The sequence below is a fragment of the Streptomyces sp. NPDC005775 genome, assembly GCF_042871565.1.
GTDB lineage: Bacteria > Actinomycetota > Actinomycetes > Streptomycetales > Streptomycetaceae > Streptomyces.
This window is the reverse complement of sequence record NZ_JBIAIU010000015.1, coordinates 1-57,671: the sequence shown is the minus strand read 5'-3', so window position 1 is coordinate 57,671 and position 57,671 is coordinate 1. Positions and strand designations below refer to the sequence as shown.

Below are 57,671 nucleotides of genomic sequence, written 5' to 3'. Positions count from 1 at the left end.
TTGTGGGACGTGGGCGCGCGGCGGACCGCGGGCGCGGTGCAGCCCTACAAAGCGGTGCTGAAGCGGGACCTGCTTCCGGCGTTCGTCTCCACGGTTCCGGTCGCGGTCATCACGTACCTCGCCTCGTGGACCGGCTGGATCATCCACGACGACCCCGACCGGCACGGCTACTACCGGGACTGGGCGACGACCGACGGCAGGGGCGGCAGCTGGACCTGGCTGCCGGACTGGCTGCGCAGCCTGTGGCACTACGAGAACCAGGTCTACGACTTCCATGTGAACCTGACGTCCGGTCACACCTACCAGTCCAATCCGTGGAGCTGGATCGTGCTGGGCCGGCCCGTCTCGTACTTCTACGAGGACCAGAACGGCTGCGTCCAGTCGTCGACGGGCAAGTGCGCGCGCGAGGTACTGGCGCTCGGCACACCCCTGCTGTGGTGGGCCGCGTGCTTCGCGCTGCTGTACGTGCTGTGGCGCTGGCTCTTCCGCCGCGACTGGCGGGCGGGCGCGATCGCGTGCGGCGTGGCAGCGGGATGGGTGCCGTGGTTCCTGTACCAGGAACGCACGATTTTCCTTTTCTACGCGGTCGTTTTCGTGCCCTTCCTCTGCCTCGCCGTCGCCATGATGATCGGCGCGATGCTGGGTCCGGCGGCGGGCACCGGGACGAAACACGAACTGGGCCTGGCGAAGGGCGATCCTTCGGGCGAACGACGGCGGACGCTGGGGGCGGTGGCGGCCGGCGTCCTGGTCCTTCTGATCATCTGGAATTTCATCTATTTCTGGCCGCTGTATACGGGGACTCCGATTCCGGAGGATTCGTGGCGAGATCGCATGTGGCTGGATACCTGGATTTGACCGGACTGTTCACCAAACCGTTCACCGGCCGGTTGCCGCCGTACGGGATCGCATTCCGATAACAAGAGGCCCCGCTGTCACGGCAGTCCCGTAAAGTGCCCCGAACAGCCCCCTGAACACGTTCAAGGGGGCCTCCTGGGGAGGGGGACTGCAGGGATGCGCAGTGGAGCGAAGGTAGCCGTCGTCGGCGGGGTGTTCGCGGTCGTGGTCGGCGGGGTGGGGTACGGGGCGTACAACGTCCTGGACGGGCTCGGCGACAGTGGTGTCGGAGGCGGCTCGGACACCACCGCCAGCTCGACCGAGGTGAAGACGGGCCCGGTCACGAAGGACGAGATCGCCGAGACGTCGGAGAAGTTCCTCGCGGCCTGGGCGAAGGGCGACGCGGCCGTCGCGGCCGAACTCACCAACAACAAGGGCGAAGCCGAACCGGCACTGGCCGCCTACAGCGAGTCGGCCCACGTCACGAAGGCCGTGATCACCCCGGGCCCGGCGACCGGCTCGACGGTGCCGTACACGGTCAAGGCGACCGTCTCCTACGAGGGGACGACGAAGCCCTGGTCGTACGCCTCCGAGCTCACCGTCGTACGCGGCCTGACCACGGGCGCCCCCCTCGTCGACTGGCTCCCCTCCGTCATCCACCCGGAGCTGCACAAGGGCGAGTCGCTGGAGACGGGCGAGTCGAAGACCGCGTCGATCGAGGCGGTCGACCGCAAGGGCAACGTGCTCACCAAGGAGAAGTACCCGTCGCTGGGCGGCATCCTGGACGAGCTGCGCAAGAAGTACGGCCAGAAGTCCGGCGGCACCACGGGCATCGAGACGTGGATCAACAGCGCGAACGCCGACGGTGCGGACAAGACGCTGCTGACCCTGGTCCAGGGGAAGCCTGGCCGGTTGCGGACGACGCTGGACGCGGGGATCCAGGCGGCGGCCGAGAGCGCCGTGAAGAAGTACGCCGAATCGTCCGTGGCGGCCGTCGAACCGTCGAGCGGCGCGATCCGCGCCCTTGCCAACAACCGGGCGGACGGTTACGACGCGGCGCGGAAGGCCTCGGTGGCACCCGGCTCGACGATGAAGATCGTGACGGCCGCGATGATCATCCAGAACGGGCTCGGCAGCGCGGAGTCACCGGTCGAGTGCCCGTCCTCCGTGACGTGGATGGGCGTGCCCTTCCACAACCTGAACAACTTCGACATGTCGAACCCCACGTTGAAGAGTGCTTTCGCCCGGTCCTGCAACACCGCGTTCATCAAGCCGATCGGGCCGCTGGACGACAAGGACAAGGCCGACACGGCGCTCGGCGACGAGGCCTCGCGGTACTTCGGGATAGGCCAGGACTGGCAGACGGGCATCGTGACGGTCGACGGCTCGGTGCCGCCCTCCCAGGGCGCGGAGACCGCCGCGTCGTACATCGGCCAGGGCAAGGTCCAGATGAACCCGCTGAACATGGCGTCCATCACCGCCACCGCCGTCAACGGCCAGTTCCTGCAGCCCTACATCGTGCCGAGGGACCTGGACAACCGGAAGTTCGCCACCGCGAGCCGGCTGCCGGGCGGGGTGTCGGCGCAGCTGAAGGCGATGCTGCACTACACGGCGACCTGGAACCAGGGCACGGCGACCGCCGCGATGGCGAGCGTGGGCGAGAACAAGGGCGGCAAGACGGGCTCGGCGGAGATCGACGGCCACGCCACGTCCGACAGCTGGTTCACCGGATTCAGCAACGATCTCGCGGCGGCGGCCCTCGTCCAGTCCGGCGGCCACGGCGGGGACGCGGCGGGCCCGGTCGTCGCGGAGGTCCTGCGGGCAGGGCCGTGAGTCACGCCTCCTTGGAGGTGTGCCCGGTTGTCCCGTACGCCGCGGAACAACTGGGCACAGCACGGGACGACATGTGATTTTCGATCCACTCGGGACATGCGCCGGGACTATGCGTGCGTGAGCGCCTGCCGGAAGCCCGCGTTCACCGCGGTCAGTCCGCCGTCCACGCACAGCGTCGTGCCGGTGACCCACGCCGCGTCGCGCGAGGCGAGGAACGCGACGGCCGCCGCGATGTCCTCCGGTTCGCCGACCCGGCCGAGCGGGTAGAGGCCGCTCACCTTGGCCAGTTCGGCCTCGCGGCCGGCCCAGGCGTCGGTGCGGACCGTGCCGGGCGTGACCAGGTTGACGCGCACCCCGCGCGGTCCGGCGTGGCCGGCGAGGGTGCGGGTGAGGCTCGCCAGGCCCGCCTTGGCCGCGCTGTAGGCGTGGTTGCCGAAGTCCTGCACACCGTTGACCGAGCCGATGTTCACGATCGCGCCCCGGCCGGAGGCGGCGAGATGCGGGAGGGCCGCCCGCGCGCATCGGTAGGCGCCGCTGAGCGTGACGTCCAGGTCGCGCTGCCAGACCTCGTCCGGCTCGTCCTCGAAGAGCGCGGTGTCCGGGGTGCACGCGTAGGCGTTGTTGACCAGCACGTCGAGCCCGCCGAACGTCGAGACGGCGTGGGCCACGGCCGCTTCGACCGCCGCCCGGTCGCTCACGTCGCAGGCCAGAGCCTCGGCCTCGCCGGCGCTCTCCCGGAGCCGGGCCGCCACGTGCTCCGCCCGGTCTCCGTCCAGGTCGGTGACGAGGACCCGGGCCCCCTCGGAGGCCAGCCGGCGGGCGGTGGCGGCGCCGATGCCCTGGCCGGCCCCGGTGAGGAGCACGCTGTATCCGTCGAAGCGCGAAAGCGCGGCAGAAGTCATAGGGCCGACCGTAGTGCGCGCACCAGTGCCTGGGCACGGGGATCGGCGGTGACTCCCTTCTGCAGACCGTTCGTCACATAGCCGAAGGCGATGCCGGATTCGGGGTCGGCGAAGCCCAGCGAGCCACCCCGGCCCGGGTGGCCGAAGGAGCCCGGGGAGAGCAGCGGAGCCGCCGGCCCGTGCAGCATGTAGCCGAGGCCGAAACGGGTGTTGACGACCAGCACCCGGTCGGGGCCCGCCGACTCCTCGGTGCGCGCGAGGGTGAGGGTGGCCGGGGCGAACAGCCGGTGGCCGTCGACCGGGCCGATCATCGCGGCGTAGCAGCGGGCCAGGCCGCGGGCGGTGGCGGTGCCGCTGGACGCGGGGAGCTCGGCGGCCCGGTAGCCGGGGTGGTTCTCGTCGGGGAACGGGTGGATGGCGCCGAACGCCCGGCGGGTCAGCGACTCCGGGTCGCGGTAGGCGTCGACGACCGAGCGCTTGGGGCGCATCCGCAGCGCGCCCGTGCCGTCCCCCGCGGGCGGCTCGACCGGGCCGATCCGGCCCACCCGGTGCGCCTCGTCCGCCGGGATACCGAACCAGAAGTCCAGGCCGAGCGGGCGGGCGATCTCCTCGGCGACCCAGCGGCCGACGGTCCGCCCGGTGACCCGCCGCACCAGCTCGCCGACGAGCCAGCTGTAGGTCTGCGCGTGGTAGCCGTGGTCGGTGCCCGGCTCCCACTCGGGGCGCTGCGCGGCGACCGCGTGCGGGCCGCTCACCCCGTCGGCCGCCTCGTCGGGCGTCAGGGGCCGGTCCAGGGCCGGGATGCCGGCCCGGTGGGCGAGGAGGTGGCGGACGAGGACGCGTTCCTTGCCGTTCGCCTTGAACTCCGGCCAGTACGTGCCGACCGGGGCGTGCAGGTCGATCTGGCCGCGCTGGTGAAGCATCAGCGGGACGGCGGCGGCGATGCCCTTGCCGGCCGAGCGGACGATCTGCACGGTGTCGACGGCCCACGGTTCGGCGCCGTCGACGTCTCTGGTGCCGGCCCACAGGTCGACGACCTTCTGCCCGTGCCGGTAGACGGTGACCGCTGCCCCACGGTCCCCGCGCTGTTCGAAGTTACGGATGAAAGCATCCCGGACCGGTTCGAATCCGGGCGCCGCCGTGCCCCGTACGTCCACGCCTGCTCCTGCGCTCCCGCTCATGTCCCCATGGTGCATTGCGCCGCAGGTCGCGGGTGGGGCGGGTCACCTCATGTTCACCGACACGGAACGCATCACGGAGCGCGAACCGTCACGGAACCCGAACCGTCACGGAACCCGAACCGTCACCGACCTCGGATCGAACCCGAACGGAAGCTCCAGCCGGTGCGCGCGCATGAGTTCCTCGTCGCACAGGAGGTCCTGCGTGCGGTCGTCCGCGGCGATGACTCCGTCGCTGAGGATGACCGCGCGGCCGCAGAGCTCCAGGGCGTACGGCAGGTCGTGCGTCACCATCAGCACGGTGACGTCCAACGAGCGCAGAATGTCGGCGAGTTCGCGGCGGGACGCCGGGTCCAGGTTGGAGGAGGGTTCGTCCAGGACGAGGATCTCCGGTCGCATGGCGAGGACCGTGGCGACGGCGACGCGGCGGCGCTGGCCGAAGGACAGGTGGTGCGGCGGCCGGGCCGCGTACTCCTCCATGCCGACCTGCTTGAGCGCTTCGGTGACGCGCTCCTCCAGCTCGGCCCCGCGCAGCCCGCCGGACGCGGGCCCGAAGGCGACGTCCTCGCGGACGGTGGGCATGAAGAGCTGGTCGTCGGGGTCCTGGAAGACGATGCCGACGCGGCGGCGGATCTCGGCGAGGTTGCGCTTCTCCACCGGGAGTCCGGCGACGCGGACGGTCCCGGCGCCCGCGTCGAGGATGCCGTTGAGGTGGAGGACGAGCGTGGTCTTGCCGGCGCCGTTCGGGCCGAGCAGGGCGACGCGCTCGCCCCGCGCGACGGTCAGGTCGACGCCGAAGAGCGCCTGGTGGCCGTCGGGGTACGCGTAGGCGAGGCCGCTGACCTCCAGGGAGGGCGGTACGGAAGTGTCGGAGGGCTGGCTCATACGGTCCATCCCAGCAGACACACGACGAGGGCGAGCAGGGGGAGTGCCGCGGCGTACGCCCACTGGGTGCGCGAGGCCGTCACCTCGTCGATGACCGGCATCGAGCCGGTGTAGCCGCGGCTGACCATCGCGAGGTGGACGCGTTCGCCGCGTTCGTACGACCGGATGAAGAGGGCGCCCGCCGATTTGCCCAGGACACCCCACTGCCGGATCCCGCGCGCCTCGAATCCGCGCGAGCGTCGGGCGATGGACATCCGGCGCATCTCGTCGGTGATCACATCGCCGTACCGGATCATGAAGGAGGCGATCTGGACGAGCAGCGGGGGCAGCCTCAGGCGCTGGAGGCCGAGCAGCAGGGAGCGCAGTTCGGTGGTGGAGGCGAGGAGCACGGAGGCGGCGACGCCGAGGGTGCCCTTGGCGAGGACGTTCCAGGCGCCCCAGAGCCCGGGGACGCTGACGGAGAGCCCGAGGACGTGCGTCTGCTCGCCGGGAACGACGAACGGCATCAGCAGCGCGAAGGCGACGAACGGCACCTCGATCAGCAGCCGCTTGAGCAGGAAGCCGGCCGGGACGCGCGCCACGGCGGCGGCGCCCGCGATCAGCAGCGCGTACAGCCCGAAGGCCCACACCGCCTCGCGCGGGGTGGTGACGACGACCACGACGAAGCAGAAGACCGCGGCGAGCTTGCAGTGCGGCGGCAGGTCGTGGACCGGCGAGTGCCCGTGCCGGTAGAGCTTGTGGGCGTGCCCCGCGCCCATCAGACCTTCTCGTCGGTACGGGTGGTGGCACCGGGCTCGTCGTTCGTACGACGGCGGCGGCTGACCACGTAGAACGCGCCGCTGCCGACGACGAGGGTGGCGCCGACGCCGATCACTCCGGCCAGTCCGCCGGACATCCGGGCGTTGGAGACGTCCTTGACGCCGTAGTCGGCGAGCGGTGAGTCCTTGGCGGCGTGGTCCTTGGCCTCCTTGTCGATGCCCTGGTCGGTGGCTACCTTCTCCAGGCCGTCCGGGTTCGCGGAGGCGTAGAAGGAGACGAAGCCGGCCAGCACGAGGGCGGTGACCAGGCCGGTGGCCCACAGGCCACGGGTGGAGCGACGGGCGGGGGCGGGCTCCCGGGCAGGGGCGGGCGCGTCGACGAGTTCACCGTCGACGCGGAGCTTGAGCGGGGCGGTCAGGCCGCGGGCGCCGTGGACCAGGTCGGGGCGGACGGCGATGACGGCACCGACGGTCAGCGCCGTGATCGCGGCCTCCCCGAGGCCGATCAGGACGTGGACCCCGACCATCGCGGTGAAGACCTTGCCGATCGGGATGTCGGTGGTGCCGCCGATCCAGTACACCAGCGTGAACGCGGCGGCCGCGGCCGGTACGGAGACCAGCGCGGCGACGAAGGACGCGGCGGTCATGGAGCGGCGGGTGCGCGGCAGCACGCCGACGAGGCCGCGGAAGAGGGCGTACGCGACGACCGTGGTCACGATGCCCATGTCGAGGATGTTGACGCCGAGCGCGGTGAGCCCGCCGTCGGCGAAGAGGATGCCCTGCATCAGCAGGACGACGGATATGCAGAGCACCCCGGTGTACGGCCCGACCAGGATCGCGGCCAGCGCTCCGCCGAGCAGGTGCCCGCTGGTGCCGGCCGCGACGGGGAAGTTCAGCATCTGCACGGCGAAGATGAAGGCGGCGACCAGCCCGGCCAGGGGCGCGGTGCGCTCGTTCAGTTCGCGCCGGGCCCCCTTCAGGCTGACGGCCACCGCACCGGCGGCCACGACTCCGGTGACGGCGGAGACGGGGGCGTTGATGAATCCGTCGGGTACATGCATGGGGGAGGCTCCGCTTCCTGCGTTCCTGCATTGCTGCGCGGGGTCGTGAACCTCTCAATGATAGGCCCTTGTTGCGAACCATTCGCAAGAGCGAGGGTGTCACAACTGCCCAGACGTCTCACAGTGCTCTTTTGCGAAAATATGGGACATTGGATGACGAAGACGCATATACAGGAGGAGCCGGCCCATGTCCCCCGTGATCAAAGAACATGCCCGCGCCCGGCTCGTCACTGACGCCCGCGACCTTCCCGTGGTGCCCGTCGAGTTGCGATACGACCCCACCGATACGTCGGCCACCGTCCAGATCGCCTTCCCCGGCGGTACGACCTGGGCCGCCGCGCGCGATCTGCTGGAGCGCGGACTGCGCGCCCCCGTCACACACGACAGCCTGCGGATCTGGCCGTGCGGCCGGGCCCAGCTGGTCGTCGAACGCCATACGGAGGACGGCGTCGAGGTGGTGCAGTTCGACTGCGCGCCCCTGATCCGCTTCCTGCGGCGCACCCACCGCGAGGTCAGAGCGGAGAGCCGCGAGAGCAAGGCGGAGACCGCACCCGCCTGAGCGGCGACGACATGACGAGAGCCCCCGCGCACCTGGTGCACGGGGGCTCTCGTCGCCCCGGTCCCCCGTCCCCACAGGTAACCGGCGCTTCCGGGACCGCGTTCCGCTCAGACACGGCCCCGGAGGTTCAGCGGCTCACGGCCGGGCTCAGACGCGGCTCAGCTCGCGCTCGCCCCCGGCGTCCGGGCCGGAGTCGGCGGCGGTGCCGGCGAGCTCCTTGCGCAGGCCCTCACCCTCGACGTCGACGTTGGGCAGGACCCTGTCCAGCCAGCGCGGCAGCCACCAGGCCCGCTTCCCGAGCAGCGCGAGGACCGCGGGCACGATGGCCATGCGGACGACGAACGCGTCGAAGAAGACGGCGATGGCGAGCGAGAAGCCGATCATCTTGATCATCGACTCACTGGAGCCGATGAATCCGGAGAAGACCGCGATCATGATCACGGCCGCGGCCGTGACGACCCTGGCCCCGTGCTTGAAGCCGGTGACGACGGCCTGGCCGGGCTTCTCGCCGTGGACGTACGCCTCACGCATCCGGGTGACGAGGAAGACCTCGTAGTCCATCGCGAGACCGAAGACGACACCCACCATGAAGATCGGCATCATCGACATGATCGGACCGGTCTGCTCGACCCCGAAGAGCGAGCCGAGCCAGCCCCACTGGAAGACCGCGACGACCGCGCCCAGGGCGGCGACGACCGAGAGCAGGAAGCCGAGCGCCGCCTTCAGCGGCACCAGGATCGACCGGAAGACCACCATCAGCAGCAGGAAGGCGAGGCCGACGACGAGCGCCAGGTAGGGCAGCAGGGCGTCGTTCATCTTCTGCGAGAAGTCGATGTTCATCGCGGTGGCACCGGTGACCAGCACACTCGCACCGGTGTCGGACTTGATGTCCGCACCCGCGTCGCGGATCGCGTGGACCACGTTCTCCGTCTCCACGGAGCTCGGCCGGTCCTCCGGGACGACGGTGATCATCGCCGCGTCGCCGGCCTTGTTGAAGGTGGCCGGGCTGACTTCGACGACACCCTTCATGCCCGAGATCTCGTCGGTGACCTGCTTGGCGGCGGTCTTGCCGTCGGAGCTGTCCGCCGTGTCGACGACGACGAGCAGCGACCCGTTGAAGCCGGGGCCGAAGCCCTCGGACAGCAGGTCGTAGGCGCGGCGCTGGGTGGTGCTGGTGGGCTGGGAGCCGTCGTCCGGCAGACCCATCTCCAGCGAGGCGGCCGGTACGGCGACGGTGCCCAGACCGATCACGCCGATCAGCAGCACCCACACCGGCTTGCGCAGGACGAACCGCGCCCAGCGGGTGCCCATGTTCGGCTTGGCCTCGGGCTTGTTCTCCGCCTCGGCGGCCTTGCGCGCCTTGCGTCCCATGACCCGCTTGCCCGCGAAGCCCAGCAGGGCCGGGACGAGGGTGAGGGCGATGAGGACGGCGATGGCGACCGTGCCGGCCGCGGCGAAGCCCATCTTCGACAGCATCGGGATGTTGACGACGGCCAGGCCGACCAACGCGATGACGACGGTGAGCCCGGCGAAGACGACCGCGGAACCGGCCGTGCCGACCGCGCGGCCCGCCGCCTCCTCGCGCTCCCGGCCCTCGGCCAGTTCGGCGCGGTAGCGGGAGACGATGAAGAGCGCGTAGTCGATGCCGACCGCGAGGCCGATCATCATCGCCAGGGTGGAGGTGGTCGAGCCCAGGTCCAGCACATTGGCCAGCGCGGTGATGGACGAGACGCCGATCCCGACACCGATCAGGGCGGTGAGCAGAGGCAGCCCCGCCGCGATGAGCGAGCCGAAGGTGATGACCAGCACCACCGCGGACAGTGCGATGCCGATGACCTCGGTGGCGCCCGTCTCCGGCATCACCTGGAGCGCGTCACCGCCGATCTCCACGGTCATCCCGCTCTTCTGCGCGTCCGCGCCCGCGTCCTTCAGGGCGTCCCGGGTCTCGTCGGTCAGCTCCATCGAGGCGACGTCGTACGCCACCGAGATGTACGCGGTGGAGCCGTCCTTGGAGACGGCGTTGCCGGTGTACGGGTCGGCGACCGAGGCGATCTGGTCCGAGCCGGACTTCAGCTCTGCGGTGATCTTGTTGACGTCGGCCTTGTGGGCCGGGTCCGTCATCTTCTCGCCCTCGGGGGCCTTGAAGACGATGCGCGCGGTCGCGCCGTCGGCGCTGGCCGCGGGGAATCGCTGTTCCAGCAGGTCGAAGGCCTTCTGGGCCTCCGTACCCGGGATCGAGAAGGAGCTGGAGGTGGCGGTGGACGCGGTGGCCGCGCCGACTCCGGCGACCGCCAGCAGTGCCACCCAGATCAGGGCGACATAGCGGCGGCGCCGGAAGGCGAGCCGTCCGAGTTTGTAGAGGAATGTGGCCACGGGGGCGTACTCCCGGTCAGGTCGTTGAGTGGAAAAGGGCGTGAGGAACCAGCCCGACGACGAGAGCGGCGTGTCAGGTGGGGCGTTGGCGCTTCGGTGCTTCGGGGAGAGGGCCGTGGGGACGGCTGGTCAGACGCCGAGAGCGGGGAGGATCACGGAGTCGACGTAGTCGAGAAGGAAAGCCTGGTCGACGGCGCGGTCCTCGACCAGTTGGCGCGCGACGAAGGCGCCGATCATCATGTGGGGTACGTACTTCAGCGCCGGGTTGTCCGGACGCAGCTCCCCCCGGTCCACGGCTCGGCGCAGCAGGATGTCGAGACCGGTCATCTCCGGCTCGATCAGCAGTTCACGCAGGGCCTGGTGCAGGTCGGGGTTCTCGTGGACGGCATGGCTCAGGCCCCGCATCAGCGCGGAGTCCTTCTCCATCTGACAGTCGTCACTACGGCTCAGGACGGCGTGGAAGTCACCGCGCAGCGAGCCGGTGTCGACCTCGCCGAGCGACACGGGCTTGTTGTGCCGCATAGCCTTGACGACGAGCTCGGGCTTGCTCCCCCACTGGCGGTAGAGGGTGGCCTTGCTGGAACGGGTGCGAGCGGCGACGGCGTCCATGGTGAGGCCGTCGTAGCCGACCTCGCGGAGCAGGTCGAGCACGGCGGCGTACAGCTCGCTCTCACGCTCGGGCGTGAGCCGTGTGCGTGCCATGGGTCGACCTCCTGTTCCATGAGCTCGTGCGCTTCGTACGTCAGTCAATCGAACGAAACTGTTTCGTACACTTCGACGGTACCCCGGCCGCCCAGCGAAACGAAATCGTTTCGCTTGTGTTCCGCACCACAAGTTGCCGCGCCCCCCTCGCACAGAAAGCATTGGGGGGTGAGTGACGACGTCTCGTATCTCCGGTTCCCGCACCTCCACGAGGATCTGCTCTGCTTCGCGGCGGAGGACGATCTCTGGGTGGCTCCCCTCGTCCCCGAGGGCGAGGTGCCCGGGCGCGCCTGGCGGGTGACCGTCGACCGCACGAGAGTGAGCCATCCGCGCTTCTCGCCCGACGGGACCCGGATCGCCTACACGACGTGGCGCAGCCTCGATCCGGAGATCCATCTGGCGCCGGTCACCGGCGGCCCGTCCCGTCGGCTCACCTACTGGGGATCGACGGACGCCCGGGTCTGCGGCTGGACCCCCGACCCCGGCGACAGCGCACAGATCCTCGCCGTGTCCTCGCACCGGCAGCCGTTCTCGTACTTCTCCTGGGCCTACGGCGTGCCCACGGACGGCAGCCCCGGGGGCAGGCTGCCGTGGGGCCCGGTCTCCGACATCGCGGTCGGCGAGATCGACGGCGAGCGCCGCACCCTGCTGCTCACCGGAAAGCCGCCGCACGAGCCGGCCGCCTGGAAGCGGTACCGGGGCGGCGCGACCGGACGCCTGTGGCTGCACGGCGAGCGGCTGCTCCCGGACATCGGCGGGCACCTCGACTCCCCGATGTTCGTCGCCGGCCGGATCGCGTTCCTCTCCGACCACGAGGGCGTCGGCAACCTCTACTCATGCCGCCCCGACGGCACCGGACTGCGCCGCCACACGGACCACGACGCGTTCTACGCCCGGCACGCCTCCAGTGACGGCCGCCGCGTCGTCTACCAGTGCGCGGGCGAGGTGTGGCTGGTCGACGACCTCGAATCGCCCGATGCCGTCCCCCGGAAGCTGGAGGTCCGGCTCGGCGGGCCGCGCGCCGGCCGACGTACGTACCAGGTACCGGCCGCCAGCAACGTCGACTCGCTCTCCGTGGACGAGACCGGCCGGGCCAGCGCCGTCTCCGTACGCGGCAGCCTGTACTGGCTCACCCACCGCGACGGACCGGCCCGCACCATCACCGACACCCCCGGCGTACGGGTACGGCTGCCGGAGATGCTCGGCAGCGGCGGCCAGGTCGCCTACGTCACCGACGCGGACGGCGAGGACGCGATCGAGATCGCCACCCTGCCGCGCGCCAGCGGCGACCGTGCCCCGCGCCGGCTCGCCTCCGGCCGCGTCGGCCGCGTCCAGGAACTGATCGCCGACCCGGACGGCGAACGGCTCGCCATCGCCTCGCACGACGGCCGGCTGCTCCTCCTGGACACCGACGAGGAGACGTCCACCGGCGAGCCCACCGAACTGATCCGCTCCGTCAACGGCCCGGTCCGCGATCTGGCGTTCTCCCCCGACGGCGCGTGGCTGACCTGGTCGCACCCCGGCATCGGCCGCTCCCTGCGCAAGATCAAGCTCGCCCGCATCCTGGGCCCCGGCGACCCCACCGTCGTCGACGTCACCAACGGCCGCTTCGAGGACGAGAACCCCGTCTTCACGGGGGACGGCCGCTATCTCGCCTTCCTCTCCTGGCGCGGCTTCGACCCCGTCTACGACGTGCACACCGGCGACCTCTCCTTCCCGCTCGGCTGCCGCCCCTACCTCGTCCCCCTGTCCTCGGCGACCCCGTCCCCCTTCGCCCTCTCCCCCGACGGCCGGCCGGCCGCGGGCGGCCTCGACCCGGTGGACACCGCCGAGACCGGTGCGACGGAGGGCTCCACGGTCTCCGTCGAGTTCGAGGGCCTGGAGAGCCGGGTCACGCCGTTCCCGGTGTCCGCCTCCAAGTACTCGGCGCTGTACCCGGTCAGCGGCGGCGGCCTCGTCTGGCTGCGCTGGCCGATCTCCGGCGCGCTCGGCGAGACGTTCGCCAACCCGGCGGACATGTCGGGCCGGCCGACCCTGGAGTACTTCAACATCGCCAAGGCGAAGAAGACCGAACTCGTCGACCACCTCGACTGGTTCGCCGTCAGCGGCGACGCCTCCCGCCTCGTCGTGATGGACGACGGCGAACTGCGCGCCGTCCCCGCGACCGAGCCCGGCGACAACGACTCCACGGTCTACATCGATCTGCGCCGCATCCTGCACGAGGCCGACCCGGCGGCGGAGTGGCGGCAGGCGTACGGCGAGGCGGGCCGCCTCATCCGCTCCTACTTCTGGGAGCCGGACATGTGCGGCATCGACTGGCCGGCCATCCTCGACCAGTACCGCCCCCTGGTCGAACGGGTGGCCACGCCCGACGAGTTCGCCGACCTCCTCCGCGAGGTCCTCGGCGAACTGGGCACCTCGCACGCGTACGTCTCCCCCGCCCGCCGCAACGAGGGCCCCCCGCACTACCAGCGGGCGATCGGCCTGCTCGGCGTGAACTTCGTGTGCCGGGACGGCGACTGGACCATCCAGCGCATCCTGCCCGGCGACTCATCGGACTCCAAGGCCCGTTCACCGCTGGCCGGTACGGGCATCCGCGAGGGCGCGGCCCTCACCCACGTCGACGGCCGCCCGGTCGACCCGGTCACCGGCCCCTACCCCCTGCTCTCCGCGGCGGGCGGCACCACGGTCGAGCTGACCTTCAGGCCCGCCGAGGGCGAGGGCCGCTCCCGCCGCGTCGCGATCGTCCCGCTGGTGGACGAACGCCCGCTGCGCTACCAGGACTGGGTCGCCAAACGCCGCGAGGTCGTACGGGAGTTGAGCGGCGGCCGCTGCGGCTACCTGCACATCCCCGACATGGGCGGCTCGGGCTGGGCCCAGTTCAACCGGGACCTGCGCCTGGAGGTCTCCCGCCCGGCCCTGATCGTGGACGTGCGCGGCAACGCGGGCGGCCACATCAGCGAACTGGTCGTCGAGAAACTCACCCGCACGATCCTCGGCTGGGACCTCACCCGCGACGCCCAGCCCGTCAGTTACGCCTCCAACGCCCCCCGCGGCCCGGTCGTCGCCCTGGCCGACGAGGCGACGTCCTCCGACGGCGACATGATCACCGCCGCGTTCCGCCTGCTCAAGCTCGGCCCCGTCGTCGGCCAGCGCACCTGGGGCGGGGTCGTCGGCATGACCGGCCGCCACCGCCTGGGCGACGGCACGGTGATCACGGTGCCGATGAACGCGGCCTGGTTCGACACGTACGGCTGGTCGGTGGAGAACCACGGCGTGGAACCGGACCTGGAGGCCCTGCGCACCCCCCTCGACTGGGCGGAGGGCCGCCACGCGGTGCTCGACGACGCGGTCCACGTCGCCCTGGACCTCCTGGCCGCGCATCCACCGGCAACGGCTCCGACGTACGACACGGCCCCGAACCGAAGGCGCCCACCGCTGCCGCCCCGGTAGACGATGGCGTCAAGTGCTGCTACTTATGCGTGAGTTGCGGGCACGCCCTACCGTCGCAAGGTGCCCCGGGCGGACGCGTTGACCGCTCCCGGCGCGGTGACCTGCCGCGATGCCCAGTCGCTCCGGCCGTCCGGCAGCCGCTGAGGCGCCCTCGGTCGCGTCCTGGTACGGGAGCGCGCGACCTCATGGGGTCAAAAACGCCTGCCCTCGGCACGGCCTGCGTCACGGCGTGACGATTCCGATCCTCTCCCCACGAAATCGGACCCGGTCGAAGTTCGTACGACATATCGCGAACCGCCTCCGCCAACTCACCGTCTACCAAGCGGCGTGTTCACCTTCCTTCGGCAGGCCGTGCAGCGATTGGATGGGGATTGATCCACGGCTCTCCTCCTCACGCGCCCCGGGGGTTTCCGCCCGCCGGGAAAGCGCTGTCCGAACCGCCTGCCGCGTCAGGGGGAGGCATGCACCGTTGGTCGTCCCTCCGTTCCCGAGCACTCCTCAGAGCTCGACCTCATACACAAGGAGCACAACCGAATGCCAGAGCTGCCGAGGCGCAACGTCAACAGGTCCGGCAGCTCCCGGCCGGCCAAGCCCCCGCAAAGCAACGATGCGTTGAACCTCGACTCCGCCCGCGCCGCACTCGCTCGCGCGATCGCGGCGCAGCGCGCCGAGAGCGCCGGAACCGAGACGGGCGGGAGCGCGCCGGCGCAGGGCCCCGCGGAGCCCGGTCTCCCGCGGTCCTCCGCAGAGTCGGAGTCGACTCATGAGATAGCGCCGACCGCTTCCCCCCGCCGCTGGGCGTTCCTGCGGCGGAGGTGGGTTCTGGCCACGGCCGCCGCCGTGGCCGTCGTCGCTGTCGTCGCGGGGGTGGCCGTCACGGTCGGCGGGGGCTCCGACAGCTCCGGCCGCCGGGCCGATACGTCCGCCGACGAGCTCGTGGAGTCCGACGGCGCGTACGAGGGGGCCGGGGGCCAGTCGCTCCTGCCGGGAGTTCCGACGGCGGAGCAATCAGCATCCCCCTCCGTCACCCGTTCCGCCGACCCCTCGTCTACATCGAGCAGGAGTGCCCAGGCCACGCCCCACCCGGGCAGGAGCACCGCCGCCGCGGGGTCCGACTCGTCGCGGGCGCCGGACGACCCCGGTACGGACACCGCCGCGAAACCGGGCAGCGACCACCCCAGCGGCTCGACCACGGTGACCGGCGTCGCCCTGGCCGTACAGGCCTCGGGCAAGTGTCTGACCGGCGCGGGCTCGGGATCACAGCTCGTGGCTGCCGTCTGCGGGGGTTCGGCCGCCCAGTTGTGGAGCCCCCAGCCCGACGGCAGTCTGCGGCAGGGCGGCCTCTGCGTGACCGTCACCGGAACCGAGGACCGGACCCCGGTCGTCCTGGCCGCCTGCGACCGGTCTTCCGTCCAGCGCGTCAGCCTGTCCGGTACCGCGCTGGTGTCCGCGTCCACCGGAAAATGCCTGGATCTCTTCGGGGGCGCGAGCGGCACCCAGATCGTGCTCTGGGAATGCAACGGCCGTGACAACCAGCACTGGAGTGCCGCCTGACCGCCGTGCGGAGGCAAGCCCGGACGCCCGCGCGCCCCACCATGAGCGTCTCGCCGTGGGTGCCCCGCCGTGAGGCGCCCCGTCCTGGGCGCCCCGCCGTGAGCGCCCGTCCTGGGCGGCGTCCGTCGCCCCGTGTCCCCCGTCCGAGCTACGCGAACCGTCCACTCAGGGGTGATTCGCAGACGTCGCCGCTCTCGTAGCGTTCTTGGCATGCCGCCGGAAGGCACGCGGCCGATGTCATACGGAGATCACCTTGCATACGACTCACATCGCGTCGCCCCCACCCACACACCAGGAGGGTGGCACACACCAAGAACGCGGCCGCTTCTTCCGGTCCCCCCTCGTCTGGATGCTGATCGGCATGGTCGGTGTGGGCCTGGCGTCCAGCCTGGCCTCGGTGGGTGGGGTCGTCGCCGTCGTGGGTGCGGCCGCGGCGGTCGTCATCTACTGGGCGGTCATGCGCTACGTCGCCCGGCGGAGCATGCCGGAGATCGCGAAGTCGGGTGCCGTGACACAGGCGTTGTCCGGTGTCGCGATCGGCTTCGGGTTCATCACCGTGTCGATGCTCATGCTCCTCACCGAGTTCTCGTTCGACGAACGGCCGGGCAACGGCCTGTCGATCGTGGCGAGCATGGCCGCGATGTCGTTCGGTGCCGCCGTGACCGAGGAACTGATCTTCCGTGGTCTCGCCCTCCAGGCACTGGAGAAGCTGTGCGGCAGCTGGGCGGCTCTGACGATCACCGCGGTGCTCTTCGGCGGGCTGCACCTGGCCAACCCGGGTGCCACGCTGTGGAGCTCGCTCGCGATCGCCATCGAGGCCGGCGTCCTCCTCGGTGCCGCGTTCCTGTGGAAGCGCGACATCTGGTTCGCCGTGGGCCTGCACTTCGCCTGGAACACCACCCTGGGCCTGATCGGCATCCCCGTCTCCGGCCACGCCTCCGAGGGCCTGATGACCACCACCCCGGACGGCCCCGACCTGCTGACCGGGGGAGACTTCGGCCTGGAGGCGTCAATCGTGCCCGTCATCGTCAGCCTGCTGATCGCGATCCCCCTGCTCATCGGCGCCCACCGGCGCGGCAACCTGGTGCCCCTGCGCCGCGGGCTCCGCTGAACACCCCTCGCCCGGCGGACACGGGGTCCGGCACGGTCTCCGGCCGCCCCCACCCCGCAGCACGCCGCATCCGCCGCGCGGAAGGGGCGCGCCCCGTAAGAACTGGGCGCGCCCCTCACCATGCGACGCGGAGAACGCGTCAGTCGTGCGTACGTCAGTGGTCGAAGCGCTCACGCATGTCGTCCGACGCACCCTGTGCCCTGTCACGACCCTGCTCGGACGCCTGGCGGGCCCGGTCGGACGCGTCCTGGCGACGGTCCTGACCCTGGCGCTCGCCCTGGCCCTGGCGCTCACCCTGGCCCTGGCCCTGGCGCTGGCTTTCGCCCTTGCCGCCCTTCATCTTCTTCTGACCCTGGTCGGCGAGCTCCTGCGCCTTGTCCTTGAACTGGTCGGCGATGCCCATGCTGTTCACTCCTATGTGGGGTGCGTGGGGGATGGCCCTGTGGGGCCTCGACCAGACTTACACGCGCGGACATTCAACGCATTTCGATCACTTACGCTGCGTGTCCGTCGTCCGGCGCGACGCCCGTTCGTCCTGGTCAGCCGCACCTCCGGCGCCCACGAGACCCCTGCCGACGCCCTCCAGACGGGGGCCGAAACGCTTCATCTCCCGCTGGCCGACCGCGCCGATCAGGCTCGGCAGGTAGCCGCGCACGGACTGCATCCCGCGCAGCCACCACTGGGCGTAGACGTGCGCCGAGCGCCGCTCGATGCCGGCCACGATGCGGTCGACGGCCGGGCCCAGCGGGTACGTGCGGTTGGTCGGCCACGGCAGCCGCCCCCGCAGTTCCCGCATCACGTCGTCCTCGTCCGCGCCCCGCACCATGTCCGTGTCGGTCCAGGAGAGGTAGCCGACGCCGACCTTCACGCCCCGGTAGCCGACCTCCGCCCGCAGGCTGTGCGCGAACGCCTCCACGCCCGACTTGGAGGCGCAGTACGCCGTCATCATGGGCGCCGGGGTGATCGCGGCGAGGGAGGCGATCTGGAGGAAGTAGCCGCGGCTCTCCATCAGGACCGGCAGGAACGCCCGGCCGGTGACCGCGCCGCCGATCAGATTGACCTCGATGACCCGCCGCCAGGCGACGGGGTCGGAGTCGACGAACGGGCCGCCCGTGGCGACGCCCGCGTTGGCGACGACTATGTCGACCTTCCCGAAGCGCTCCTTGACCTCCTGTGCGACCCGCTCCATCGCCTCGTGGTCGGTGACGTCGGCGTGCCAGTGGTCGCTGTCCCCGTGCAGCCGCTCGGAGACCTTCTTCAGCTCGTCCGGCTCCAGGCCGACCAGGGCCAGCTTCGCCCCGCGCGCCGAGAGCTTGCGCGCCAGCAGCTCACCCACGCCGCGCGCCGCGCCCGTGACGACGACGACCTGCCCTTCGAGACTGTTCCTGCCGCTCATACGACCTCCTCCTTGCCCTCGATCTTGTCCTCGGCCGCGGCCGCCCGCCGTACCGGGAGGTACGCGGTCACCAGTTCCCGGATCTTCGCCGTGACGACCTCCGGCGCCTCGACCGGCGTCATGTGGCCCATGCCCGTCAGTTCGGTGAGGCCGAGGCAGTCGGGCAGCGCCGCCGCGATGGCCCGGGCGTGGACGGGCGGCGTCAGCCGGTCCTCCGTCCCCGCGATCACCGCGGTGGGCACCCGCAACTCCCGTACGCCCTCTTCGAGATCGAGGTCAGCGAGCACGTGCCCCCAGGCGACCCGGGCCGCTCGCGGGCAGTCGTGCACGATCCGTGCGCAGGCATCGACCCGCTCCGGGGCCGAACCGGCTCCCATCGTCCCGTACTTGAGAATCCGGCGGGAGACCGGGGTGACCGGCCCGAGCGGCGCACGCGCCCCGAGGATCGCACGCGTCATCCGGGTCCGCACGGCGCCGGGCCGCAACGGCACGACGAGGGACTCCGCGAGCAGCCGGGAGCTGCCCGTGCTGCACAGCAGGGCGGCGGCCGCGTGCTCGCGCAGTCCGGCCCGGCGCGAGGCGGACATGATCGTCATGCCGCCCATGGAGTGCCCGGCCAGTACGGCCTTCTCCCCCGGTGCGAGGGTGGCGGCGAGCACCGCCTCGAGGTCGTCGGCCAGCGCGTCGGTGGTGTAACCGGCGCGCCCCACGGCGGGCGAGGTGCCGTGGCCGCGCTGGTCGTAGGCGATGACGCGGTGGTCCACCGCGAGGTCCCGGATCTGGGCGTCCCAGAAGTGGGTGTTGCAGGTCCAGCCGTGGGCGAGGACCACGGCCGGGGCGCCGTCCTGTCCGTGCACCTCGACGTGGAGGCGGGAGCCGTCGGCGGAGACGGCCATCAGTTCGCGGGCGGGCACCGGCCTGGGGTGTGCGCTGCGCAGCGGCCGGCTCATCCCGCCACCTCCTCGGCGACGGCCTTCTCCGCGTGCCGTTGCGCCGGCACCCGTACGACCTGGTACTCCGTGAGGTCGACGTCCCGCGTCACCTTGCGGAACTCGGCGGTGGTGCCGGGCCAGACCGTGGTGTTGCGGCCGTTGGCGTCCAGGTACCAGCTGTCGCAGCCGCCGGTGTTCCAGACCGTGCGCTTCATGCGCTCCTGGACGCGGCGGTTCCAGGCGCCGACGGACGAGGGGCGCGCGTCGAGTGCGACGCGGCCGCCCAGCACGTCCAACTGCCGCATGTAGTCGGCCATGTAGTTCAACTGGGCCTCGATCATGAGGATCATCGAGGAGTTGCCGAGCCCGGTGTTGGGGCCGATGATCGTCATCCAGTTGGGGAAGCCGGCCGCGCTCGCGCCGCGCAGCGCCTGCATGCCGTCCTTCCAGGACTCGGCGAGCGTGATGCCGTCCGCGCCCACCACCCGTTCGGCGATCGGCATGTCGGTGACGTGGAAGCCGGTGCCGAAGATGATCGCGTCGACCTCGGTCTCCGTACCGTCGGATGCCACGACGGTGGAGCCGCGCACCTCGCTCAGGCCGGAGGCGACCACGTCCACATTCGGTTGGGCGAGGGCCGGGTAGTAGGTGCTGGAGAGCAGGATGCGCTTGCAGCCGATGCGGTACGAGGGGGTCAGCTTGGCCCGGAGCGCCGGGTCCTTGATCGCCCGGGCCATGTTGGACTTGGCTATTCGCTCGACCAGACCCAGTTCGTTCGGGTGCTTGGTGAAGGCGCTGACCTGCAACTCCCTTATGCCCCACAGCAGTCCGCGGCGCGCGGTGCCGGTGAAGGGGAGCGTGCGGTGCAGCCAGCGTTCGGCGCCGCCGATCTTGCGGTCCATCCGGGGCATGACCCAGGGCGGGGTGCGCTGGAAGAGGGTCAGCTTGCCGACCTCCCGCTGGATCGCCGGCACGATCTGGATCGCGGAGGCGCCGGTGCCGATCATCGCGACGCGCTTGCCGGCCAGGTCGGCGTCGTGGTCCCAGCGGGCGGAGTGGAAGACCTTGCCGGGGAAGTCGGCGAGCCCCGGTATGTCGGGCGTCTTCGGGTCGGAGAGCGGGCCGGTCGCGGAGACGACGACGTCGGCGACGATCGTGGCGCCGTTGGCTGTCTCGATGACCCAGTGCAGTTCTTCGTTGTCCCAACGCATCACGCTCACCTCGTGGTTGAACCTGAGGTGCGGGCGCAGCCCGAAGGTGTCCGTGACGTGCTCCAGGTAGGCGCGGATGTGCTCCTGCCCGGAGAAGGTGCGCGGCCACTCGGGGTTGGGCGCGAACGAGAACGAGTAGAGGTGGGACGGTACGTCGCAGGCGCAGCCCGGATAGCTGTTGTCGCGCCAGGTGCCACCGACCGAATCGGCTCGCTCCAGGATCACGAAGTCGGTGATGCCTTCGCGGCGCAGCCGTACGGCGGCCCCAAGACCTCCGAACCCGGATCCGATCACCGCCACTCGTACGTGCTCGTGCTGGGCCATGCTGCCGCCTCCCGCGCTACGTCCCACGACTCTGCCAGCAATCACTGGCATTGTTGGGAGAGTAGAGCAGCTTCGTACCGATGGGTAGGGGTCCGGCGAAGGAAAGTTACCGGCGGTACAACAAGCGGCGCCCGTCACGGGGAGGCCGGTAGGGTGCGGGGGTGGCAGAAGGAAGCGGGCACCGCGAATACCGCATGGAGGAGCTGGCCGAGGCGGCCGGCATCCCCGTGCGGACCCTGCGCTTCTACCGGGAACGCGGCCTGATCTCGCCACCCCGGCGCGAGGGCCGCATCGCCTGGTACGACGACCACCACCTGGCCCGCCTGCGCACCATCGCGGGCCTGCTGGAGCGCGGCCACACCCTCACCGGCATCGCCGACCTGGCCCGCACCTTCGAGAGCGGCCGCGATGTCGCGGAGGTGCTGGGCCTGGGCGAACCGACCGAGGAGACCCCGGTCCGGCTCACACCCGAGCAGCTCGCGGACTACTTCGAGGGCGAGTCCACCCCGGAGAACCTGGCGGCCGCCATGGAGCTGGGCTACCTCGGCACCGACGGCGACGAGATCGTGCACATCAGCCGCCGCCTGCTGGAGGTGTCGGCCGAGCTCGTACGCGAAGGGGTCCCGCTCGCCGAGGTACTCGCCTCCGGCCGCCACGTCCGCGAGCACGCGGACGCCCTGGCCGACCTCTTCGTGACCGCCCTGCGCGCCCACAGCACGGAGCCCGAACCACCCCAACTCCGCCCGCTGGCCCGGGCGGTGGTGGACGCGGAACTCTCCATGGCCCTGGACCGGCGGCTGCGCCGCGACGCGGAGACGCCGCAGCCGCCGGCGTAACCGCGCCTACTGCTCGCGCGTCACCGTCACCGCGCCTGCTGCTCGTACACCACCGTCACCGGCGCGTGGTCGCTCCACCGCTCCCCGTGCGTGGCGGCCCGCTCGACCCACGCCTTCACGGCGCGCGCGGCCAGTCCGGGGGTCGCCACCTGGTAGTCGATGCGCCATCCCGTGTCGTTGGCGAAGGCGCGCCCCCGGTAGGACCACCACGAGTACGGCCCCTCGACGCCCGGGTGCAGGGCGCGCACGACGTCGACGTACGCGGCCTCTTCGAAGACCCGGGTGAGCCACGCCCGCTCCTCCGGGAGGAAGCCGGAGCTCTTGCGGTTGGCCTTCCAGTTCTTGAGGTCGGCCTCCTGGTGGGCGATGTTCCAGTCGCCGCACACGACGACCTCGCGACCCTCGGCGGCGGCCCGCGCCTTCAGGCCGGCGAGGTAGGGCAGGAAGGCCGCCATGAAGCGTTCCTTCTCGTCCTGCTTCTCCGTGCCGACCTCGCCGGAGGGCAGGTAGAGGCTGGCGACCGTGACGCCCGACAAGTCGATCTCGACATACCGGCCGCTCGCGTCGAACTCCTCGCTCCCCGCGTCCCCGAACCCACCGAAGCCTATCTGTACGCGCTCCGGGGCCCGGCGGGAGTAGAGCGAGACCCCGGCCCGGCCCTTCGCGGCGGCCGGCGCGTGGACGGTGTGCCAGCCCTCGGGCTCCCGCACCTCCTCGGGCAGCTGCTGCGCCTCGGCCCGCACTTCCTGGAGGCAGATCACATCGGCGTCGGTCTGCGCCAGCCACTCGACGAAGCCCTTTTTCGCGGCGGCGCGGAGACCGTTTACGTTTACGGAGGTCACGGTGAGCATTCCGGCACGATACCGATCCGACCTACCGCATACATGTACCATCATTCGCATGCTTATCCATCCACGGGCTTACGATCACCCGGACGCCGTGAAACTCAACGATCTCGTGCAGCTCGAGTACGCCGAGCGCTACGGGGACGAGGGCGACATCACACCGCTGGACGCCACGATGTTCGACCCGCCGCACGGTCTGTATCTGCTCGCCTACGATCCGTCGGGCCGCCCCGTCGCCACCGGCGGCTGGCGTTCGCAGGAGCGCAACGCCGAGGGCTACTCGGACGGCGACGCCGAGCTCAAGCGGATGTTCGTGATAGCCGAGGGACGGGGGCAGGGCCTGGCCCGCCGCATCCTGGCCGCCCTGGAGGACGACGCCCGTGCGGCGGGCCGCACCCGCATGGTGCTGGAGACCGGAGATCAGCAGCCCGAGGCCATCGCGCTGTACCTCTCCAGCGGCTACACGCCCTGCGAGAAGTTCGGCCACTACCGGACGTACGACAGCAGCCTCTGCTTCGCGAAGCCGCTCCGGCCCGAAGCCGCTCTAGCCGGCTGACGCCAGGAAGCCCAGCAACGCTTCGTTGAACGCGTCGGGCCGCTCCAGAGACGGCAGGTGCCCGGCCTTCTCGACGACCACCAGCTCCGCCCGCGGGATCAGCCCGTGCAGGGCCCGGGCCTCCGCGACGGGCGTGTAGACGTCGTCCGCGCCGACGGCGACGAGGACCGGCACCCCGGCCCCGGCGAGCGAGTCGCGGTAGTCGGGCCGCTCGGCCCGGCCCCGCAACGCGGCCGCAGCCCCCTCGGGAGCGGTGGTGCGCATCATGCGCAGGACCCGCGCGGCGACGTCCGGCAGCCCGGTGACGTTGTACGGGGCCAGCATCTTGTCGATCACCTCGTCCGCGTACCCGTCCATCCCCTCGGCGAGCAGCCGGTCGGCGAGGCGGTTGCGGAATGCCTTGCCGTCCTCGGTCTCGGCGACCGGCGACGTGTCGGCCAGGACCAGCGCCGCCACCCGCTCCGGGTACACACGGTGGAACTCCATGGTGATCTGCCCGCCCATGGAGACCCCGCCGACCACGGCCCGCGCGATGCCGAGGTGATCCATCAGCCCCGCGAGGTCGTCGGCGAACTCCTCGAACAAGGTGCGCCCCGGGACGACACCGCTGTCGCCGTACCCCCGCAGATCGGGCAGGACCACCCGGTACCCCGCCGCGACGAGCGCGGTGGCCTGTGGCTGCCACATGGTCCGGTTGAACGGATGCCCGTGGACGAGGAGGACGGGCGGCCGGCCGGTGTCCGCCGCTCCCATGTCGTCGTACGCGAGCGCCGTCCCGTCCGCGGCCGTGAACCGGGTGCTCATCGGACCACCCGCCCCACACCCACGTAGAAGCCACTGCGCTCGACGACCGGTGCCGGCCCCTCCCGGTACCACTCGGCCGCCGGGACGAGCCCCGGCTCGACGAGTTCCAGCCCTTCGAAGAACGTCTCCACCTCCGCCCGCGTACGTATCTGCAGCGCGATGGCGCCCTTCTTGTACGCCGACTCCATCTCCTGCCGCAACTCCGGGTGTTGATCGGCGGTGCCGTGCGACAGGGCCAGGTAACTGCCGGCGGGCAGCGCGTCGACCAGGGTGCGGGTGATGCCGTACGGGTCCTGGTCGTCCGGCAGGAAGTGCATCAGCGCGATCAGCGACAGGGCGATGGGACGCTCGAAGTCCAGCAGCCCTTTCGCCTGTTCGAGGATCGCCTCCGGCTCCCGCACATCGGCGTGGAGGTAGTCGGTGGCCCCTTCGGGCGTGCTGACGAGGAGGGCCTCCGCGTGCCGGAGGACGATCGGGTCGTGGTCCGCGTAGACGATCCGGGCCGTCGGCGTGATCGCCTGCACGATCTGGTGGAGGTTGGGCTCCGTGGGGATGCCGGCGCCGATGTCCAGGAACTGGTCGATCCCCTCGCGCGCCAGCCAGGCGGAGGCCCGGTGCATGAACGCCCGGTTCCGCGCGGCGTTGCCGCGCGTCTCCTCGGGCAGCGTCCGCGCGAACTCCTGGTCCGCCGGGTAGTTCTCCTTGCCGCCCAGGAACCAGTCGTAGACGCGGGCGGGGTGAGGCTTGCTGGTGTCGATCCGGGGCTGGGGCTCAGGTATGCCTGCCGTCACAAATCGCTCCTCGGTGGCGAGTGCTTCACATGCGGGTCAACGCTTTCAGCGTAGGCGACGGCGGTCGGCGTCCCGGTGGCCGAAGCCTCGGTTCCTCCTCGGACAATCCGGCTGTCGCCCGGCAGAGCCGCCGGGGCCCGTAGGCCCTCCCCCGGCCTCCGCCTCGGAGCGGGGCCGTCTTCCCGGGCCCCTCTTTATCGGTCACGGTGGCCGCATGTGAGCGCTCGCGAGGAACTGCCTTCAGGTATAGGGAAAGTCAAATTTGGCAGACAATACGGGCGCCAACGGCGCTCTATAACCGATTCAATACCGCACAACCGACTGATTATGTGAAGATGAGGCCGACCGCTACACCGGAAACGTAGCCATACGGGGGCCGTGCTGTGTTCTGTCGCTCCTTCCCTCCACCGCCGAGAACTTCCGCGGAATCCGCGCGTTCCGGGCGTCATTCCTTCCGGCGACGAGTCATCCGCGGCCCCCACGTGCTCAGGAACTGATTGTTCGCACCACCACGACGGCCGGGACGACGGGACCGCTGATCCAACGGCGCCCCGCCCCCGGTGGACGACGCATCGACAGGTACATCCCGCGTCGACCGTACGCGTGCTCATCCTTTGGCCCACGCCTACCGGGATCAGGTGCTGAACAAAAATGGTGCAGCGTGATATCGAAGTGAAGCTTCTCCGCACCCTCGTTGCCATTGTCGACGAGAACGGATTTGCCCGAGCGGCTCAGACCCTGCACGTGACGCAGCCGACCGTGAGTCAGCAAATGCAGCGCCTGGAGTCCGTAATCCAGGCTCCTCTGTTCCAACGCGGTAAACGGCCTGTGCGGCTGACTCCGGTCGGCCGGGAGCTGGTGGCGCACGCCCGCCGCGTCATCCTGCTGAACAGTGAAGTCCTCAGCGAATTGTCAGCCATTCACAGCCATCAGTCGTTCAGCATGGGGTGTTCGGTCCACCTTGCCGACGGGCTGCGCAGCATGATCAGCCAACTGGCTGTGGAGCGACCCCAGTTGCGTGGGGCGATGACGACCGGCCTCAGCTCCGCGCTCGCCGAAAAGCTCGCCCGGGGGGAGTTGGAGGCGGCCCTGCTGCTGGGGACGGAGACGCCCCGCAGCGAGGTGCTGGGGCGGCTGAGTCTGGCCTGGTTCGGCGAGGCCCCCCTCGCCGCCGGGAACAGCTTCCCGATGGCGATCGACAGCGACCGTTCGGCGCTGCGCACCCGGATCATGGACACGCTCGCCGAACGCGAGATCACCTGGCACTCGGTCCCCTGGTGCTCCGACCCGCTGTCGATCCGCGCCTCCGTTCAGGCGGGACTGGCCTACACGGCCCTTCCCGCGAACACCCATCACAACCACCTCTCCCTGCGTCCCACCCCCGCCGGTCTGCTCGGGCCCCCGCCCGAACCCCTCCTCGTACACCTGGCCTTCTCCGCCACGGCCGGCAAACCCGTCCTGGAGGCGGCGCGCGCCGTGGCCCGCGCGACGCTCAGGGGCCTGCCCGTCCTGCCGCTGTGAGGTGAGGGCCGGACGGGCGGCCCGGTGTCCGCGTCCCGCCGGACGCGAGGGTGCACCGGACCGCACCGGCCGGGTCAGTACGAGGTCCGGCCCGCGCCGCGCTGCACCAGCTTGGGGCCGTAGGGCGCGGCGTCCAGCCAGGCCCCCGCCTTCAGCCCGGCCGAGGCCACGGCGGCGGCTGCCCGCCGCCGCAGACGGACCGTCGGGCGCTCCGCCAGCATGTGTTCGAGGGCCGCGCTCGCACAGGCCCGGTTGTACGCGGCGGCTTCCTTGCGCTCGTCGGCGAACCGCCCGATCTCCGCCCGCGCCGCGCCGTCGCTCCCCGCCGACAGGGCCGCTCCCACGGCCTGCACCGCCCGGACCGCGTCGGGGATGCTGGAGTTCATGCCCCGCGCGCCGAAGGGTGCGAACAGGTGCGAGGCCTCCCCCGTCAGCAGCACCCGCCGGTGGTCGTCCGTGAAGGTGGCGGCCACCTGCTGGGCGAAGCGGTAGGTGGACACCCAGCGCACCCGTTCCCCGTACGCCTCGGGCATCACCCGGGGGATCCACCGCCGCAGCCCCTCGGGCGAGACGTACGTCGCCGGGTCGTCGTTCACCAGGAGGTTGAGGTCGACCCGCCAGCCGCCGGCGAACGGGACGATCAGCACGTTGCGGCCGCCGGCTCCCGGGTGGTGGTAGTGGAAGACCCGTTCGATGGGCAGCGGGTGCGCGGGGTCGTCGTCGAGGTCCACCACGACGAAGGTGTTCCGCGAGCGCGGACCCTCCAGCGGACTGCCGATGGTGGACCGCAGCGGCGAGCGCGACCCGTCCGCGGCGATCACGTACTCCGCCTGCCACTCGGTGCCCGCGGAGTCCACCAGCCGTACGCCGTCCGGACCGCTGCGGGCCGACGTGACCTCCACGCCCCAGTGGAACTCCACCCCCTGCTTCTCGCAGGCGGTGGCCATCAGGTCCTCCGTCTGCACCTGCGGCAGGCTGGTGAACGGCGGCAGCCCCTCGCGGTGCAGCGGCGGGTAGGTGTGCGCGTATATCTCCCGCCCGGCCCAGAACGACCGCTTGGTGGACCACATCAGGCCCCGGCCGGCGATCTCCTGGCCGAGCCCCGGGCTGAGCCGCTCCAGCTCGCGCAGCGACGCTCCGTGCAAGTACGCGGCGCGGCTGCCGGGCCGCACCGTGTCCTGGGCACGCTTGTCCAGCACCACCGCGGGCAGGCCGGCGGCGCGCAGCGCCAGCGCGGCGCTGAGCCCGGCCGGGCCGGCGCCGACGACCAGAACGGGATGGCGGGAGGCCGCTCCGGTACCGGTGCTCATGCCTCCTCCCCCGCGGCCAGGTGGACGACGTCCGGCGTGAAGGAGACGATGCGGCCGTCGAGGCCGCCGGTCAGCATGGCGTGCCACAGGGCGGGGCGCATTCCGGTCTCCTCGCGACGCAGGACCACTTCGCGGTCCTCGGTGGTCAACTCCAGGTAATCGCCCACTTGGTGGACGTCCATCCCGGCGGTCCGCGCGGTGTGGACCACGGGTGCGAACTCCGGTACGTCGAGCACGTACACCGACACCGTCATGCGCCCGGCACCTCCGCGTTCTTGCGTATGAGCTCCGCCTTGCGCTGCCACAGCGCCTGTGCCGAGGGCCGGGGGGACTCGCAGACGTCGGCGAGCGCGGCCAGGGTCAGCTCCGCGTCGCGGGAGTCGATCCCGGACATCTCGCGAAGCGGCCGGGTGATCTCCAGCTGGATCCCGTTGGGGTCGTCGAAGTAGATCGATTCGATCAGCTCGTGCCCCATCGGCCGGGTGACCCGGACCCCGTGCGCCTTCAGCCGGTCCCGCCACGCCAGGAGCTCCTCCTCGGTGTCGACGTGGAAGGCGACATGGCGGGAGCGGTGCATGAGGTCGCTCGGCGGCTCCTCGGCCGGCAGGCCGAAGTAGTAGAAGAACGCGATGCGGTTCCCCCGGCCCATGTCGAAGAAGAAGTGCACGAAGTCCGGGTAGTCCTCGGTGACCCAGCCCGTCGCCGTGATGGCGTGGATCAGGGGCATGCCGAGGGCCTGGGTGTAGAACTCCTGGGTGGCGCGCGGGTTCCAGGTGACGAAGGCCAGGTGGTCGACGCCGTCCAGACGCGGGCCCGGCCGGCGGCTCTGCGGGGGCGGTGGTGCGCTCTCCAATGTTCCTCCTCGTTCATGGGGGCGGGCACGGGCGGGATCGCGACAACCGGCGCGCTGCCGGGTGGATGGACGGGTGGACGGGTCAGCGTGCGGGAGAAGGGCTCTTCCCGCGCAGTCCCGTGCCGGTGACGAGGGCGCCGATCAGCAGGGCCGCCCCACCGGCGACCAGGGCCCACCGGGTCCCGTCGGCGTTGGTCGGGGCGAGGTTGAGGATCACGCCGAAGGCGGCGACACCCAGCGAAGCCCCCACCTGACGGGCCGAGTTGAGGGCCCCCGCCCCGATGCCGGCGAGGTCCACCGGGATCGAGCTCGCCATCCCGGCCACCAGGGCGGGCAGGGCGAAGGAGATCCCGAACCCGAAGGCGAGCAGGCCCACCACGGTGACGGCGAGATCGAAGCCGGAGTTGCCCGTGAACGGCGCCTGGAGCAGCGCTCCGGTCCCCATCAGGACGAAGCCGATCGTGGCGGGGCGGCGCGGACCGATGCGGCCGACCAGCCGGCCCGTGTAGATCGGGTTGAACGCGGTCGGCAGCGTCAGCGGGAGGAAGGCGAGGCCGGCGGCGAAGGAGGAGTAGCCCCGGCTGTCCTGGAAGAACAGCGACAGGACGAACAACAGCCCGGAAAGACCGAAGTTGGCCAGCAGACCGGCCGCCAGCGCGGCCGAGAATCCACGGCTGCGGAACATCCGCAGCGGGAGCATCGCCGCGTCACCGGCGCGCGACTCGGCGACGAGGAAGGTCACCACCGCGATCGCCGTCAGTGCGAAGGCGATCAGCACGCCACCGTCCGACCAGCCCTTGGAGGGGCCCTCGATCAGCGCGTACACGAGCGCCGCCAGGGCGGTCACACCGCTGAGCTGTCCGACCAGGTCCAGGCCGCTGCGCTGCTTGCGCGCGGTCTCCGGGGCCATCCGCAGGGTGATGACCAGGCTGATCGCGGCCAGCGGCACGTTGATCAGGAAGATGGCACGCCACCCGACCGTGTCGGTCAGGACACCGCCCACCAGCGGGCCGGCGGCGAGCGCGGCGCCCGTGATCGCGGCCCACGAGCCGACCGCGCGGGCGCGCTCGGCCGCGTCGGTGTACGCGTTGGTGATCACGGCCAGCGACGCCGGGAGCAGCAGCGCTCCCGCCACGCCGAGGGCCAGGCGCAGCACCACGAGCGCGTTGAGCGTCGTCGCCGCGGCCGAGACGCCGGAGAGCACTCCGAACGCCACGAGTCCCCAGAGGAAGATCCGCCGGCCGCCGTACCGGTCCGACAGCCAGCCGGCGGTGAGCAGCAGCGCGGCGAAGGTGATCGTGTAGCCGTTGGTGACCCACTGCAGCCCGCTCAGCCCGATGTGCAGATCGCGGGAGATGGCGGGGAGCGCGACCGAGACGATGGTCATGTCCAGCAGGACCATGAAGTAGCCGAGGGAAAGTCCTACCAGCAGAGTGCGCGATGGCTTACCGGTCGGTTCCTCCCCGGTGACGGAAGCCCGCTGTGGTTCCGCCTGCGTTGCCATGTGTTTCTCCTCGGATTCAGAATCGGTCTTTCCGCGGCCCGAGACGGTTCGTCGGGGGCGGACTCTCCATTCAAGCTGACCCATAAGTGGAATTGACGGTGGTGGAGGAGGGAATAACCTATGGGTGACATCGGTACGGCCGATGGATCAGCAACTGGGGGGTGGAAGCATGGAGTTGCGGCATCTCCGGACGTTCGAGACGGTGGCCCGGACACTCAGCATCACGCAGGCGGCCCGCGATCTGCACTACGCGCAGTCGAGCGTGAGCGATCAAATTCAGGCACTGGAGCGTGAATTGGGTGTCGACCTGCTCGACAGGTCGCAGCGAAAGGTCAGGCTCACTCCGCAGGGTGCGGTGCTGTCGGAGTACACCGACCGAATCCTCAAGCTTCTGGAGGAGACCCGGTGGGCGGTCTCGCGCCCCGGTTCGGAACTGGCCATCGGCACGCTGGAGACCGTGGGGCTGCACCTCCTGCCGACCGTTCTCTCGTCCTACCGCTCGCTCTACCCGGAGGCCCGGGTGCGGGTGGGGCAGGACAGCCGCGGTGAGCTGTACAAGGCGGTGCGCCGGGGGGATCTGGACCTCTGCCTGACCTTCGGCGACCCGCCCCCCGACGCGAGCCTGCGCTTCGAGACCCTGGCCGAACAGCCGCTGGTCGTCATCGTGCCTCCCGGCCACCATCTCGCCGCCCGCGGCCGGGCGGCCGGCCTGCATGAGCTGGCGGCGGAACCCTTCCTCGCCACCGAGCGGGGGTGTGGATTCCGGGAGATGTACGACAACGCCTTCGGGTCCGCGCCGTCGAAGGAACCGATCGCGGAGGTCTCCGGCATCGGCACGCTGGGGGCGTGCGTGGCGGCCGGGATGGGCTGCGCGCTGCTTCCGCTGATCTCGGTGCGCGGGCAGGCCGACCGGGGCGAGGTGGCCGTCGTGGAGGTCGGCGACACCGACCTGCGCACCACGGTGACGATGACGTGGCTGGACCGCAACTCCGCCAATCCCAGCCTGGCGGACTTCCAGGCGGTGCTGCGCAAGCAACTGGGCGGCTGACACCGCCCCGCTCCTGCTCCTGTTCCCGCGCCTGCTCCTGCCCCTGCTCCTGTTCCTGCTCCTTTTCGTGTTCCCGTGCCCGGTCACGGCCGCACGGCCTGCGGTTCGGGGCCGGGCGCCGGTGGCGGGGTGGCGGTCCGCGCCGATGGGGGCTGCGTCGATAGGGGCGGTACGGATGTGGGCCGCGTCGATGGGGGCTTCGCCGATGCGGGCCGCGCCTCCGCGAGCGGCGGCAGGGGGATCGCCCGCAGCCGCGAGCGGGCGATCTTGCCGGTGACCGTGGTGGGCAGCGCGTCGACGATCACCAGCTGCTCGGGCAGCTTGTAGGTGGCCAGCCCCTTGGCCGAGAGATGGGCGGTCACCTCCCCCAGGGTCAGCTCGCCGGCGCCCTCGCGGAGCGCGGCCACCAGACAGGAGCGCTGGCCCAGGCGCGGATCCGGCCGCCCCAGCACCGCGTGCTGCGCCAGTTGCGGAAGATCGTCGAGCAGTTCCTCCACCTCCAGGGCGCTGAACTTCAGCCCGCCCCGGTTGATCAGTTCGTCGGCGCGCCCCCGGTAGCCGACCGAGCCGTCCGGGTGCAATACCGCCAGGTCTCCGGAGCGGAGCCAGCCGTCGTCGGTGAGCGCGGCCCGGGTCAGCTCCGGGGCGCCGTGGTACCCGCGGAACATGTACGGGCTGCGGTACTGCAGCGCGCCCACCCGGTCCGGGGCGACGGGGAAGCCGTCCCGGTCCACCACCCTGACCTCCGCACCGGACACCGGCCGCCCGATGGTGGACGTCGCCTCGGGCGGATCGCCGGGGCGGGTGCAGGTCCCCGCACCGATCTCCGTCATCCCCCACTGCACGACGAGGCGAGCGCCCAGCGCGTGCCGCATGTCGTCGGCCAGTTCGCGGGGCACGGGTGCCCCGCCGGTGCGCACCTCCCGCAGTCCGGCCGGGGCGCCGGCCTCCGGCGTCTCCTCCTTCAGTACGGCCAGTACGTCGCGCAGTTGGGCCGGCACCGCGAACGCGGCGGTCGCCGCAGCGGCGCGCAGCGCCTCCAGGAAGCGTCGGGCGTCCCAGCCCTCGAAGAGGCCGACGCGACCACCGGTGACGAGCGCCAAGTGCACGGAGAGCAGCCCGAAGGCATGGCTGAGCGGGCTCGCGGAGACGATCGTGTCCGCCCGGCCGAGGCCCCCGTCCCGCGCCACGGCTGCCGCGTTGCCGAGCAGCCCCGCGTGGCTGTGCACACAGAGTTTGGGTCTCCGGGACGTCGTCCCGGAGGAGGCGAGCAGCATCAGCGGCGCGTCCGGGTCCTGCGGCCGGTCCGCGGGCGCCCCGACCGGGTCCGGCGCCCCGTCCAGCAACTCGGCCGAGTCCAGGAGCCCGTGCGTGTCGGGCACCCCGAGCGTCCCGGGCCGCGAGCCGCTGACGTCCGACGACGCACCGCGGCTCCCGATCGGCGAGCCACCGGTGCCCGAGGACGCACCGCAGGAGACCCAGACGTGCCGCAGGGACGGGCACTGTGCGCGCAGCTCCACCAAATCGCCCACGCGGTCCCGGCCCCGGTGCGCACCGCGTGCGACCAGAGCGACGGCCCCTGACTGCTCGACCAGCGAACGCACCTCGTGCGCACCGTAGTTCGCGTGCAGCGGCAGCAGCAGGACGCCGAGCCGGGCGGTGGCCGCGTGCAGCACCACCCACTCCCAGCAGTTGGGCAGTTGGACCGCCAGGACCTCACCGGCTCGCAGCCCCCGTCGGGCCAGCGCCCCGGCGGTGCGCTCGGCCCGGAGCCTGCAGTCGGCCCAGGTTCGCCACCGGTCGCCGTCCCACACGGCAGGTCCCGTGCCACGGGCCGCGGCACGCTCCAGGGCTTCGGTGAACGTCATGGGCATTGTCGTCGATTCTGGGCGGGGAGTGCTCACGAGGATCCTCCGTCTACGGCAGAACGCACATGCGCCGGCTGGCCGACACGGATTCTGGGCCGCGGGCCGAGTAATCGTCCAGGGAATCCCTCATAAATATTTATGATGCCGATCGCCCGGCGAAAGCGATAAGCAAGCCTTGTTCCGTGGTCGACGGCCGGTGGCAGCCCCGGATTCGCGACGATTTCCGCACGTCTCTTCGGTTCGGCCGATCCTTCACATCGGCTCGGCCGAACCATGGGCCGATGTCCCGCGCATGGGCATCTTGCTGCACCCTCGCGCTCCTGCCTGGGCTCCTGCGGGACGAGCCCGGTAAGGAATTTCAATGGAGACGGGCCGAAATGAACCCCGAATCGTCAATGCGTCCGACCGTTCGCGCACCCGTTCGGTGAAGCCGATGGATGCCATCGCGAAGACCGAAACATCGCGTTTCCCCAGCACATCGGCCATTTTCCGGGGCCGGTACATTTCCGTTCGGGCGTTTCTTCATTACGCGGCCCCGGGCGGGCTTGCTGGGCGCGAGAGAACGGCCTAAGAATGTCGGCGGCCCCGACACAGGAGGTATCGATGTCCGTTGCCCAGCCTTCCGGTAAAGCGAATGAACGCACGCGGTCCGTTGAGGAGATTTCCGAGGAAAGCGCCTTCTCCGGTGCTGACCTGAGGCGTCTGGCCGACGCCGTCCGCGATGCCCGTTCCGCTTGGACGGCCTCGGCTTCGTCGCTTCTCGCCCAGGTGGAGACGGGCGGTGACGCCACCTTTCTGACCGAACAGCACTGCGTGTTCGACCACTGTGCCGTGCTGTTGTTCCCGCGCACCCTCGCCGCCGGCCTGCACCACCTGCGACAGCGGGGCCTCGCTCCCCTCCCCACCGTGCCGAGCACGGTGGTCCGCCGGCGGCTGAGTGAGCGCTACGGCCTCGACCCGGCCGAGGCGGGCGTCCACATCACGCGCATCCGGCCCGAGTTGCCGGACGGGCGGCGCCACGCGTCGGTCGAGGTGTTCCTCTTCCCCCGCGACGCCGCGGCCTTTGACCCCGGCATCGAGGAGTCCGAGGTCACGCACGACTTCGAGCAGCACACCGCCTTCGTGTGCGAGAACCCGAGCGCGCCCGTGCTCGACGGCCTCGTCACCGCCTGGCGCACCGAGGCCGGTCTGCTGTGGGAGGGCGGCGGCTACAACCCCCATGAGGGCCCGCGCGGGTCGACGGTCATGTACTTCGTACGCGACCACGCCTGGCCCGACCGGCGCCGCCGGTTCGAACTGCACTGCGCCGGCGACCTCAGGGAGTGCACCGCCCGCATTCCGCAGGACACCGAAGCGGTCCGCCACGCCTACGCCGCGTGGCACCGCACCGAGCACGTCACGCACCTCTGAGACCTGTCGGAAGAACCCGCCCGGCCCAGCTCTGCGTCCACCCCCCTCCACGTACCCAGGAGCACACTGTGTTGCGGAACGACACGCTGACCGCCAGGAACCTCGCCCTCACCCCCGAACTGCACACCTACCTGCTCGACCAGGGCCGGATGACACCGGACCCCGTCCTCGCCGAGCTGATCGAGCACACGCACAAGGCGATACCCGACCAGGCGCACATGACGGTCGCGCCCGAGGAGGGGGCCCTGCTCACCTTCCTGGTGCGGCTGCTCGGCGCCCGCGACATCGTCGAGGTGGGCACCTTCACCGGGTACTCCTCGCTCTGCCTGGCCCGCGGCCTGCCGCCCGGCGGCTCGCTGATCACCTGCGACATCTCCGCCGAATTCACTGCTCCCGCCCGCGACTTCTGGGCCCGTGCCGGTGTGGCCGACCGCATCGAGCTGCGCCTGGGCAGTGCGCTGGAGACCCTGCGCGCCCTGCCCGCCGAACCGCACCTGGACCTCGCGTTCATCGACGCGGACAAGCCCGGTTACATCGGCTACTGGGAAGAGCTCGTTCCGCGTCTGCGGCCCGGCGCGCTCCTGCTCGTCGACAACACGCTCTTCAACGGCGAGGTCATCGACGACGAGCCCGCGCCGAAGCCCGCCGCCGTCCGGGCGTTCAACGAGCACGCCCGCAAGGACGACCGCGTACAGCTGGTCATGCTGCCGCTCGCCGACGGCCTGACGATGGCCCGCCGGCTGCCGCCCGGCGAGTCCGCGGCCTGAGGGGCGCGCCGAGCATGCGACGACTCCCCCGCCCTCAGCTCCGCCCGCCAGGAGGCCATACGTGAGCACCGTGACCCGAGTCGGCTCCGTGTCCGGAGTCGGCTACCCGCTGCCCTCGCTCGGGGCCGAGGGCCCGTTCGTGGACCTCGACGAGGAGTGTCCCTGGGACCTGAGCACGGCCGAGCAGCAGCCGGTCTGGGGCGACCCGGTACAGGCCGCGGCCGTGCGCGCCGAGCTGGCCCAACTGCCCGGACTGGTCACGTGGGAGGAGGTCCGTCTGCTGCGGACCCTGCTCGCCGAGGCCGCGGCCGGCCAGTACCTGGTGATCCAGGCGGGCGACTGCGCCGAGGACCCGGCGGAGTGCGAGCCGTGGGCGGTCATGCGCAAGGCCGGTCTGATCGACGCGCTGGCCGGGGTGATGGTGGCCGGCACCGGCAAGCCGGTCGTACGCATCGGACGCATCGCCGGGCAGTTCGCCAAGCCCCGCAGCGCCACCACCGAGACCGTGGGCGGTGTCGAACTGCCCGTCTACCGGGGCCATCTGGTCAACGGGCCCGAGCCCACCCCCGCCGCCCGGCGGGCCGATCCGGCGCGCATGCTGGACTGCTACCACGCGGCGTTCCGCGCCGTCACCTACCTGCGCCAGCGCACCAGCGCCTGGATGCCGCCCACCGGCGCCCCGGTGTGGACCAGCCACGAGGCACTCGTCTTCGACTACGAACTGCCCCTGCTGCGCCGCACCGTCACGGGCGCCACGCTGCTGGCCTCCACCCATCTGCCGTGGATCGGTGAGCGGACCCGGCAGCCCGACGGCCCGCACGCCATGATGCTGGCCCAGGTGGCCAACCCCGTGGCGTGCAAGATCGGACCCACGACCGAGCCGGCCGAACTCCTCGCCCTGTGCGCCCGCCTCGACCCGGACCACGAGCCCGGCCGCCTCACCCTCATCGCCCGCATGGGTGCCGAGGCGGTCACCGCCGCGCTGCCGCCGCTCGTCGCCGCCGTGCGCGAGGCCGGTCACCGCGTCGTGTGGCTGAGCGACCCCATGCACGGCAACACCGCCACCTCGCCCGGCGGTACGAAGGTCCGCCCGGTCACCGCGATCGTCGCCGAGGTCCGCGGCTTCCTGAAGGCGGTCACCGAGGCCGGCGGCACCCCCGCCGGCCTGCACCTGGAGACGACCCCGCACGACGTCACCGAGTGCGTCTGGGGCGACGACCTCTCCGAGGTGGACACCGGTCGTGGCGACCGCGGCCCCTCCCGCCCCCCGTCCTCCCACTGCGACCCGCGCCTCAACCCGGCGCAGGCCGTCGAAGTGGCCCGCGTGTGGGCGAACCCGCCCGCATGAACCCGGCACCCACCCGCGGCAGGCACGGCGTCCCGCCGGGCCCGTACCGCACGTGTGCCGTCCCCCGAGGAAAGGAACACACCATGACCGAGACCGTCATCCGCGCCGAGGACGGCGCGGCCTTCATGATCAACGTCTTCGACGTCACCCCGGAGAACCAGAAGGAACTCGCCGAGGTCATGAGCGAGTGCGCCGACAAGTACATCCGGCACCACACGGGATGTCTCTCGGTGAACCTCCTCACGAGCAACGACGGCAAGCGGCTCCTCTACATCGCGCAGTGGCGCAGCAAGGCCGACATCAAGGCTGCGCTGGGCGACCCCGACATCCAGGCCGCCCGGGAACGCGCGGCACAGTTGGCCAAGCCCGACCCGCACGCCTACACCGTGTACGCGCTGCACCACCCGGAGAGCTGAGACGCCACGGCCCCCTCAGCCACGCCCCCTCAGCCGGAGCACCCACCCGGGCCGCCGCCCGTGCCCACAGCCGGCGGCCCGCGTGGGGGCGCCGCCCCTGAGACGGCGCCCCCAGCGGGCGCCGTCCCCCGCCCCACCCCGTCCGAGCCGGTAGCCGCCGCAACCCGAGGGAGCACTGTGCCCCGTCGTCTGTTCACCTCCGAGTCCGTGACCGAGGGCCACCCCGACAAGATCGCCGACCAGATCAGCGACACCATCCTCGACGCACTGCTCCGCGGCGACCCGGCCTCCCGGGTAGCCGTGGAAACCCTGATCACCACCGGCCAGGTCCACGTGGCCGGCGAGGTCACGACCACGGCCTACGCGCCGATCGCGCAACTGGTACGCGACAAGATCCTCGACATCGGCTACGACTCGTCCGCGAAGGGCTTCGACGGCGCCTCGTGCGGGGTCTCGGTCTCCATCGGGGCGCAGTCGCCCGACATCGCCCTCGGCGTCGACACGAAGGACGGACCCGCCGACGCCCTGGACGGCCAGGGCGCGGGCGATCAGGGCCTGATGTTCGGCTACGCGTGCGACGAGACACCGCAGTTGATGCCGCTGCCCATCCAGCTCGCCCACCGGCTGGCGGGCAGGCTGACCCAGGTCCGCAAGGACGGCACCGTGCCCTACCTGCGGCCCGACGGCAAGACGCAGGTCACCATCGAGTACCGGGAGGACCGCCCGACCCGGCTCGACACCGTCGTCGTCTCCAGCCAGCACGCCGCCGGAGTCGATCTCGGCGGCCTCCTCGCTCCGGACGTACGGCGCCACGTCGTGGAACCGGTCCTCGCCGAACTCGCCGCCCAGGGCACCAAGCTGGAGACCGACGACTACCGGCTGCTGGTCAACCCGACCGGGCGTTTCGAGATCGGCGGCCCGATGGGTGACGCCGGCCTCACCGGTCGCAAGATCATCATCGACACGTACGGCGGGATGGCCCGCCACGGTGGCGGCGCCTTCTCCGGCAAGGACCCCTCGAAGGTGGACCGTTCGGCGGCGTACGCCATGCGCTGGGTCGCCAAGAACGTCGTCGCCGCCGGGCTCGCCACCCGCTGCGAGGTGCAGGTCGCGTACGCGATCGGCAGGGCCGAACCGGTCGGGCTCTTCGTCGAGACCTTCGGTACGGCCACGGTGGACGAGAACAGGATCGGCGCCGCCATCGGTGACGTCTTCGACCTGCGCCCGGCCGCGATCATCCGCGACCTCGACCTGCTGCGCCCCCGCTACGCGCGGACGGCCGCGTACGGGCACTTCGGCCGCGAGTTGCCCGGTTTCACATGGGAACGGACGGACCGGGTGGACGCGCTGCGCACGGCTGCGGGGCTGTGACATGCGGATCGCCGTCACCGGCTCCATCGCCACCGACCACCTGATGGTCTTCCCCGGCCGTTTCGAGGAGCAGCTCCTGGCTTCCCAACTCGACCATGTCTCCCTGTCGTTCCTCGTCGACAGCCTCGACATCCGGCACGGCGGCGTGGGTGCCAACATCGCGTACGGTCTGGCCCGCCTGGGCCACCGCCCGCTCCTGGTGGGCTCCGTGGGCCAGGACTTCGCCGTACGCCACGCCCATCTCGCCGCCCTCGGGGTCGACATGGCGGCCGTCCGGGTCTCCCCCGCCCTCCACACCGCACGCTTCATCTGTACCACCGACGCATCGGGCAACCAGCTCGCCTCGTTCTACGCGGGCGCCATGGCCGAGTCCTCGGCCATCGACCTCGCCGACGTCCTGAGCGAGGGCGGCACCGGGATCGACTTCGTCCACATCGGCGCCGACGACCCCGCCGCGATGTCCCGCCACACACGGGCGTGCCGCACGCTCGGCCTGCCGTTCGCGGCCGACCCCTCGCAACAACTGGCCCGCCTGGACGGCCGGACGATCCGCGAACTCATCTCCGACGCGGCGCTGTTGTTCACCAACGCGTACGAACGGGCGTTGCTGCTCGACAAGACCGGCTGGCAGGAGCGGGACGTCCTGGACCGGGTCGGCACCTGGATCACCACCCGGGGCGCCAAGGGCAGCATCGTCGAACGCCGCGGCGAGCCCGCCGTCGAGGTCGAGGCCGTGCCCACCACCGAGGCCGTGGACCCCACGGGCGTCGGCGACGCGTTCCGCGCCGGGTACCTGTCCGCGACCGGCGACGGCCACGACCCGGTCGGAGCGGCCCGGACCGGCTCCGCCCTGGCCACCCTCGCCCTGCGGAACGTGGGGCCGCAGACGTACGAACCGGACCCCGCCCTGATCGAGGAGGCGCTGACCGCGGCCTACGGCCCCGAGGCCGCGGCCCTGACGCCAGGAGCACCGCGATGACCGCCCCTCCGGCCGTCGCCCGCCCGTCCGCCGTCGCCTCACCCGGGGCCCGGCCGGACGTGGCGCGGCTCCTGGCGGCGGGGGCGCGCTCGTACTCCTTCGAGTTCTTCCCGCCCCGCACGGAGAAGGGCGAGCGCCTCCTGTGGGAGGCCGTACGCCGCGTCGAGGCGGTGCGCCCCGCGTTCGTCTCCGTCACGTACGGCGCGGGCGGCTCCTCGCGCGCCCGCACCGTCCACCTCACCCGGCGCATCGCGGAGGAGACCACGCTGCGGCCGGTCGCCCACCTCACCGCCGTCGGCCACTCCGTCGCAGAACTCCGCCGGATCATCGGCGGGTACGCCGACGCGGGCATCCGGGACATCCTCGCCCTGCGCGGCGACCCGCCCGGCGACCCGCGCGGGACCTGGACACCGCACCCGCGAGGGCTCCGGCACGCCGCCGACCTGGTGCGGCTGATCCGTACCTGTGGCGACTTCTCCATCGGGGTGGCCGCCTTCCCCGAGCGCCACCCGCGCTCCGCCGGCTGGGACGACGACATCCGCCACTTCACCGCGAAGTGCCGGGCCGGCGCCGATTACGCCGTCACCCAGATGTTCTTCCGCGCCGAGGACTACTTGCGCCTGCGCGACCGTCTCCGGGCCGCGGGCTGCGACACGCCGGTCATACCGGCGATCATGCCCGCCACCGACGTCCGGCAGATCCGTCGGTTCGCCGAACTCAGCGACGCCACGTTCCCCGACGACCTCGCCGCCCGCCTGGACGCGGCCCGCCACGATCCCGCCCTGGCCCACCGCATAGGGGTGGAGCACGCCACCGCCCTCGCGCAGAGCCTCCTGGACGCGGACGCGCCCGGGCTGCACTACATCACCCTCAACCACTCCACGGCCGCCCTGGACATCCACCGCCACCTACGCCTGCCCGCCCCGCCGGAGTCCCCGGAGGCGGCGGTGCGGGGGTGAGGCGCCGCCCTCCCGCGCCTGCCGCGCCCGGGCGCGGCAGGCGCGGGAGGGCGGCGAGGCAAGGCGCGACGGCGTTGTCATAGGCGGTGGTTACCCTGCGGGGATGAGTGACACGACGTGGGATGCCCTTGCGGCGACGCCCCTTCCCGAGGTGCGGCGCCGCGCCGCCGCCATGGACGAGCTCGCCGGGGTCGAACCGGTGACGGTGCCCGGCGCACACCGTCTGGCCTGGAACGACGGCGGCGGTCAGTCCGCGGTCTGGTACTTCGCGGAGGACGGCCGCGTGCTGCTGCTGACGTTCGACCACGAGTCGGACCTGAATCTGTACGCCGAGGAGGATTTCGCCCTGCAGGAGTCCTTCTACGAGGGCGTACCCGAGTCCCTCGTCGCCCTCGTCCGCGATCGCCCCGAGAACTACGAGTCGCTGAACCTAACGGACTCCGCGACGGGCCGGACGATTCACTACGCAGGCGGTGTCTTCTGGTACGACGGCACGCGCTGGCAGGTGTCCGACGGCCTGGCGGAGTACTGCCGCCGCGAGGACGCGGACCTCTTCGGCGAGTCCGGCTTCGACTACTGCCTGCGCGGCTACCGCTTCGGCCGGGACTTCACGCCGGAGAACGCGTAGCGACCCGGTACGAAGCCGGCCGGCACTCGGCACGCTCCACGGCGAAGCCGCCACGCACCGCGAACACCGAACCCCCGACCCGGACACGGCTGACCGGGACCGAGCCACGCCCTCGCGTCAGCAGTGGCCCCTCAGGAGGCCACCCGCTCCCGTGCATGGCCATCGGAGCCGATCGATCCAACGCCGTATTCGGACGACCGGCTGATCTCGGTCCACACCGCGTCGAGGGACAGGCCCAGGACGTCGGCGATCGCCGCGACGGTCGGAAAGGCGGGGGTGGCCACGCGCCCCGTTTCGATCTTCCGGAGGGTCTCCGGTGAGACACGTGCGGCGAGCGCGACATCCAGCATCGAGCGCTCTCCCCTGGCTAGACGCAGAAGGGCACCGAGGCGCTGTCCGCGTTCGACCTCTTCGGGAGTGAGCGGCAACCTGACCATGGCCCCGATTCTAATACCGGTACAGTATGGCCGGTATAGTTATTGGCACCGCGAGAAGGACGCCGCATGATCGAGATCCTGAACCACGCCCGTCTGGCCCGAGCACGAGACTCGGGCGCCCTGGTCGGCGGCATCCTCCAGACGCTGAAGAGCCGCTGCAAGGTCGGCACGAATCTCATGGACATCGACCGGTGGACGAAGGCCATGATCGCCGAGGCGGGAGCCACGTCCTGTTACGTCGACTACGCGCCGTCCTTCGGACGCGGCCCGTTCGGCCACTACATCTGTACGGCCGTCAACGACGCCGTGCTCCACGGAAGGCCGCACGACTACGACCTCGCCGACGGCGATCTGCTGACGCTCGACCTGGCCGTCTCCAAGGCCGGGGTCGCCGCGGACGCCGCCATCAGCTTCATCGTGGGCGACACCAAGCCTCCGGAGAGCGTCGCGATGATCAACGCAACCGAGCGCGCGCTGGCGGCGGCGATCGCCGCCGCCAGGCCCGGGGCCCGGATCGGCGACATCTCCCATGCCATCGGCACGGTCCTCGGCGAGGCGGGCTACCCCATCAACACCGAGTTCGGGGGCCACGGCATCGGATCAACGATGCACCAGGACCCGCACGTCCCGAACACCGGACGGCCCGGCCGCGGGTACACGCTGCGCCCCGGTCTGCTGCTGGCACTGGAGCCGTGGGTCATGGCGGACACCGCGCGACTCGTCACCGATGCCGACGGATGGACGCTCCGAAGCGCGACAGGCTGCCGGACGGCACACAGCGAGCACACGGTCGCCATCACCGAAGAAGGCGCCGAGATCCTCACCCTGCCGCAGCAGGCGCGGCCCTGAGACCGGAGCGCCCCTGTCCCCTTCTCCACGCACCCGCGGGCAGGAGACCTGCGCCGCGCCATCCCGCTGTACGAACGAACCCTCGGAGACGCTGAGCGGGCGCCGGGCGTCCACCACCCACTCGCACAAACGGTGCGCAGCAATCTCGCCGCTTATGTCGCTTCACGCGACGAGGGCGCCGAACAGCAGCCACGTGACCCATGAGCCGGGGGCGTCGGCTCAGCTCAGCTTCAGGAACGGGTCGATCGCCGCCCAGGTCGCGTCCGGTGCTTCGAGGTGCGGGAGGTGCCCGGCTGCCTGGATCTCGACGAACCGCGCACCGGGGACCGCATCGGCGACGGCCCGCCCGTACGCCGGAGTGACGATCCTGTCGCTCTCGCCCCACACCACCAGCGTCGGGACGTTCACCGCGCCGAGCCGTCCGAGCAGCGTCGGGTCACTCATTCCGGGGCCGGCGATGACGGCCATGGTGCGACTGTTCGCCTGCTGGATCGCGCGCTGCTCGTCGGTGAACCGGGCGGGGTCCATGTACCCGCGCTCGGGGTCGTGCCAGGCAGCCTCCGCCAGCCCGCGGGCGTCGAGGGCGAAGAAGTCCGCGACCGGCTCGGCCTCGACGACCACACCGACGCCGTCGATGTCGACCACGGCTCCGATCAGTCCCGCACACCGCTCGTCGTGCGCTGCCCGCACCGCCATCTCCAGGGCGATCCAACCGCCGATCGAGGACCCGACCAGCACGACGTCACGCTCTCCGTGGTCGAGCAGCCGTGCGAGGTAGCCGGCCGCGAGGTCCGCGACGGAGGCGAAGGAGTCGGGGCGCGTCGTGCCGTTCCAGCCGGGGTGGGTCGGGGCGAACACGTACATGGAGGCGGCCAGGTGCCCCACGAGGGGCGCGACCGTCTGCGGGCCGCCACCACCGTGCAGTACGAGCGCCGTACGCGATGCGGGGTCGCCGGCCTGGGCGACGGGAAGGTCATCAGGGAGAGAGGCGTGCATGATTCTCCTGTCTCAACATGTTTATATAAGGTTGTTGATAAGCTAACACCATGACGACCGACGTGGAAGCCCTTGGGCAGGCGATCAAGCGCGCGCAGTACCGGAACCACCGCGCAGCGGACGCGGCCCTGCGTGAGATCGGCATCAGCCTCGTGCAGTGGGACGCCCTACGCGCCATCGACCGAATGCCTGGCGCCTCGGGGCACGAACTCGCCGTCGCTACGTTCCAGAGCGACCAGGCGTTCGGCACCCTGGCGAGCCGGCTCGTCGCCCGGGGGCTCATCGCCCGGTCCGCAGGTCACGGCCGCCGCTTCGAGCACACCCTCACCGACACGGGGCGCTCCGCGCTCGATGAGGGCCGCCACCTGATGACCGGTGTGCTGCGGGAGCTCTTCGCACCACTCGACGAGGCGCAGCGTCAGGCGCTGCTCCAGACGCTTTCGGTGCTCATCCAGGACACGTGACGCACCCGTCCCCCGAGGGACGCCCCCCAGCCTTCGACGGGTGATGCGGGAAGGCGGGAGTTCAACGCATCTTCAGCTGCTCACGAAGTCGTTTCACGTGGACCTGGATGTCGCGCTCGATGTGAGGTCCCTCAGCGGGTACCGGATCGCCGGCAGGGCCCCCGGCGGAATGGCGGCAGGCGCCGCACAGCCCGTCGCGGAACGCCTCGGCCTTGCCGGGCGCGCCGCAGTCGGTGCACTCGATCATCAGACGGCGCGCGGGGGCGCCCGTCGCGGCCGGGCGCGCAGGGGCGGGCACGTACGGCGGGAGCTTCTTGAGGAGACGGCCCCTGACGAATCCGACGGGTGAGTCGATGACTTGGGGAATCCCGGCGGTGAGGGCGTGGACGAGATAGTCGGCGTCCACACCGCGCGCGAACCATGCGGCGGCCAACTGCTCCAGCTCCCGGCAGTCGTCGTCGGAGAGCCCCAAGCGGGTCTCCACGCAGCCCAGTCGGGCCAGGGCGAGGTAGGCGGGCGATGCGCCCTGCGACGACTCGGTGCGCGGCTGCGGCACGACAGGGGCAGGGTCGCGGGGCGGTACGGAGTCGGCCTGCGCCGGAAGTTCGGGTGCGGCCGGAGCGGCGGGCTCGGCCGGGGCCCACGGCGGCGGAGGCACGACGGGGGCCGCACCCGGCTGCGGCAGGCAGCGGCTCTCCTCGGCGGCCAGGAAGGCGGTCCACCACTCGTTGTCCCGGGCCGTACGCGACCAGAAGGTGCGGGTCACCCAGCGGACGCCTTCACCGTTGCCGATCGCACACCGCACATGGCGCAGATGACCGGCCACGCCCAGGGCCCTGAGTGCGCTGCCGACGGCCATCTGTCCATACAGGGTCAGGCACTTGGCCAGCGACTTGATGTTCATCGCCGCACCGTCGGGAAGCCGGTCGACATACCCGGCGATGTACCGCTCCCGCTCGGGCAGGAACGCGAAGTCGTCCGCGCGGGACGGGCTCTGGCCGGGGACGGCTCGCTTGCCGTAGCCGGGACTGGCCTTCGGGTACGGGGCCGAGCGAGCGGGCGTCGGCGGGGCGGCGCTATGGTTTTGGGTAGCCACGAGATCGTCTTTCTAGGTTTGCGATCCTGGGGTGAGACCCCGGCCGGTGCTTCAACACCGCGTCGGGGTCACTTGCGTCTGGCGGCACCGTAAGCATTCGCGACTCTGCGCCGCAAGTCGGTCACAAATAGTCACACTTGCTCGCCGTGACGGGGTCGGGAGGGTGGGGAGGTTTTCCCCAACCCTTCTTTTACCTACCGGTTGTAAGACATCGCTCGAATCTCGATGCTCGAATCCCGACGCTCGGGACCCGAGACCCAAGACCCGGGCCGCACCCCGTCCAGGTACCCACGAAAGAGTGAACGGCGCCTCTCGGAGCTCGAATCCCGGGTCCCGAACCTCGAAGCCCGAGACTTGAGACCCGGGGGCGAGCACGACAGGGCTGGATAGGCCCGGGTGCGGTATGGGACGGAGCCGGGCAGCCCGCTTGACCGAAGGTCAGGTCACCGCTGAATCGCTGTCAGCAGCGACGATGGGTGCTGCTAAGATCCGCGAGAATTCGAACGTGGGGGGCCGCCGGAGGATTCGTACTCCCGGCATGGTGTTCCCTGCATGGCGCGCCCTCCCCGGTCGTTGCGTCTGCTCGCGCCTCGCGCGGCAGCCCGTCCAGGAGGACATGTGCCGCACAGCAACTCATCCCGCAAGCTCCTGGCCGGGGCGGTAGCTCTCGCCCTCGGCACGATCGCCGGACCCCTCGCGCTGCCTGCGCTCGCGGATTCCGCGACCGGCACCGGGACCGCGACGACCCGCCCGGACACCGAGGTCCAGGCCGCCGGCACTGCTGCGCTGCCTCCGGGTTCGAAGGTGATCATGGCCGGCGCGACGGGCTTCCTTGCGTCGACTCGCGCCTACGACCTGTTGTGGACCCGGTACGCCGACGGCTCGACCACCAACCTGGGCCGTAGCTATGCGCAGGTGCCGATGACCCGGTCCTTCGGTTCGGTTTCAGACGTGGTGGCACTCGAACAGGGCTACCTCGACAAAGCCGACCACCGGGTCGAACTGCACGACATGTCCACCGGAGCGGTTTCCGTTGTGGCGCTGGGTAAGTCCCGCAATTTCATAGGCTCCGTCGGTTCCACAGCGATGGCGTGTCCCTGGTCGGCCGCGCAAGGCGGCGACTGCAGCGAACTGCACCTGCTCAGCATCGTGGACGGCGTGCAGACCGACCGGACGGTCACCGGACTTCCCGATGACGCACGAACGGTGGGCGTGGCGTCCACCGCCCCGGGCTCCCTGGTGCTGTCCTACAAGGATCCCCTCGGCGCGGACACCGGCTTCTCCTACGCTGTGGTCGACCTCGCCTCCGGCGTCGCCACACCCTCGCACCTCGCCCCCTCGACCTTCGCCGCCGCAGCTCTGTCCCCGAAGCACCTCGCCACCCTTCAAGGCGGGTTGTGGCCGGCCACCTCGCGGTTGCGCGTGGAAAACCGAGGCACAGGCGAGGTGACGCAGATCGACACGCACCAGCACACGTCGCCACCCTTGGTGGGGCTGGTCGGGGACTGGGCCCTGTTCGGCTCCGGAACCGCGCTGTCAGAAGGGTCCACCGACGAGGACTTCTCTTTCCGGGCGGTACGGGTCGGCGGGGGCACCAGCCGCAAGATCCTGGACCACGCCACATCGCTTGCTGCCACCCCCGACGGTGCGCTGCTGGTGATGGGCGGCACCCTCGCCCAGGGCGAAGGCGTCTACCGGGTGACCCCCGGTGCTGACGGTGCGCCAGTGGTGAAGCTGGTCGCCGGTACCGGCGAGCCGGAGGGGATCACCCTGGTGAGTTCCGACGTCCCCGCAGTGGCCACGCTCGACACAGCGCCCTGGAAGGCGAGGTGGCAACTGTCGCGCTACAACGCGGAAGTGATCCTCACCCTCCGCAACACCGCCACAGGCGCCTCCGACACGTCGTACCTGTCTCCATCCGACGCCACCACCGGGCCGGTGGGGATGGACTATCACGGGCGGATACGCATGGACTGGACGGGGTGGACCGACACCGGCTCGGCCCCCAATGGCAACTACACCTGGCAGATCACCGCCAAGCCGTTCAACGCCCTCGGGCCGGACCTCAAAGTGAGCGGCACCTTCAAGGTCACGCGCAAGCCCGCGCCTCACGACTACACCGACAACGGGTCGCCGGACCTGCTGGCCCGCGACAGCGCCGGTGCGCTGTGGCGGATGGACACCTCCCACTATCCGGGGGAGCCGAAGTTGTACGGCACCGACCGGGTGAAGGTCGGCGGCGGCTGGAACATCTACAACCGCGTCACAGCAGTCGGCAATCTCGCCGGCGGCTCCGCGGGTGACCTGGTGGCCCGCGACAGCGCGGGTGTGCTGTGGCTCTACCTGGGCACCGGCAAGGGCACCTTCGCCACGCGCACCCGGATCGGCGCCGGCTGGAACGCCTACACCCAGCTGACCGGAACGGGAGACTTCTCCGGCGACGGCAAGGCAGACCTCGTAGCCCGTGACCGCGACGGCTACTTGTGGCTCTACAAGGGCACCGGGAACTGGAAGGCGCCTTATGCTGCCCGGACCAGGGTCGGTGGCGGCTGGAACATCTACAACCAGGTCACGGCGGTCGGTAACATCGCCGGCGGCTCCGCGGGTGACCTGGTGGCCCGCGACAGCGCGGGTGTGCTGTGGCTGTACCAGGGCACCGGCAAGGGCACCTTCGCCACGCGCACCCGGATCGGCGCCGGCTGGAACACCTACACCCAGCTGATCGGCATGGGCGACAGCGACATCGACGGCAAGCCGGACCTGCTCGCCATCGACCGAAACGGCGACCCTTGGTGTTACCGCGGCACGGGTAACGCGAAGGCCCCCTTCACCGCGCGTGCGATGGCCAATCTCTTCTACGTGGACGGCCACTACAACACCATCGTCTGACCCGACAGCGGGGACGCGGAACAGCCATCTTGGTGAAGATGCCTCGAGCTGGAGCTGCCATGGGGCGACAGATCACGCCCCATGGCGCCGGCCCGCGCATCGAGCCGGCCCCTCGCCTGTTTCTGTTTCGGCGGTGTACACCCACACCCCGCCCGAGGCCACCCACCGGACTCTCAAGAAGCTGGGCAAGCACCTGGGCACACAAAGATCTAGTTGCTGTACTTCGCTGCTGTACGACGCCAAAGAGCCCCTACCGGGTTTCCCCGGTAGGGGCTCTGAGCTGCGGTGGGCCGTTCACGGGTGGGTCTGAGCTGCGGGAACGATCAGGCCGTGCTGGGTCATCCCATTCGCCGGAAGATCATTCCCCCACTATTTGCACAGGGCATCCATGAGGGATCACTCGTCGGCCGTGCAGTGAAGGTCGCATACGGATATCTCGTCGTCAGTGGTGGCTGCCATGCTTGTCCCCAGAAGCTTGAAATAGGCCAGGGGGCGGCATGAGCGAGTCCGGGAACCACCGTCGGAGCCTGCCAGGGAAGGTGCGATTGGTCCGCAGCGCAGGCACCCCAGCATCAGTATCCATCAGCACGCCGTCGACCTCGACAAACGCTGGGTAGCGCTGCTCGCCAAGCTCACCCGCATCGCCGCCGCACTCGGCGATCCTGCGGCAGGCACGGACTCACTATCGGCGCATTAGAGTCCCAGGCCCCCACCGAACCTAGGCCGCATTCACCCCGCCAAGGAGCGACAGTGATCACACTGCCCGAGGGCACCGACCTTCCGGACCGCGACGACGTGCTCGGCCAGGCGATCTCCTTCGACCGAACGCGCTGGATACCGCTGCTTCCCGATCCCACGTGGTGGCCGGATGAACTCGATGAGTGCCCAAAAGCAGGGCGCTGGCCTAGGGTCGACCGTCGGACCGTGTTCAACGTTGCCCGCCGAACCGACACGTCCCCAGGTCGTCGGCACCTTCTGGTCGCCGCCTTGGTCTGGGGTACCGGCACCAAGGCGCAGTCGGTCAACCGGCGCGGTCGCATCTTCAAGCAGTCCGCGTCTGAAGTGATCGATGCTCGCCTCTCCGCGGCGCTCAGTGTGCTCCGGGAACGAGGAGCCGCCAAAGCGTACTTCGCCTTCAACAACGACCAGCACATCCCGCACCTGGGGGCCGCCTTCTTCACCAAGGTGATCTACTTCGCCGGTCACGAGACGCTCACAACGCCCTACCGACCGGTGATCCTGGACAGCGTCGTCTCACGAGCCCTGAAGGCGGCCAAAGGGGTCGACGCGAGCTGGCCGGAGAACGGCTGGTCCACGGATCAGTATGGCCAGTATCTGGCTAGCATCCACGACTACGCACTTAGAACAGGCGTACTGCCGGATCAAGTCGAGGCAGCACTCTTCTCCTACGGCAAGCAACTGCCATGACGAATCGAGCCATACACGCTCATTCCATAAGGCCTCCACCGATGAGCGCAGCACAGAGCGCTTCTCCTGCCCAGCCCCAGCCCCAGGAACTTTGCACCTCACAAGCGCGGCTCCTTCAACGGCGAACTGACGAGAACTCATAGACAATCGAGGCTAGGCCCCCAGTCATGGCCCGACACCGATAGGATTTTGCGCCGTGGAGATCGGATCCCTGGTTGAGCAACGCGACCGCAGCGTCGTGGGCCGTATAGGCACCGTTCGCGTGCTGGACGAGACGGGAGTCGTCGTCGAGTGGACGGAAGGTGCCAGCGAACGGCTGCTTTTCCCTTTGCCAGAGTCGGTAGTCACTCTTAAGCCGGGTTCCATCCAACACCGGGCAGCTACCGATCTCGCCGCACTGCAGGAGGAGTTCGACTCCGATCCCGTTGAAGTGCTCGCACAGCTGCTCCGTGAACACGGGAAGCCGGCTTCCATGGGTGACCTCCGGAAACTGACCGGATCCCTCCGGCTCGTGGCAGAAATGTCGGCCGAGCGGTGGACCGAAATGCGCCGACTGCTCCTGGCCCACTCCCACGTCAGCGGTGAGCGCAGAGGCCCTTTGCGATGGGATCCGCGAGAGGACAAAGTACGTCGAAACTCCGGTCACCGGATGTCTGCATCTGAGGCGCTTCGGCAGCTGGCAGGCCCTCCGCGAACCGTCACAGCCGCAGCCAAAAAGTCGCTGCTTCCCATCGTGTCCGCCGGGCTGAACGAGCTCTCGCCGTACGAGCTGCTAGCAGCCCACGCACTCGGCGCATTCGTCGCCGAATGGCCGCAGCGGTGGGCTGAGCCTAGCCCCGAGCGTGTTCCCGAAGAAATCCGTGCTGTTGCCCTCAAGCACATCATCGAAGTGGTTCGGGCACGACGCCGCGTCATCCTCCCAGGGACACCGCCCAGCGGGTCCACAGGCTGGGACGCCGGGCCACCTTCATCCCTCCCGTTGTTGCCATTGCTCGTCCCGCTCGTGGCGATGCCTGCGCCGAGCCGCGCAGCGGACAAGGCGGCGAAGGTCATCAGCGGCGAAAACGCCTGGGCCTGCGGACGTTCGCTTATGGAGCGCTTCGAGCAGGCGGTGTCTCCAAGCTCCGGCTCGGGGGATGCCCCGATCTCGGTGGAGCAGTTGCGTCCACTCCTGGACAGGACTCCGGACCTTCTGCGCAGCGCCCTGTTCAGGCGACCCCGCGAAGATGACGGTCCGTGGCTGGAATTCGCCGAGGAAATGGCAACTCGGGCCCACGAACTGCTGGCGCACCCCGGGCTGCGGAGGCTGCCGCACGGACCGGTGCATGAATGGGGCAAGATCGTCGCCGGATATCCCACCATTCCCATCGAGATCCGAGCCGAAGCAGCCAGGGCAGCCCAAAGCAGCGAGGGCGAACTCAGCGAGAATACGGCGGCACTTGACGTGCCGTCGGGGGCGGCCGGAGAGACTGTCCCCGCGTGCGCGGAGCAGGCAGTCGACGTTCTTGCCCCTCCAGTTGCCGCAATCACGAGCGAACCCGCTGTGCAGGACGTACCGGACCGACTGCCCGAGACGAAGCAGCCCGCGCAGGATCTGCACGCCGAGATCGCATCCCTGACCCAGTTGCTCGAAGCGGAACGAAGCAGCGCCGAGGCCACTCGGGCCCAGCACGAGCGGGACCGGCGTTCCGCCTCGGCCGCACTTGCCGAAGCGGAGGCGGAGACAAATCGGTCGCGGCTCAAGTTGGCCGACCGGGACCAGCGACTAGCTGCATCCGAAGAGCACAGCCAGGCCACAGAGGACAAGTGGGAGTCGACCCGGCGAGACCTCGCAGCGGCAACTCAGCGCGTGGAGGCGCTCACGCTCCAGGGCCAGCGACGGAACGACGAACTTCGCCAGGCCCGGCACGCTGTGCGCGGCGCGTCGCAGGCACAGTTGCGGCAAGCCAGGATCGACACGTTGCGGGTGCTGGCAGCGATCCTCGGAGAAGTCGCTGACCAGGCGGCGCACGAGAAGGACGAATCAGGACCAGCGAGTGCTCTGTACCGCAGGGTTCTGGCGCGCGCGGCAGCGGCCGGCGTGCGGGACATCGGGTCACCCGGGGAAGAAGCGGATTACGACCCGGTGAGGCACCGGGCGCCGGGTGGGCCGACCCCACGGGTCGTCGTGGAGCGTCCTGGCTTCGTCTGGCAAGGGCCCCGCGACTCCGACGATGTAGTGCTCGAACCCGTTGTCGTCCGCCAGGCCGAGCAGTAGGCAGGGTCGTCATTCCGCTGCGCGGACTCTCACGTCCCGGGCAGCTCGTGTCCTTGGAGGACATCGGTGCAGATCGACAAGCCCTTGATCGGTATCGACTTCGGTACCGCGACCACTTTGGTGAGCCAGCGGCTCCCCGGTGGCCTACCGGAGAACGTGCCGATCGGTCGCGGTACAGCCTGGATGCCGAGCGTGGTAGCCGTTTCCGCCTCAGGCGACCTGCTCTTCGGCGAGGGAGCGGAGGCGATGGCGGAACCGTCGGCGCTACGGTCGGTGAAACAGTGCATCACCTTCGACACGGAGCCCGATGCCCTGCCGGTCGAGGGGAGGGCCCGTCGCGTGCGGTTTACGGCGGATTTCCTGATCGGGCAGATGCTGAAGCACGTGGTGCTGCGCGCCAGGGCCAACGGAGCCGAGACGGACGATGCCGTGTTCCGCCTCGCCTGCCCGGCCATCTGGGACGGCCCCCGGCGCAGACGACTTGCCGGGCTGGCCAGGGCGGCCGGCATTCCGGTGTCTGTCGCAGACATCGTCGACGAGCCGATCGCCGCCGGCCTTGCCTGGTCAGAGGGTCTCTACTGGGACCTCGGCGAAGACCGGCCCGATGGAACCACGCTGGTCTTCGACTTCGGCGGCGGCACCCTTGACATTGCGGTGGTCGAAGTCTCCGAGTCGCTCCAGGACGGCGCCCCGGAGCTCACCGTGCTCTCGGCGCGGGGCGTTGCCAAGGCCGGCGACACGCTGGACAGGCGGATCGCCCAGGACCTCGAGCGGGATCTTGGAGCCGTCGGTGTCAAGGTCGACCGAATGCCCGACCCATCCACCGTCAGGGCACTGCTCGTGGCGGCCGCCCGACGGCTCAAGGTCCTGCTTTCCGACACCCGTTACGACGAACAGGCGGTTCCGCTTGGCGGTGGCTTCACAGATCTACCGCTGCTCACATACACCCGACAACGGCTGGAGGAAGCGTTCCGGCCCCAGTTGAACGAGGCGCTGGAATACGTCAGGGCCGCCTTCTGCGAAGCGCGAATGCGCAGACGCACAACGCCCGACATCGAGAGCCTGGCCCGCATGAAATTGCGAGACCTCGCGCCGGACGTGCGACACGTGCTGCTCGCCGGCGGCATGTCCCAAGTGCCGTTGGTACGACAGACCTTCGAAGAGGTGTTCCCTCATGCTCAGGTGGGATTCGACAGATCGCTCGAGACACCGGAACAGTCGGTCGTGACCGGGCTGGTTGTGCAGAACTACCACCGGCTCAACCTTCCAAGGCCCGGCTTCGACCTGCTGCTGCAGTGGGAGGACTCCTCCGACGGGACCCGAGGTAGCGAACTGCTCTATCCCGCTTTCGAGCCCCTCTACTCCTGGGACCAGGTGATGCGCCGGGAGCGGAATCTGGCCCACCGCTGGAGTGGGATACCAGAGGTCAGGTGGGTCACGAAAGCGCGGTTGCGGGCCGTGTCAGTGGATGGGGATCCCATGGACTTCTCCGTGGACGGCACTGTTCTGCCGTATCTGCCCATCGAACTCCACCCGCGCACCCTCTTCTCCTTCGAGCTGCGGATCTCGGGTGAAATGGTCGTCCATGACGCCACTCCTTGGCCTATGAAGTTCAGGGTGGAGAGGTGGCCCGTGCTGCGGGCCGGAGAGCAGGGCGCGATCGGCCTGACCCGGCTGCGGACCGGTGGCATAGTGCCGCAACCGAGATCCTTCACCGACCTCCATTCACACCCCTGGGAGTGAGACGCCGACAAGGTGGCCGGCGGACACCGCCCACTGGCCGCCGGGTTGTGCCCGGTCAGTCGCCCTCGACCAGGACCAGCGCAACCGTTTCCGTGGAGAGGCTGAAGCGGGAGTCACGATCCATCTGAGCGAGGAGGGCGTCTCGCCGGGTCTCCAGGTGATTGACCCGGCTCGCATGGAGTCGGCTGATCGAAGTGTGATCCACCTCTAAGGCGAGACGGCGCGCCCGCTCGATCTTCAGCCGGAACGTGTCGCGCACAGTCACACGCCGGCCCTCGGCGAGCCGGGTGTTCTCCGCTTCGTAGGACTGCTTGGTCGTGCGCTCCTGCACGGCCGCCAAGTCCTGAACCTCCTCCAAGGCGTCGGCGAGCAGCGAGTGGACTTCGGCGGGCAGCGGGCCCTGCGCGTCGGTGAGATCACCATGTGCGAGCGAGGCAAGCAAGGCGGTTCCGACCTCCGAGACTTCCCGACAGGTCTCCATGTCGACCGCGGTAGTCCACAGCTCGCGGCGCGAACGAGTGCCGTCTGCACGAGCCAAGCGGACCTCCACCAGATAGCGGGAGCCCGGCGGCAGGCCAGGCAGCCGAACGCGGCCGTAGCGGCGGAGCAGCTCGCCGTGCTCCTCGAACCACCACTGGGCGGCACGGACCAACGGATGGCGGACGCTGAGCAACGGAGCGGCAGTTTCCGAGGAGGTACTCGCGGTGAAGCAGGCACGCATTGGCCCGCCGCTCCTGAGCCTGGCCAACAGGTCGTCGCGGGGTTGGGAGAAGGCGCCGGCATCCATCGCCCCGTACATCACTAGGAGCAGTTCCTTGCTGCCGGTGATGTCCACCAAGTCGTCGTTGCCGGGGACCTGATGCAGGCTGCCGTGTCCGCTGTCTTCTAGGAAGCGCTCGACGAGTCCGCGGATCTCCTTCGGGCCCAGGTAACGGCCCCTGCCCGGACTAGTCTCGTCGAAGCCCTCAATGAGTAGACCGTCCAGACCGGTGAGAAGCTCCTGGGCCGCGTTCAGGGTCTGCAGGTCCTTGTCGCGATCCGCCCGAGCGACTTCGATGCGGTCGACCTGGTGGCGCCGCTCGTCCGAGGTGAGGCGGGGGTCCAAAACGATGCGGTGGAGTTCCTTGAGGTGCCCGCGAAGGATCGGTTCGAGTTCTCCGATGGAGTCGCGGAAGACTCCGATCCGGGTGTAGAGGCGCTGGAAGATGTCGGTCTCGATGGTGCCGGGAACCTGCATGTTGAAGATGAAGATCTTCTCGTGCTGCTGGCCGAACCGATCGAGCCGTCCGATGCGCTGCTCGACCCGCATGGGGTTCCAGGGCAGGTCGTAGTTGACCAGGACGTTGCAGAACTCGAAGTCCAGTCCTTCACTGCCTACTTCGCTCACCAGCAGCAGGTCGAACGCGCCCGCGCGGAAGTCCTTCATGATGCGCGCGCGCTCAAGCGGAGGCACTTTGCCGTGCATCACCCGGACCTTGAACTCTGGTGTCAGTCGGCCCTCCAGGTACTCCAGTGTGCGGGTGAAGAAGGAGAAGACCATCGCCTGGCGCAGGCCCTTAGCGCGGGCATCGCGCAGCATTTCGGCGAAGCGCTCGAACTTGGTGTCCATGGGGAGCGGCCGAAGCAACGTGGGCAGAGCTGACAGGTCGCCGGCCTGTTCCGCCAGCTCGCGGGCGAGCTTGTCCGGCGACGCTCCCGGTACGGGGTTGCCATCGCTCGGTATGTCCTCGGTGCCGTCGTCAACGACCTCCGCTTCGTAGAGCAGCTCCGCTGCGGTGGTGCCGTCGGCCGAAGGCGCCGAGAAGCGTTCCCGCAGCCGCTGCTGCATGGCGGGGATGCAACTGGCTGCCTGCCGCAGCCACATCTGCGCGGCGAACCCGGCGGCGGTGCCGCTGCGGGCCGCGCGTTGGAGGCACCAAGCGTGCAGGTCGTTGTAGAAGGCGCGTTCCTGGGCCGTCCAGAGGACTGCGACGTCCTCGGCCTGGCGCACAGCCTTGCGGTCCGGCGTATCGACCTTGCGCGTGCGGTTGACGACTCCGGCGAGGGCGTTGAGTTCGGCGATGCACCTCCGGGCCTCAGCCAGCCCTTGAGGAGGCAACGGCGCGTCTGTGTCCAGGATCTCCATGAGACGGGCGAACTCCGGCCGGGCGGCGGTGAGCTTACCGAAGGCGGAACCTCGAACCCGTTCGAGGATCGAGTGCAGGGCACGGGTGCCGCCCGGAGTACCCGCGACGCCTTCGGAGAGGCGCACGGCCACCGCGTTGAGGTGACGATTGGGTTCGAGCTGGCCCTCGAAGACCTTGGGGTCGGGGAAGGAAGTCTCGTCGAGGAGATGAACGAGGTTGTAAAGGTCCTGATTACCGAGGTTGAGCGGGGTCGCTGAGAGGAAGATCAGAGCGTCGGCCCAGTCGGCCAGTAGGGTCGCTGCGGCGTGACTCCGGCTGCTCGCGTTGCGCAGGTAGTGCGCCTCGTCCACGATCACAAGATCGAACCGGGGTTGAAGCTCGGCGAGGTCTGCGAGCTGCCCAGCACGGCGGAGTCGCTCCAGGGAAACCACTCCGGCAAACGGCTCGTCGCTGTTCCCGCTACGGAACAGCTCCACCAGCTCCGCCATGCCCTCTCTGTCAAGCACGCGCAGGCGCCGGTCGAAGCGTTCGCGCATCTCGTCCTGCCACTTGGTGACGAGCGCGGCGGGGCAGACGACAAGTCCCCGGAAGTGAGTGCCGCCGCGCCGTTCAGACGTGCGCCGCAGGTGAGTGCGCTGCTCCAACTCGTTCCAGATCAAGCCGGCTTCAATGGTCTTGCCGAGACCAACCTCGTCCGCGATCAGCAGCCGCTGGCGGTCCGAACTCATCAGCTTGAGCACAGGCCGGAACTGGTATGGCCGGAACACCGTCCGGCTCGATTGGTAGGAGTACACGATGTCGGTAAGCGGCGTGCTCAGTTTGGCGAGCGTCAGTGCGAGCGCCGTCCGGTCGGCGGGGGCGGGTGCGCGCAGGATCCAGTCTTCGGGGTCCTCGGCGCTGGGCGGAATCGCCTCGAGGTCCTCCTCGAAGGCTCTGATGCGGCGCCCGACCGCGTCCTGGAGCACGTACTGGACTCCCCCGTCCCGCGCCAGCCTGACCTTCACGACGGTGTGGGTGTCACCGCGGCTCGGCAGGCGGACGAGTTCGCCGGGCACGAAGGCGGGCGCGGTCTCGTCGAGGCCGGCGGTGCACCAATCCTGGTAGAGAAGGAAGGCCCGGTTGAGCAGGTGACCGTCATCGATGTCACGAAGCCGCTTGAGCTGGGGCGCGACGGCAGCCTCGCCACCGCTCAACGCGAGCCCTGCGGACACCGGGCCGTTTGCACGCGATTCGAAGATGTAAAGGCCGTTGGGCAGGCCGTGCTGGGCCGCGCTGCCCGCAGTCCGCGGCGCCGGACGCATCCGTGCAGCAGGCACCGGGATCCGGTCCGCAGTTTCTGGAAGATCGTAGAAGAGCTGGTGAGCTTCACCGAGCGATTCCGGGGCGGTGGTCAGGCCTTCCCAAGGTATGTACTGCAACCTGAGCATGTCGTCGTCAAACGGCACGCCGGTCGACGTCCGGCCGCCTTGCCCCTTTGATGCTGCCGCCCCGCTCATGCTCATCCCTCACTTCGACGCCGACCTCCACGATCGGGCTCAGTCGCTATTGCATCGCAACGCTCCCGGCTTTGGGTGCGTATCCACCCTGCGAAGGCTGCCACGGCCTGTTTGCCAGTTGGTGCGGTTCACCGAACTGCCACCACCTCTCGGCAACAGCGTCGGTCTCCGCCTTACACACCAGGGAGAGACTTCAGCCCCGCAGACCTATGGCCCAGGCTCTCTGTCCGCCATCACCGTCATGGTTCACAACGTCAGGGAGCTCGAGCAGTACCTGGTCGCCAGCAGGAAGAGCCCATCACCGGCCTCGCCCCCCGAAGGGGTGACGTCCTGCCGCCCCAATATGCGGGCCCAGCCGATGGAGATGTCGACCGCAACCGTGGGGGTGACACGCTCGAGGGTGTGTCCATTTAACGGCTGATCTTGGTTGTTGAGGTTCAGCACGCTGACCCGCTGCCTGCTCCGCCGTGGCGACTTCGCCTCTAAAACACACGACGGGGAAGATCAGCCTCAAGACCCTCTACGCGGTCACCAGCCTCGCTGCGGATCAGGCCCCGCCCGCCCGGCTCGCCCAACTGAATCGCGGGCACTGGACTGTCGAGGCCCTGCACCACGTCAGAGACGTCACCTTCGCGGAGGACGCCTACCAACTGCGGACCGGAAACGCACCCCAGGCGATGGCGACCTACAGAAACCTCGCGATCGGAGCTCCGCCTCGCCGGCGTTCGCAACATCGCCGCTGGCCTCCGCCGGACAGCCAGGGACAGAACCCGCACCCTCACCCATCTCGGCCTCACGTGATCAAAAAGGACGATGCCCGACTACGCCGAAGCCTTGGTGCGGTCGCAGATAACCCAAGAATCCGGGGAAGCCTTCAACCATGTCCATGACGTCGCCCCCGACGAGTCTTTCCTGAGTGGGCGGTTCGTGACTCTATGAGTGATTTTGGCGTCACCTGATGGTGTGGGTGAAACACAAACGATCCGGTCCGGTGCCGGTGGCCTGCTGGA

At 70.2% G+C, this 57,671-nt stretch carries 47 protein-coding genes (1 of these 47 running past the window's edge); 24 read left to right on the top strand and 23 right to left on the bottom strand.

Annotated elements, in window-relative coordinates:
- Both ACFYPA_RS29725 and ACFYPA_RS29720 read left to right on the top strand, forming a co-directional pair.
- Positions 1-855 carry the end of a phospholipid carrier-dependent glycosyltransferase gene (locus ACFYPA_RS29725; protein ID WP_359354512.1) on the top strand. Its footprint begins 924 nt before the window's first position, so 855 of the gene's 1,779 nt are visible here — the last part of the coding sequence; its start codon lies beyond the left edge, outside the window; it ends in the stop codon at positions 853-855.
- A gap of 156 nt (positions 856-1,011) precedes the next feature.
- Positions 1,012-2,667, top strand: a complete 1,656-nt coding sequence (locus tag ACFYPA_RS29720; protein ID WP_389135378.1) for a penicillin-binding transpeptidase domain-containing protein — start codon at positions 1,012-1,014, stop codon at positions 2,665-2,667.
- Positions 2,668-2,774: 107 nt separating this feature from the next.
- Here ACFYPA_RS29720 and ACFYPA_RS29715 read toward each other — a convergent pair whose 3' ends face one another.
- The 5 genes from ACFYPA_RS29715 to ACFYPA_RS29695 form a co-directional block, all read right to left on the bottom strand.
- The gene (locus tag ACFYPA_RS29715; RefSeq protein WP_389135375.1) at positions 2,775-3,569 is read right to left on the bottom strand and encodes an SDR family NAD(P)-dependent oxidoreductase; all 795 of its coding nucleotides are present in this window, start codon (positions 3,567-3,569) and stop codon (positions 2,775-2,777) included.
- Positions 3,566-4,726 (bottom strand): serine hydrolase domain-containing protein, encoded by a 1,161-nt coding sequence (locus tag ACFYPA_RS29710; RefSeq protein ID WP_359083001.1) that lies wholly within the window; start codon positions 4,724-4,726, stop codon positions 3,566-3,568. Before ACFYPA_RS29710 ends, ACFYPA_RS29715 begins: the two co-directional genes overlap by 4 nt.
- 129 nt (positions 4,727-4,855) lie before the next feature.
- Complete coding sequence (locus ACFYPA_RS29705; RefSeq protein WP_359082752.1) at positions 4,856-5,632, bottom strand: ABC transporter ATP-binding protein; 777 nt, start codon at positions 5,630-5,632, stop codon at positions 4,856-4,858.
- Positions 5,629-6,390 (bottom strand): cobalt ECF transporter T component CbiQ, encoded by a 762-nt coding sequence (gene cbiQ / locus ACFYPA_RS29700; RefSeq protein ID WP_359082751.1) that lies wholly within the window; start codon positions 6,388-6,390, stop codon positions 5,629-5,631. The genes ACFYPA_RS29705 and cbiQ overlap by 4 nt, the downstream gene beginning before the upstream one ends.
- Positions 6,390-7,451, bottom strand: a complete 1,062-nt coding sequence (locus ACFYPA_RS29695; RefSeq protein WP_389135371.1) for an energy-coupling factor ABC transporter permease — start codon at positions 7,449-7,451, stop codon at positions 6,390-6,392. The genes cbiQ and ACFYPA_RS29695 overlap by 1 nt, the downstream gene beginning before the upstream one ends.
- Positions 7,452-7,638: 187 nt before the next feature.
- On the opposite strand from ACFYPA_RS29695, the gene ACFYPA_RS29690 reads away from it, so the two are divergent.
- Positions 7,639-8,010 (top strand): SsgA family sporulation/cell division regulator, encoded by a 372-nt coding sequence (locus ACFYPA_RS29690; RefSeq protein WP_359082748.1) that lies wholly within the window; start codon positions 7,639-7,641, stop codon positions 8,008-8,010.
- Positions 8,011-8,157: 147 nt separating this feature from the next.
- Here the strand turns inward: ACFYPA_RS29690 and ACFYPA_RS29685 are convergent, their stop codons facing one another.
- Together ACFYPA_RS29685 and ACFYPA_RS29680 are read right to left on the bottom strand one after the other, a co-directional pair.
- Positions 8,158-10,383 (bottom strand): MMPL family transporter, encoded by a 2,226-nt coding sequence (locus ACFYPA_RS29685; protein ID WP_389135366.1) that lies wholly within the window; start codon positions 10,381-10,383, stop codon positions 8,158-8,160.
- Positions 10,384-10,512: 129 nt separating this feature from the next.
- Positions 10,513-11,085: a TetR/AcrR family transcriptional regulator gene (locus ACFYPA_RS29680; protein WP_359082746.1), complete on the bottom strand. Its 573-nt coding sequence runs from the start codon at positions 11,083-11,085 to the stop codon at positions 10,513-10,515.
- A gap of 168 nt (positions 11,086-11,253) precedes the next feature.
- Between ACFYPA_RS29680 and ACFYPA_RS29675 the strand changes: the two genes are divergently transcribed.
- From ACFYPA_RS29675 to ACFYPA_RS29665, 3 genes are all read left to right on the top strand, one after another.
- Positions 11,254-14,538, top strand: coding sequence for a S41 family peptidase (locus ACFYPA_RS29675; protein WP_359354522.1), 3,285 nt, complete (start codon positions 11,254-11,256; stop codon positions 14,536-14,538).
- 534 nt (positions 14,539-15,072) lie between these two features.
- On the top strand, positions 15,073-16,092 hold the full coding sequence (locus ACFYPA_RS29670; protein ID WP_389135361.1) for an RICIN domain-containing protein: 1,020 nt from the start codon (positions 15,073-15,075) through the stop codon (positions 16,090-16,092).
- Between the two features lie 253 nt (positions 16,093-16,345).
- Positions 16,346-17,203, top strand: coding sequence for a CPBP family intramembrane glutamic endopeptidase (locus ACFYPA_RS29665; RefSeq protein ID WP_389135358.1), 858 nt, complete (start codon positions 16,346-16,348; stop codon positions 17,201-17,203).
- Between the two features lie 154 nt (positions 17,204-17,357).
- Here ACFYPA_RS29665 and ACFYPA_RS29660 read toward each other — a convergent pair whose 3' ends face one another.
- The 4 genes from ACFYPA_RS29660 to ACFYPA_RS29645 form a co-directional block, all read right to left on the bottom strand.
- A complete protein-coding gene (locus tag ACFYPA_RS29660; protein ID WP_359082742.1) occupies positions 17,358-17,606 on the bottom strand; it encodes a hypothetical protein in 249 nt (82 codons plus the stop codon).
- 87 nt (positions 17,607-17,693) lie between these two features.
- Positions 17,694-18,599 carry an SDR family oxidoreductase gene (locus ACFYPA_RS29655; RefSeq protein ID WP_359082741.1) on the bottom strand — a complete coding sequence of 302 codons (906 nt, stop codon included), beginning with the start codon at positions 18,597-18,599 and terminating at the stop codon, positions 17,694-17,696.
- Positions 18,596-19,549: an alpha/beta fold hydrolase gene (locus ACFYPA_RS29650; RefSeq protein ID WP_359082740.1), complete on the bottom strand. Its 954-nt coding sequence runs from the start codon at positions 19,547-19,549 to the stop codon at positions 18,596-18,598. The genes ACFYPA_RS29655 and ACFYPA_RS29650 overlap by 4 nt, the downstream gene beginning before the upstream one ends.
- Positions 19,546-21,066: an NAD(P)/FAD-dependent oxidoreductase gene (locus tag ACFYPA_RS29645; protein ID WP_359082739.1), complete on the bottom strand. Its 1,521-nt coding sequence runs from the start codon at positions 21,064-21,066 to the stop codon at positions 19,546-19,548. Before ACFYPA_RS29645 ends, ACFYPA_RS29650 begins: the two co-directional genes overlap by 4 nt.
- 194 nt (positions 21,067-21,260) lie before the next feature.
- On the opposite strand from ACFYPA_RS29645, the gene ACFYPA_RS29640 reads away from it, so the two are divergent.
- Positions 21,261-21,902, top strand: a complete 642-nt coding sequence (locus tag ACFYPA_RS29640; RefSeq protein ID WP_389135551.1) for a MerR family transcriptional regulator — start codon at positions 21,261-21,263, stop codon at positions 21,900-21,902.
- A gap of 26 nt (positions 21,903-21,928) precedes the next feature.
- Here the strand turns inward: ACFYPA_RS29640 and ACFYPA_RS29635 are convergent, their stop codons facing one another.
- Positions 21,929-22,753, bottom strand: a complete 825-nt coding sequence (locus tag ACFYPA_RS29635; protein WP_389135353.1) for an exodeoxyribonuclease III — start codon at positions 22,751-22,753, stop codon at positions 21,929-21,931.
- A 49-nt stretch (positions 22,754-22,802) separates the two neighbouring features.
- Here ACFYPA_RS29635 and ACFYPA_RS29630 point away from each other — a divergent pair, with 49 nt between their 5' ends.
- A complete protein-coding gene (locus ACFYPA_RS29630; protein WP_359082737.1) occupies positions 22,803-23,303 on the top strand; it encodes a GNAT family N-acetyltransferase in 501 nt (166 codons plus the stop codon).
- Here the strand turns inward: ACFYPA_RS29630 and ACFYPA_RS29625 are convergent.
- On the bottom strand, positions 23,292-24,107 hold the full coding sequence (locus tag ACFYPA_RS29625; protein ID WP_389135350.1) for an alpha/beta fold hydrolase: 816 nt from the start codon (positions 24,105-24,107) through the stop codon (positions 23,292-23,294). The two genes, ACFYPA_RS29630 and ACFYPA_RS29625, sit on opposite strands and share 12 nt — an antisense overlap.
- Positions 24,104-24,898 carry an SAM-dependent methyltransferase gene (locus ACFYPA_RS29620; RefSeq protein WP_389135348.1) on the bottom strand — a complete coding sequence of 265 codons (795 nt, stop codon included), beginning with the start codon at positions 24,896-24,898 and terminating at the stop codon, positions 24,104-24,106. The genes ACFYPA_RS29625 and ACFYPA_RS29620 overlap by 4 nt, the downstream gene beginning before the upstream one ends.
- A 651-nt stretch (positions 24,899-25,549) precedes the next feature.
- Here ACFYPA_RS29620 and ACFYPA_RS29615 point away from each other — a divergent pair.
- Positions 25,550-26,419, top strand: coding sequence for a LysR family transcriptional regulator (locus ACFYPA_RS29615; RefSeq protein WP_359315186.1), 870 nt, complete (start codon positions 25,550-25,552; stop codon positions 26,417-26,419).
- Between the two features lie 74 nt (positions 26,420-26,493).
- Here the strand turns inward: ACFYPA_RS29615 and ACFYPA_RS29610 are convergent, their stop codons facing one another.
- The 4 genes from ACFYPA_RS29610 to ACFYPA_RS29595 form a co-directional block, all read right to left on the bottom strand.
- Positions 26,494-27,729 carry an FAD-dependent monooxygenase gene (locus tag ACFYPA_RS29610; protein WP_389135346.1) on the bottom strand — a complete coding sequence of 412 codons (1,236 nt, stop codon included), beginning with the start codon at positions 27,727-27,729 and terminating at the stop codon, positions 26,494-26,496.
- A complete protein-coding gene (locus ACFYPA_RS29605) occupies positions 27,726-27,983 on the bottom strand; it encodes a hypothetical protein (RefSeq protein ID WP_359082733.1) in 258 nt (85 codons plus the stop codon). Before ACFYPA_RS29605 ends, ACFYPA_RS29610 begins: the two co-directional genes overlap by 4 nt.
- Positions 27,980-28,582, bottom strand: a complete 603-nt coding sequence (locus tag ACFYPA_RS29600) for a VOC family protein (protein WP_359315195.1) — start codon at positions 28,580-28,582, stop codon at positions 27,980-27,982. Before ACFYPA_RS29600 ends, ACFYPA_RS29605 begins: the two co-directional genes overlap by 4 nt.
- A gap of 82 nt (positions 28,583-28,664) precedes the next feature.
- A complete protein-coding gene (locus ACFYPA_RS29595; protein ID WP_389135344.1) occupies positions 28,665-30,086 on the bottom strand; it encodes a DHA2 family efflux MFS transporter permease subunit in 1,422 nt (473 codons plus the stop codon).
- 169 nt (positions 30,087-30,255) lie between these two features.
- On the opposite strand from ACFYPA_RS29595, the gene ACFYPA_RS29590 reads away from it, so the two are divergent.
- Positions 30,256-31,134, top strand: coding sequence for a LysR family transcriptional regulator (locus ACFYPA_RS29590; RefSeq protein WP_389135342.1), 879 nt, complete (start codon positions 30,256-30,258; stop codon positions 31,132-31,134).
- An 83-nt stretch (positions 31,135-31,217) separates the two neighbouring features.
- Here the strand turns inward: ACFYPA_RS29590 and ACFYPA_RS29585 are convergent, their stop codons facing one another.
- Positions 31,218-33,002: a class I adenylate-forming enzyme family protein gene (locus ACFYPA_RS29585; RefSeq protein WP_389135340.1), complete on the bottom strand. Its 1,785-nt coding sequence runs from the start codon at positions 33,000-33,002 to the stop codon at positions 31,218-31,220.
- A gap of 768 nt (positions 33,003-33,770) precedes the next feature.
- Here ACFYPA_RS29585 and ACFYPA_RS29580 point away from each other — a divergent pair.
- The 8 genes from ACFYPA_RS29580 to ACFYPA_RS29545 all read left to right on the top strand — a co-directional run bounded on the left by ACFYPA_RS29580 (position 33,771) and on the right by ACFYPA_RS29545 (position 40,880).
- The gene (locus tag ACFYPA_RS29580) at positions 33,771-34,412 is read left to right on the top strand and encodes a hypothetical protein (protein WP_359082728.1); all 642 of its coding nucleotides are present in this window, start codon (positions 33,771-33,773) and stop codon (positions 34,410-34,412) included.
- 68 nt (positions 34,413-34,480) lie between these two features.
- Positions 34,481-35,179: a class I SAM-dependent methyltransferase gene (locus ACFYPA_RS29575; RefSeq protein WP_359082727.1), complete on the top strand. Its 699-nt coding sequence runs from the start codon at positions 34,481-34,483 to the stop codon at positions 35,177-35,179.
- Positions 35,180-35,318: 139 nt separating this feature from the next.
- Positions 35,319-36,527, top strand: a complete 1,209-nt coding sequence (locus tag ACFYPA_RS29570) for a 3-deoxy-7-phosphoheptulonate synthase (protein ID WP_359354558.1) — start codon at positions 35,319-35,321, stop codon at positions 36,525-36,527.
- An 83-nt stretch (positions 36,528-36,610) separates the two neighbouring features.
- Complete coding sequence (locus ACFYPA_RS29565) at positions 36,611-36,943, top strand: antibiotic biosynthesis monooxygenase family protein (protein WP_359082726.1); 333 nt, start codon at positions 36,611-36,613, stop codon at positions 36,941-36,943.
- A 177-nt stretch (positions 36,944-37,120) separates the two neighbouring features.
- Entirely contained in the window at positions 37,121-38,314 is a 1,194-nt protein-coding gene (metK, locus tag ACFYPA_RS29560; protein WP_359082725.1) for a methionine adenosyltransferase, read from the top strand.
- 1 nt (position 38,315) lies between these two features.
- Complete coding sequence (locus tag ACFYPA_RS29555; protein WP_359354549.1) at positions 38,316-39,293, top strand: carbohydrate kinase family protein; 978 nt, start codon at positions 38,316-38,318, stop codon at positions 39,291-39,293.
- Positions 39,290-40,252, top strand: a complete 963-nt coding sequence (metF, locus tag ACFYPA_RS29550; RefSeq protein ID WP_359354552.1) for a methylenetetrahydrofolate reductase [NAD(P)H] — start codon at positions 39,290-39,292, stop codon at positions 40,250-40,252. Before ACFYPA_RS29555 ends, metF begins: the two co-directional genes overlap by 4 nt.
- 103 nt (positions 40,253-40,355) lie before the next feature.
- Positions 40,356-40,880 (top strand): hypothetical protein, encoded by a 525-nt coding sequence (locus ACFYPA_RS29545; RefSeq protein ID WP_359086496.1) that lies wholly within the window; start codon positions 40,356-40,358, stop codon positions 40,878-40,880.
- Positions 40,881-41,011: 131 nt separating this feature from the next.
- On the opposite strand, the gene ACFYPA_RS29540 is transcribed toward ACFYPA_RS29545, so the two are convergent.
- Positions 41,012-41,317 carry a helix-turn-helix transcriptional regulator gene (locus ACFYPA_RS29540; protein ID WP_359086494.1) on the bottom strand — a complete coding sequence of 102 codons (306 nt, stop codon included), beginning with the start codon at positions 41,315-41,317 and terminating at the stop codon, positions 41,012-41,014.
- Between the two features lie 66 nt (positions 41,318-41,383).
- Here ACFYPA_RS29540 and map point away from each other — a divergent pair, with 66 nt between their 5' ends.
- Positions 41,384-42,166: a type I methionyl aminopeptidase gene (map, locus tag ACFYPA_RS29535; protein WP_359315217.1), complete on the top strand. Its 783-nt coding sequence runs from the start codon at positions 41,384-41,386 to the stop codon at positions 42,164-42,166.
- A gap of 219 nt (positions 42,167-42,385) precedes the next feature.
- On the opposite strand, the gene ACFYPA_RS29530 is transcribed toward map, so the two are convergent.
- Positions 42,386-43,162, bottom strand: coding sequence for an alpha/beta fold hydrolase (locus ACFYPA_RS29530; protein ID WP_389135333.1), 777 nt, complete (start codon positions 43,160-43,162; stop codon positions 42,386-42,388).
- Between the two features lie 50 nt (positions 43,163-43,212).
- Between ACFYPA_RS29530 and ACFYPA_RS29525 the strand changes: the two genes are divergently transcribed.
- On the top strand, positions 43,213-43,626 hold the full coding sequence (locus ACFYPA_RS29525; RefSeq protein ID WP_389135330.1) for a MarR family winged helix-turn-helix transcriptional regulator: 414 nt from the start codon (positions 43,213-43,215) through the stop codon (positions 43,624-43,626).
- Between the two features lie 61 nt (positions 43,627-43,687).
- Here ACFYPA_RS29525 and ACFYPA_RS29520 read toward each other — a convergent pair whose 3' ends face one another.
- Entirely contained in the window at positions 43,688-44,722 is a 1,035-nt protein-coding gene (locus ACFYPA_RS29520; RefSeq protein WP_389135328.1) for a MarR family transcriptional regulator, read from the bottom strand.
- A 618-nt stretch (positions 44,723-45,340) separates the two neighbouring features.
- On the opposite strand from ACFYPA_RS29520, the gene ACFYPA_RS29515 reads away from it, so the two are divergent.
- From ACFYPA_RS29515 to ACFYPA_RS29500, 4 genes are all read left to right on the top strand, one after another.
- Positions 45,341-47,611 carry an FG-GAP repeat domain-containing protein gene (locus ACFYPA_RS29515; protein WP_389135326.1) on the top strand — a complete coding sequence of 757 codons (2,271 nt, stop codon included), beginning with the start codon at positions 45,341-45,343 and terminating at the stop codon, positions 47,609-47,611.
- A 750-nt stretch (positions 47,612-48,361) separates the two neighbouring features.
- A complete protein-coding gene (locus ACFYPA_RS29510) occupies positions 48,362-49,039 on the top strand; it encodes a hypothetical protein (RefSeq protein ID WP_389135323.1) in 678 nt (225 codons plus the stop codon).
- 196 nt (positions 49,040-49,235) lie between these two features.
- Positions 49,236-51,296, top strand: coding sequence for a hypothetical protein (locus ACFYPA_RS29505; RefSeq protein WP_389135321.1), 2,061 nt, complete (start codon positions 49,236-49,238; stop codon positions 51,294-51,296).
- Between the two features lie 66 nt (positions 51,297-51,362).
- On the top strand, positions 51,363-53,039 hold the full coding sequence (locus tag ACFYPA_RS29500; RefSeq protein ID WP_389135319.1) for an Hsp70 family protein: 1,677 nt from the start codon (positions 51,363-51,365) through the stop codon (positions 53,037-53,039).
- Between the two features lie 55 nt (positions 53,040-53,094).
- On the opposite strand, the gene ACFYPA_RS29495 is transcribed toward ACFYPA_RS29500, so the two are convergent.
- Positions 53,095-56,661 (bottom strand): helicase-related protein, encoded by a 3,567-nt coding sequence (locus tag ACFYPA_RS29495; protein ID WP_389135317.1) that lies wholly within the window; start codon positions 56,659-56,661, stop codon positions 53,095-53,097.
- Positions 56,662-57,671: the final 1,010 nt, after the last annotated feature.

Excerpts from the sequence above, each read along its gene's own strand:
- ACFYPA_RS29605 (WP_359082733.1), bottom strand. The coding sequence starts at position 27,983 with ATGACGGTGTCGGTGTACGTGCTCGACGTACCGGAGTTCGCACCCGTG.
- ACFYPA_RS29695 (WP_389135371.1), bottom strand. The coding sequence starts at position 7,451 with ATGCATGTACCCGACGGATTCATCAACGCCCCCGTCTCCGCCGTCACC.
- ACFYPA_RS29680 (WP_359082746.1), bottom strand. The coding sequence starts at position 11,085 with ATGGCACGCACACGGCTCACGCCCGAGCGTGAGAGCGAGCTGTACGCC.
- ACFYPA_RS29530 (WP_389135333.1), bottom strand. The coding sequence starts at position 43,162 with ATGCACGCCTCTCTCCCTGATGACCTTCCCGTCGCCCAGGCCGGCGAC.
- cbiQ (WP_359082751.1), bottom strand. The coding sequence starts at position 6,390 with ATGGGCGCGGGGCACGCCCACAAGCTCTACCGGCACGGGCACTCGCCG.
- ACFYPA_RS29615 (WP_359315186.1), top strand. The coding sequence starts at position 25,550 with ATGGTGCAGCGTGATATCGAAGTGAAGCTTCTCCGCACCCTCGTTGCC.
- ACFYPA_RS29545 (WP_359086496.1), top strand. The coding sequence starts at position 40,356 with ATGAGTGACACGACGTGGGATGCCCTTGCGGCGACGCCCCTTCCCGAG.
- map (WP_359315217.1), top strand. The coding sequence starts at position 41,384 with ATGATCGAGATCCTGAACCACGCCCGTCTGGCCCGAGCACGAGACTCG.
- ACFYPA_RS29670 (WP_389135361.1), top strand. The coding sequence starts at position 15,073 with ATGCCAGAGCTGCCGAGGCGCAACGTCAACAGGTCCGGCAGCTCCCGG.
- ACFYPA_RS29645 (WP_359082739.1), bottom strand. The coding sequence starts at position 21,066 with ATGGCCCAGCACGAGCACGTACGAGTGGCGGTGATCGGATCCGGGTTC.
- ACFYPA_RS29555 (WP_359354549.1), top strand. The coding sequence starts at position 38,316 with ATGCGGATCGCCGTCACCGGCTCCATCGCCACCGACCACCTGATGGTC.
- ACFYPA_RS29655 (WP_359082741.1), bottom strand. The coding sequence starts at position 18,599 with ATGAGCGGCAGGAACAGTCTCGAAGGGCAGGTCGTCGTCGTCACGGGC.
- ACFYPA_RS29525 (WP_389135330.1), top strand. The coding sequence starts at position 43,213 with ATGACGACCGACGTGGAAGCCCTTGGGCAGGCGATCAAGCGCGCGCAG.
- ACFYPA_RS29690 (WP_359082748.1), top strand. The coding sequence starts at position 7,639 with ATGTCCCCCGTGATCAAAGAACATGCCCGCGCCCGGCTCGTCACTGAC.
- ACFYPA_RS29635 (WP_389135353.1), bottom strand. The coding sequence starts at position 22,753 with ATGCTCACCGTGACCTCCGTAAACGTAAACGGTCTCCGCGCCGCCGCG.
- ACFYPA_RS29625 (WP_389135350.1), bottom strand. The coding sequence starts at position 24,107 with ATGAGCACCCGGTTCACGGCCGCGGACGGGACGGCGCTCGCGTACGAC.
- ACFYPA_RS29720 (WP_389135378.1), top strand. The coding sequence starts at position 1,012 with ATGCGCAGTGGAGCGAAGGTAGCCGTCGTCGGCGGGGTGTTCGCGGTC.
- ACFYPA_RS29630 (WP_359082737.1), top strand. The coding sequence starts at position 22,803 with ATGCTTATCCATCCACGGGCTTACGATCACCCGGACGCCGTGAAACTC.
- ACFYPA_RS29610 (WP_389135346.1), bottom strand. The coding sequence starts at position 27,729 with ATGAGCACCGGTACCGGAGCGGCCTCCCGCCATCCCGTTCTGGTCGTC.
- ACFYPA_RS29640 (WP_389135551.1), top strand. The coding sequence starts at position 21,261 with ATGGAGGAGCTGGCCGAGGCGGCCGGCATCCCCGTGCGGACCCTGCGC.
- ACFYPA_RS29705 (WP_359082752.1), bottom strand. The coding sequence starts at position 5,632 with ATGAGCCAGCCCTCCGACACTTCCGTACCGCCCTCCCTGGAGGTCAGC.
- ACFYPA_RS29650 (WP_359082740.1), bottom strand. The coding sequence starts at position 19,549 with ATGAGCCGGCCGCTGCGCAGCGCACACCCCAGGCCGGTGCCCGCCCGC.
- ACFYPA_RS29495 (WP_389135317.1), bottom strand. The coding sequence starts at position 56,661 with ATGAGCGGGGCGGCAGCATCAAAGGGGCAAGGCGGCCGGACGTCGACC.
- ACFYPA_RS29565 (WP_359082726.1), top strand. The coding sequence starts at position 36,611 with ATGACCGAGACCGTCATCCGCGCCGAGGACGGCGCGGCCTTCATGATC.
- ACFYPA_RS29715 (WP_389135375.1), bottom strand. The coding sequence starts at position 3,569 with ATGACTTCTGCCGCGCTTTCGCGCTTCGACGGATACAGCGTGCTCCTC.
- metF (WP_359354552.1), top strand. The coding sequence starts at position 39,290 with ATGACCGCCCCTCCGGCCGTCGCCCGCCCGTCCGCCGTCGCCTCACCC.
- ACFYPA_RS29585 (WP_389135340.1), bottom strand. The coding sequence starts at position 33,002 with ATGACGTTCACCGAAGCCCTGGAGCGTGCCGCGGCCCGTGGCACGGGA.
- ACFYPA_RS29590 (WP_389135342.1), top strand. The coding sequence starts at position 30,256 with ATGGAGTTGCGGCATCTCCGGACGTTCGAGACGGTGGCCCGGACACTC.
- ACFYPA_RS29660 (WP_359082742.1), bottom strand. The coding sequence starts at position 17,606 with ATGGGCATCGCCGACCAGTTCAAGGACAAGGCGCAGGAGCTCGCCGAC.
- ACFYPA_RS29595 (WP_389135344.1), bottom strand. The coding sequence starts at position 30,086 with ATGGCAACGCAGGCGGAACCACAGCGGGCTTCCGTCACCGGGGAGGAA.
- ACFYPA_RS29540 (WP_359086494.1), bottom strand. The coding sequence starts at position 41,317 with ATGGTCAGGTTGCCGCTCACTCCCGAAGAGGTCGAACGCGGACAGCGC.